The following is a 55,192-nucleotide window of genomic DNA, read 5'->3' on the forward strand; positions in this document are numbered from 1 at the left end:
CATTAGTAGAAAGGCAAAAATTTTGCTATTTAGTTGTTCTAAATGAGAAATTTTTAACGAAGCTAATATGCTATTTCACCCTTCAAATTGATTAGAGAATTAATTCAATTGGTATAAGCTGAATAATAGCTATTCAAACACTTTTTCTACATCTAACGTTTTAATATTCTTACTTGGAATATTGAGCGGGTATGTAGCAATTTCAGCATCTTCAGCCAGTAATGCGTCAGGCTTTTTGGTGTTATAAGTCATAGGAGATGACTGCTCAGCACTTAGACGCTTCGCCATATCTTTCGCATCACCGGTGATAAACACATAGTGAATATCTTCGGTTTGCAAATTCTCTTTGATAACACGGTTGATGTCTTCAACAGACAGCGACGCTAGCTGCTTTGTTACATAGGCAACAAATTCGTCGGTATTGTAGAACTGGCTATCAAGTGCATAACCTAGCTGCCTATCTTGGCTCGCCACCATTTGCGGCACAAAGTTGATTAAGAAGTTACGTGTTGCTTCAAAGTCTGCTTGGCTCATCCCTTCTTTGATCAGCTTATCGAGTTCAAACAATGCCGTACGCGTGGCAAAATGGGCATCATTATTAGAACGAAGTGGGCGCAACCACACTTGGAAAATTTGCTCACTACGACCTAGGTTTGCATCAGGCTTAGTTTGGAACATACCACGAGGGAAGTATTCGATATAAGCGTAGTCGCCATAGTTCATACCACGAACCTGACGGATACGTTGGTACAAGTGGCTGTTTGAACTGCGGTGCTCACCAAAATATGAACGCACTAACCAAAGCGCAGCCCAGTCTTTGCTGCTACGAACCGTGTCGATTGGAAAACCAAAAGAGACCGCTGTTGATTTTGCATTCTTTTCTACGATGGTTGCATGATGACCAGATAACTTAGGGGCATCAGGCACTTGTAAACGCGCTTCTTCGCCTTTAGGTAAAGCCGCAAGGTCGTTAAACATCGTTTCTTTTAGCTGTTTATCGAGTGCACCTGTGATACCCACGTTGAGTTTGGCTTGAGTAAATTGCTGAGCGTAAAAAGCCTTAACGTCATCTAGAGTAATTGCTTCTAAGTCTGATAAATCACCAAAGTTATAGCTTTCGTATGGATGGCCTTTGTACAGCTCGTGATAAAGCACTTCTTTACCTAGCTCTTCATCATTTGACGCTTTCAAACCAGCCTTGATGCCATCAATTAACTCTTTTTTCAGACGTTTAAAATCATCTTCTCTGAACCCTGGGCTCAAGAGCTGCTGGCTCACAATGCCATACCATTGATCAGCATTGTCTTTGTGAATACGACCACGTAAAGAAATCATTTCTTTATCGATTTGATAACCAAAGCTACCAGCGATCGGGTACAGCGCCTTTTGAATTTCTTTGTATGATTGCGACTCACTTCCGCCCTTGGCAATCATAGCCGCAGTAAGCGCAGCAAGACCTTTTTTACCTTCAGGATCTGCGGCAGCACCTGTGTAAAAAAGAAAATTCACATCTACCAGCGGTGAATTATTGGTCTTGTCTAACACGTTAAAATGACGCGTAACTGGCTTGTCCATTTTTGCGACTAATTTATCTAAGCTAACTTCCTTATCAAAACCAGAAACGGACTCAAGTGCAGACATAGTCACCGTGGTGCGGCTGCTGTCCACAAAATATTTATTGGCAATATCACGAATATCTTTTGCAGTGACTTTATCAGCACTTGCATATAGCTCATTTATCACTTCAGGGTCACGCTCAAAGTGCATGTAGCGCGCGAGTGTCGAAGCAATAGATTGTGATGAGTCAAGGCCGTTAATAAAGCTGTACTTTAGGTTTGATTTAAGTGCTGCAAGTTTGTTTTCATCTACCAGCTCGGTACGTGCTTTTGCGTAAGTGTGATTGATTGCATCACGCACGGTTGCCAAATCCTTTTCGTCTTCAACTTTAACGAAAACATGCAGAAGACCAGGGTCTTTGGTTTCAGGATTATAAGTAAACATTTGGCTTGCAAGCTGTTTGTCTACCACTAGCTCTTGATACAGCGCTGAGTTTTCAGAGAAATAAAGCTGTGAGACGAGATCAAGTGCCGCTCGGTCTTTTTTCTTCGGCTCCCATGCAGCACCTTTATATGAAACTAGCAACCAGTGACCCGGTAAGCCATCATATTTTTCGTGAACGTAACGCGCTTTGTCTTGCTTTGGCTCAACAGGAATATCAGCTTGGTAGTCACCCTTTTTCCAATTACCCCAGTGCTTTTTCACCATAGCCATGGTTTCTTTTGGATCTACGTCACCCACAATGACAAGCGATACGTATTCTGGCTTGTAAAAACGTTCAAAGAAGATTTTACCATAGGCCATTTGATCTGGCATTGCTTCGATGTCTTCAAAAAAGCCCATCGTTGTGTGTTTATAGGTATGCTTATCAAATGCTTCTTTTCTTACCGCAGAAAGCAGTTTTCGAACTGGACTGGCATTATTTTTAAGGTATTCACCTTTCACGGTTAGTGCTTCGGTACGAAACTGCTCTTCACTGTAAGTCAGGTTTTGAAAGATATCCGCTTCGATTTCTAATACTTTATCTAAATGCTGCTTCGAGAAATTTAGGTGGTAGTTCGTGTAGTCATTGGTGGTGTAGGCACGATTATCAACACCTGAATTTTTCAAAATGTCCGAATAAACGTCTTGTGGATACTTTTCTGAGCCTTTGAACATCATATGCTCAAAGAAGTGAGCAAAGCCGGTTTTACCCGCTTCGACTTCATTACGCGAACCAACAGAAACCGGAATTTGTAGCGATACCACATCAGGATAGTTAGTTTTAACTACCATGACGCGAAGGCCATTTTCTAGCTCTTCCAAAACATAATCTTGGGCGAATACTTTATTGGATTGGGCAGCTTGAGTACTTACAGCTGATTGTTGAGTTTGGTCTGAATTCGTCGCTGCGCAGCCACTAAGCGCTAAGCTTACGGCAAAGCTAGTTGCTAGTAATTTGAATTTCATGAATTTGGTCCTAATCATATTTTTTATTCTAAGTAAGTCGTGTTCACTTACGTTAGTAAACCTCCTGATTATGCCCCAAAGTCATACTAATTCGCTAATTTCCAAGGTGATTTACCATCCTAATGTGTAAACAAATATGAAATTTTGATTTGAGTGCTTGAGATAAATTCATAATTATTGAAATTCTTTCATTAAAAAAATCTATCTAGACGTCTAAATGGCTGCTATATTAATAAAGAGATACAGAAATGCTTTTGTGGAATGAGGATTATGGCTTTAACGCTTCAAGAGAAAATCATTGACCCTAACCAAGGGGTATATTTAATTGGTACCACACCACCTAAGATTGGCACCGACCCAGAGCAGCTAAAATCAATTGCCGCTAAGCTTTTGGGCCGTTTACATGAGATTGAATACGACGGCGTGATCATCTATGACATTCAAGATGAAAGCAGCCGTACTCAAGTACCACGTCCATTTCCTTTTAAGCACACCGTTGATCCGTGTGAATATAGCCAGTTGATCCGCGAATTATCACACCTTGATGTAATTACGTATAAAAGTGTGGCACAGCGCGATAGTGAAGCTTTTAGCAATTGGTTAAGCAGCACCAAACAGCAATATGGGTTAAACAATCTAGTATTAGTGGGCAGTCCGTCTTCACAAGGCGATATTAAGTTACCGCTTTCTGAAGCCTATGATGTATTGAAGCATCACCAAGATGACTTTTTCTTGGGTGGTGTAACCATCGCAGAACGCCACGCCAGTAAGCGCAATGAACACGAAAGATTAATTGATAAAACAGAGCAAGGCTGCCAGTTCTTTGTATCACAAGCGGTGTATGACGCTCAGGCAACCATAGATCTAATCACAAGTTATGCCCGCACCTGTAAACAGCAAGGGCAAAAACCAAAACGCATTATTCTTACCTTTACTCCATGTGGTGGAGAAAAGACCTTGCAGTTTATGGAGTGGCTGGGGATCTCAGTACCTGAAGCAACCAAATGGCGCATGTTAGATTCAGAAAACACACTAAGTGAGTCAATTCGTATTTGTAGAGAGAATCTAGATCAAATCTTAAAAAGCTGCTCACATCTAGATATTTCGCTGGGCTTAAATATTGAGAGCTTAACAAACCGCAAAGAAGAAATTGACGCGTCGATAAACCTTTATAGACTATTAAAAGCGACCATGGAATTATGCCTTGCGGAAAAGCAAATTGCTTAATGCAGTCTAGTATATTGAAAAAGCCAGCTTCATCAAGCTGGCTTTTCTGTTAATCTTGCTGGATTATTCAAAGCCTCGATTAACTTAGGCTCAAGAAAGCGATTAACCCTACCCCAAGTAACAAGCGGTAAATGACAAATGGCATCATGCCCATGCGCTCTATGATTTTCAGGAAAAAGAAGATGCAGGCATAAGCTGAGATAAACGACAGTGCCGCACCACTTAATAGCGCATTCCAATCAACCACTTCATCGCCCGTAGCAAGCTCTAAACTGTAATACAGTCCCATCATAGAAATGACCGGAATAGACATTAAAAACGAAAAGCGCGCCGCACTTTTCTTATCAAGCCCGAGTAATAAACCTGCGGTGATGGTAATACCTGAACGCGATGTGCCGGGAATAACAGCGGTAATTTGCGCAAGTCCCAATATCAGCGCGCTTTTCCAGTTTAAGGCAAATTCGTCTTTGATTTGTTTCGCTTTCACGTCGGCATACCAAAGCAGTAAACCAAATACTATCGTCGATGTTGCAATCACCCAAGCACTACGTAAATAAACTTCTACGATATCCTTAAGTAGTGGGGCTAAGATCACGAATGGAATAGTGGCAACCACAATACACCAAGTCAGCCGGCTTTCTTTCGAATGCGTACCTGAGAATGATTTGAACCATCCTGCCAGTAGGTTGACAATGTCTTGTCGAAAATAAATAACGACAGCCAGCAAAGTACCGACATGAACAGCAACATCAAAGGCAAGACCCTGATCTTGCCAACCTAGTATCTGAGAGGGTAGCAGTAAGTGGGCTGAACTCGAAATAGGTAAAAATTCAGTGAGACCTTGAATAATTGCAAGGACGACAATCTCAATAAAGCTCATTGCTTGGGAAACTCCACTTTCCATAATTTTTGAGTTGGGTTGTGATACTCCTGCCATAACTGAGCAATGGTTTTACCCTCAACAGGATGGATAAAATCAGGAGCTAGTTCAGCTAATGGCTGAAGCACGAAGGCATTTTTGGTTATTTCATCCCGAGGCAACTGAGCGGGTGATGAACAAATAAGGTGGTCATAAAAGAGAATATCGAGATCTAATGTGCGTGGACTAAACTTCTTTTCACTACAGCGACGACCATGATCGTATTCTATCGACTTGAGCAGTTTATACACTTCATCTAAAGACAGCGGTGTTTGTGCCGCAAAGACCGAGTTGTAGAAGTTATTTCCTGCAAACCCGACGGCTTCACTCTCAAAAACACTTGAATGTTGAAAATCGGGAAAGTGTTCTATCAATACCCTCAAGCCACTCAGCAAATTTTTTTCTTTTTCTATATTTGAGCCGAGGCTGATAAAAATTTGTGCCATGATAATTCTACTTCTTACGCACAATTTCTACACCAACCGTTTGTGCTTGTGGCACGGCAGCAGGTTTACTCACTTTTATAAGCACTTGTTGTACATTAAATTCATTTAGGATCATTGCAGCAAGTTGTTCAACTAAGGTTTCTAATAGCTCAACGGGCTTTGCTTGGGTATGCGCAATAATACGCTCACTCACTTTGGCATAATCAACCGCCAAATTAATATCGTCATGAAGAGCGGCAGCGCTAATATCGGTCAACATCTCAACATCAAAGTAAAGGCTTTGTTTACTTTCTTTTTCAAAGTCGTACACTCCTATTATGGCTTCGACGTGTAGCTGTGAGATATAGACTTTATCCATGTAAACTCCAAACATGTTTATCGCTGTAATTCACCCGCATTTTCTAATCGCAATTCGCGATCTGTGCAGGACTTAAGACCGCCGATCATAGCCCAAAACAACGCAATAAAAAATAAGGAAGACAGTGTTAATCAGTTTAATGTGCGTATGTGCTTATTTATTGGGATCGATTTCCTCAGCGATTCTGGTGTGTCGGTTATTCAACCTACCAGATCCACGCTTTAATGGGTCTAATAATCCGGGCGCAACCAATGTATTAAGGTTGGGAGGAAAGATCCCAGCTGCGCTGGTGCTCGTCTTCGATATTCTAAAGGGAACCATCCCAGTGTGGGGAGCTTACTTTCTGAAAATAGAGCCTGTATGGCTAGGTGCCATAGCCGTAAGCGCATGCCTTGGTCACATTTATCCTATTTTCTTCCACTTTAACGGTGGTAAAGCAGTAGCAACAGCATTTGGTGCGCTATTACCCATCGGCTTGTCATTGGGTGGGCTATTGATTAGTACTTGGCTCGTGGTGCTAGCGCTAACACGCTACTCTTCACTCGCAGCGATTGTCGCAGTCGCAGCTGCTCCACTTTACACATGGTGGATAAAACCGCTTTATACGGTGCCGGTAAGCTTTTTAACTGTGGTGATTATTATTCGTCATAGAGCAAATATTAAAAGGCTCTTGAGTGGTAAAGAGCCCAAGTTGGGGAAAAAGTCTAAAGACTAGGGCCTGTTTACCTTTCAAGTTTGTTTTTGCAGCAGTTTGATTGGTATTTGTACAAGGCAGAGCCTGCGTAGCATAGTTATTCTATGTGAGTCAGGCGAGAACACAGTAGAAATGCTAATCAAGCGCTGCCCTTTGGGTTCACCTGAGTGCGCTTTGTTCATTGTTGCTCAACTTTTGCCTAGATTACTAGGCGGCAAGTCGAGCGTCGCGACCAAAACACACTCAGGAGAACAAAAATTAAACAGCAAAGTTCAACAGGCCCTAGACTTTTTCTAGACTATCCAGCGGCCAACGCGGTTTAGTCTTCATATCAAGTGGCGCATGCTGACCTGCTTTTAGGCGCTGCATTCCTGCATAAGCTATCATCGCCCCATTGTCTGTACAAAATTCAGTGCGCGGGTAATAAACTCGCCCTTTCATACCAAGCATCATGCGCTCAAGCTTTTGCCTAAGTTCAGTATTGGCGCTGACGCCACCTGCAATCACCAGGCTTTTAATGCCTGTTTCTTTCAGTGCTCGCTTACACTTGATCGCTAGCGTTTCTACGACTGCGGTTTGAAAAGCATGAGCAATATCTGCTTTCGTTTGCTCGTCATCGCCTTCATTACGGATCGTGTTTGCCGCTGCGGTTTTTAATCCACTGAAACTAAAATCCAGACCAGGTCTGTCTGTCATCGGTTTTGGAAAAGTAAATCGCCCGGCTTGGCCCTGAGTCGCCATTTTCGCAAGCATTGGGCCACCAGGATAATCAAGACCGAGCAGCTTGGCAGTTTTATCAAATGCTTCACCAGCGGCATCGTCCACAGATTCACCAAGTACCTCATATTCACCGATACCTGAGACTTTGACCATCATGGTATGGCCACCAGAGACTAGCAGCGCAACGAACGGGAACTCTGGTTTATCGTCTTCAAGCATTGGGGCAAGCAAATGGCCTTCCATATGATGTACGGCAACGGCTGGGATCCCCCAACCAAATGCTAACGAGCGACCAATTGAGGTGCCAACCAACAAAGCACCGACCAAACCCGGCCCTGCGGTATAAGCAATGCCATCAAGATCTTCGGGACCACAACCCGCTTGGGCGAAAGCAGCTTCAATAAGAGGGATTGTTTTGCGTACATGATCACGAGAAGCAAGTTCAGGCACTACCCCACCATAATCGGCGTGTACTTTTACCTGAGAATATAATTGATGTGCCAACAGCCCTTGCTCATCATCATAAATAGCAATACCCGTCTCATCACATGAGGATTCTATACCCAAAATACGCAAGTTACTTTCTCCAAACTCTTTACTGCAGCCGTTGATTATACGAAATCAACTACTCAAGTTCCAAACCAATATTTGTTTGGCCGTCAGCTAATGCTAAAGCCCTCAGTGACTTCACCGATTCGCTGCTAATACGCCCCATATTTTCCACATGTTCGATAAGCTCAGCGAGGATTTCAATTTCATACTGCATCTGTGGGTGCTCACGCACTAACTCATTCGTTGGAGATATATCTTCTGCCATCAACATAAACTCGATGTATTTAGCTACCGTTGCCTGAGAAATTTTGGCAACGCTTACAAACTCATGTTCATCTTTTGTCATCAGACCTTGCAACATGCCTAACAGCGCTGTTGCTACGTCGATTGCGGGATAGGTACCAAACATATCAAACTCTCTGAGCTCAGGTACATTTGGTTCTACCTTTTCAACCAGCTTTTCTAAGCTAATTTTACTCTTTGGCAGTAATATTTTCTCCCAGATTAAATTCAGCGCATTTCTGAGTACTTGCTCGTCGCCAAAGCCTGTTGCCTCACTAAATAGCGAGTAATTTGGCAACATACGCTCAATAATGGCAGCACCTAGGACTGCCTTTTGAAGATAATTTAACTCTCTAATTCTTTGAAAGTTATTTGCTTTGCTCATGCTTATTTCCACATTGCCAGCAATATTCAAACGCTGGTCCATTTAATTCTGCACAGTGGTTACATAGCCAATCCGACAGCTCGGCAGCACTGCGATGACGTGATTTGTGATAGTTTACCAATATTTCCTGAGCCTCGGGTAATTTTATTGCATAAACAAAGAGCTTGATGGCAGCTTGCTCTGCTGGAATTTCACCAATTGCTCCTGATAAATGCTCACCTTGTAAGCGAACCTGAATATTCGCTTGTTCTAGTTGGCCTTTGAGTAAATGTGCTTCAACAAAGCCGCTGATAGCGCACAATTGCACCCAATGAAAAGACTGTTTGCTCATTGCATTATCTTCACTATTGAATTAGCACTTAATGTGCTCATTTGTTTCTTGATAAAATCATTCATTGTCATCACACTTAAACATCAAACTACTTCATTAAAATACAATTATGACTCTAACAACACCGGGCCTATTATTCCCAGCAATTTCTTTATTGCTACTTGCCTATACCAATCGTTTTTTGGTACTCGCACAATTGATCCGTGAATTAAACGCCCGAGAAGGCGACACCATAAGGACCTTGGTTAAAGCGCAAATCGAGAACTTAAGAAAACGAATTAGATTGATCAGACGAATGCAAGTATGGGGTGTCATCGCGTTTTTACTTTGCACGTCTTCAATGTTTGCCTTGTTCCTTGAAATATCCTTACTTGGCGTTACATTGTTTGGCGCGAGCCTCTGTAGCCTAACCTTGTCTTTGTTACTTTCTCTTTATGAAATCCACATATCTTGCGATGCAATCGAACTAGAATTGCAAAATATCGAGAAAAAACCTCAACAAGATTAGCGGCCTTGTTACTGCCGACTATACTAACGTTGAGTCAGCATAAAAAGAGGAGCAATCTGTGAGCGGATTTTTGTTCTCAGATGAAGTGCTAGAAAGCCCTACAAATAAAATGGCCGAAACCTACTGGGATATTCTGGTCGTAGATGATGAAGAAGACATTCACCAAGTGACTAAACTGGTGTTATCTGGCTTTAAATTTGAGAATAAAGCACTGAGATTTCATCACGCTTACTCTGCACAAGAAGCAAAAGCCATCTTAGATACGGAGCAAAATATCTCTGTAGGCCTCATTGATGTCGTAATGGAAAGTAATCATGCGGGGCTTGATTTAGTGCGATATATCCGCGATGACTTAGCAAACTTTGACATTCGCCTAGTCCTGCGCACAGGCCAGCCCGGAGAAGCACCGGAAGAATCGGTCATTCGCGATTATGATATTAATGACTATAAGAATAAAACCGAGCTCACTGCCGTCAAGCTAAAAACACTACTCTATTCTGCTTTGCGCGCTCACCGGGATATTCAAACCATCGAAAAGCACAAAATGGGACTTGAACGCATTATTGATGCATCCTCTAACTTTTTGAAGTGTAGCAATATTCAGGATTTTGCATCAACCATATTATCCCATGTATCCGCAGTAATGGGATTATCTGATTCGGAAATATATTGTGCAGCTGCGGTAAATCACCAAGCCAACGAGCCGACAAAGTTTAAACTACTTGCAGCCTCAGGAGCTGGCGTTGAACCCAGTAACGTTACCTTGCCCGAGAATGTACAAAATCTGTTTATAGAAACACATAATAAAAAAGCATCGCTCAAAACCCGTAATGAATATATTGGCTATTTCCCTTCCAGAGAAGGGAGTGAAACGATGATTTATGTGAGTAAGGACAGCGAACTTCATAGCATGGACTTCCAGCTACTTGAATTTTTTGCAAACAATATTGCATTAGCCTACGACAACTTGAAATTGCGTGAAACCATCAAAGATTCTCAAAAAGAGCTTTCTTATATTTTGGGTGAGGCCGTCGAAAAACGCTCGAAAGAAACAGGCTCGCACGTAAAACGCGTGGCACATTATAGTATGCTGTTAGCTCAGCTTTACGGACTCTCGCACTACCAAGCAGAAATCATCAAACTCGCCTCTCCACTTCATGATATTGGCAAAATTAGTATTCCAGATCAAATCCTAAATAAGCCCGGAAAGCTCACTGATGAAGAATGGATAATTATGCAGACCCATGCGCAGCAAGGGTTTGAAATCTTGAAAAATTCAACAAATGAGATTTTGCAGTGTGGCGCATTAATCGCGCATCAACATCACGAAAAGTGGGATGGTTCAGGCTATCCTAGAGGCTTAAAGGGAGAGCAAATTAACATTGTCGGCAGGATCACCGCTCTGGCAGATGTCTTTGATGCACTAGGAAGTGAACGGTGTTATAAGCCTGCTTGGCCACTAGATAAAGTAATAGATTTGCTAAATACTCAAAGTGGTAAACAATTTGAACCCAAATTGGTTGACCTTTTTCTAAAAAATCTGGAACAATTTATTGAGATACGTGACAGGTATCCTGACTAACTTTGTAATCAGAATGTAAAAACTTCACTTTCTTTTTCCCGTTTGGTGTATTATTATTGGGAAAAGACGTAATAAATGTGTTTTAGTTGAAATTAAAAGGAATTTCACATGAGATTTGAACAACTCGAGCAGTTCGTAGCATTAGGTAATCTAAGACATTTTAGACAAGCCGCAGAACAAACCCAGATCAGTACTTCAGCGCTTACTCGAAGCATCCAAACCCTTGAAGATGAAATAGGTTGTGAACTCGTTAAACGCTCAACACGTTCAGTAAAACTGACTGAACAAGGTGAGCTGTTCTTAAAGTATTGCAAAACAACCTTATCAGAACTCGATCTAACCAAGAAAACCATTAAGCAAAGCTTGTTTGGTCGTGATAACCAAAAGTTAATTATTGGTTATACGACTCAAGCTAGCAGCATCGTGCCAGTTTCTTGCGGTCAGTTTCTAGCTCAGTACCCTAATGTGAAAATCGAAATGCAGTTGCAAGATGAGTTGGAGCTTACTCGTAAGCTACAACTTGGTGAGATTGATATCAGCGTGTATTTACAAAGTGCAAATAGCATAGTGAGTGATATTCACCTGCCTGATCAGTTAGTTTTATTTGTTTCGAGAAATCATCCTCTAGCAAATCAAGACAGCATCAGAAAAGCCGAATTAACGCAATACCCTATGTATGGCTGTTTCTCACAGTCCAAGCAAGTACAAAGTATGCTTAATGAAGCCGTTGATTCGTTAAACAAATCAACGAGCGTTAAAATTGGCAATATTGAACAAGTAATTGATGGTTTGAAGAATAGCAATAGCTTTGCAATTGCGAGTATCGAACATTCAAAAACTATCGCACAAGATCCTAACTTAGTTTTCTTAAAAACCAATAAGGCTTTGGATAGAGAACAATTGATTGTACAAACCAATCACCAAGTTGGCTCAAATGCACATATAAATCACCTGCTTGAGCTAATTGAGGATGCAGCATCTTCATCTAGCAAGCAAACAGTAACTTATTAGTTACTAAAAAAGCGGGCAAATAATCTGTATTACTTGCCCGTTTTTAAAAACCTGTTTTAGAACCGTACAAACCCCAGCACGACCCCGAGAAAAATCGCTAAGCCAACATAGTTATTGTTTAAGAAAGCCCAAAAACATCTGTCTCTATCTCTGTAGCGTATGGCATATTGTTGCCTAATAAGCAGCACACAGGCTACTATTAAGCCGCACCAAAAAGCGAGGTTCAAATCAAAAGTTACACCAACTGCCGCCATCATCGCGATAAATGTGATGTTGAGCAACGCAATAATACAAAGATCCCATTTGCCGAATAAAATCGCTGTAGACTTCACCCCGATTTTCAAATCATCATCCCTGTCTACCATAGCGTACATAGTGTCATAAGCGACAGTCCATATTAAATTCGCAACAAACAATACCCAAGCAAGCAGTGGCACATTTTGATTTACTGCCATAAAAGCCATGGGAATTGCCCAGCTAAAGGCAGCCCCAAGCACAATTTGAGGTAAGTTTGTATAACGCTTCATGAAAGGGTAGACAGAGGCTAACGCAAGTGCTCCACAGGATAATGCGATAGTTTGCCAGTTTAAAAAAAGCACCAAAATAAAAGCTACCATGACCAAAATAGCAAATAGGCCTAGCGCTTCTTTACTGGTTACAGCGCCCCTTGCAAGCGGTCTTGTCGCCGTACGCTTTACAGCCCCATCAACCTTGCGATCAGCAAAATCATTGATAACACAGCCCGCACTGCGCATTATAAATACACCTAGAGCAAAGATAATAATAAGCCAAATACTTGGAACACCTTCAGCTGCAAACCACAGTGACCAAAGCGTTGGCCACAATAAAAGTAAAGTCCCAATAGGCTTATCTAAGCGCATAAGTTGGCTGTAAGCCTGCCATTTCTGGTGGTCAATCATAAAAGCTTTCCGATATAAAAACTTCACAAACTAAAATTTTTGCTTTGCCGCTTCTAAACCAGCTTCTTCTAGCAAATAAACTCTCTGGGACGACGCCAGTAGTGGGTGCAATAAGTTCAATCAGCGCCGGATAGTCGGAAGTAGATAAGCGAAGGTATTCGAGTGCGCCGCGCTGCCAATTTGAATCAGTAAACAGTAACTCACCCAAAGGGGTCTCACCAATTGCATCCATCCCAACAATACATGCGTCCTCATTGAGCCAACTTTGCCCAAATACAGCTGCTTTACCGTTACAATTTAGCGTTACTTCTCGGCACCAAACCTGTTCAGAAAGATCTGCATGTAACGCATCTGGAGCGCTCCTGAACTCATTAGCAATCACAGTCACGGAAAACTCATCACAAGTTTCTTTCAATTTTGCGGTTAGAGATTGAGTCTCTAGTAAATAAGGAGAAAGTGCTGGCTCAACATCCACCAACTGTGTGTTCTTCAACCAAGGGAGCTCTAAAGGTAATTGCAAAGGCAACGTTCTATTTCCGTTTTAAAAATCCGCGGTCATAATAGCAGAGCAGCGGCTTTCTAAAAAGTTTATGTTTGTATTGAAGCTACCTGTAAAATCAACGCAATTATGTATAAACTAAGTAAAAAGTAATTTGCATTAGGATACCTGATAAACCATGAGACTGTTGGCTGTTGTACTCACTTTGTGCATTGCATTAACCGCGGCTACCCCTGTAAAAGCGGATTCGACTATTGGGTATTTCGGGTTTGAGCCAGATATCATCACAAATTACATAGGCCAATCTAATAAAAAGCTTGGCTATGTCCGAGTCACTGTTGATCTAATGCTGAATGATGTCGCAAATATCGCAGTGGTTGAACACCATACACCTTTACTAAGAGATGCAATAGTACAGATCCTAAGTAAAGAAAACGAAGAAACCATTAAGTCATTAACTGGCCGAGAAGAAATCAGGAAGCGTTGTGCAGAAAAGCTAAAAACTCTGTTAAAAGAAGAGACCGGGCAGGAGATTGTTCGAGATGTGCTGTTTACTAAATATTTGTATCACTAAGCGAGTCAACTCATACAAGAACTCGGAAGCGCTTGCTCCCGAGTTCGAAGTAACTAGCTATTCTCTTTGAGTTGCCTGTCGATAGGCCAAAATACTGCAACCAACATACCTGATAGCAATCCAAATAAGTGCGCCCAGTTAGCCATGTTGATGAAAAACATATCCGTAAATCCAAACAGCATCCAAAGTAGCATAAAGCCAATAACTGGCTTAGAAACCAAAGCAGCTCCGGCAGGATTTCGATGACCAATTACCCAACAAAAACCCAGTAGTCCATAGACCACACCACTTAGCCCACCAAAATTAGCGTCAACGAATAGGAACTGCATAAAATTACTGGTTAAGCCCGTTACAAGGTAAATACAGACTAACGCCCAGAGCCCTAATTTTTCTGAGATTTGCGCCCCTAAATGAAGCCACCAGCTTAAATTAAAAATTAAATGTATGGCGCTAAAATGTATGAGTGTAGGCGCTATCCAAGTCCAAGGTTTATCTAGGGAAAAACGTAGCGCAGAAAAGATGCCATTAGCGTCGCCAAATAGCATGGCGACAAAAACAATAATACTGACACCAAAAACGCCCTGTAATAACCAGTTCAATCCCAAAAAGCGCTTTACTAAGTTTAAGTTTTGGCCTTGGTAGCTAAATAACCCTTGTGTACTTCCTGTTTGCCAAGAAGCCGCTTGGTATAATTCTGCGTCGGGTTGCTCCAAAAACGTTTGCCAAAGACGCATAGCAAGTGCTTCGTCACCGCGTTCTAGCCAAACTTCAACTTGTTGCCCATCGTGACTTTGCAAAACACAATAGACCCCTTGCGTCTTAAAATAATCGACCGCCCCCTGTGCTAGTCGTGCATTGTGATAATGGGCTATTAACTTCACTTTTCAATCTCGTTTGGCAACTCACTTGCCCACTGCGTAAAACCACCATCCATGCTGTAAACATCTTCAAAGCCTTGCTCAACTAGGTAGTTAGCAGCGCCTTGTGAGGAAATACCGTGATAACACACTACAACAATGGGTTGGTCAAACTCTTTCTCCTGCATAAAATGCGCAAGGTTAGCATTAGATAAATGTTCAGCGCCAGGAATGTGCCCTTGTGCGAAAGTATTTTCATCACGGATGTCTGCTACCACTACATCATCATTGCCTAAAAGCGCTTGCGTGTCTGCTACTGAAATATGTTTAAAAGACATGTGTTACCTATTTAATACTAAAAATAAAAGACGGCTTAAGCCGTATCGACCTAGCCGCCTTTCTATTATAACTACTCATTCATGCACTAAGCAAAGTTGAGTATTAATCCCAATTCAGAATAACTTTACCTGATTGCCCTGAAATCATCGTATCAAAGCCAGTCTGGAAATCATCAACATGGAACTGATGGGTAATGATTGGGTCAAGGTTTAAGCCTGACTGGATCAAACTTGCCATTTTGTACCAAGTTTCAAACATTTCACGACCGTAAATCCCCTTGATCACGAGACCCTTGAAGATCACTTGGTTCCAGTCCACCGCCATGTCAGAAGGAGGAATACCCAGCATTGCAATCTTACCACCATGGTTCATGCTGTTTAACATGCCCTTAAATGCAGAAGGAACACCTGACATTTCAAGTCCAACATCGAACCCTTCTGTCATGCCAAGGTCTTTCATAACTGTTTCGAGGCTTTCGTTGGCAACATTTACTGCTCGCGTAGCACCCATTTTAGTGGCAAGTTCAAGTCGATATTCATTTACATCTGTGATCACCACATGACGCGCACCAACGTGTTTAGCCACTGCTGCAGCCATAATACCAATTGGGCCCGCACCGGTAATTAGTACGTCTTCACCAACTAAGTCAAATGACAATGCAGTGTGCACTGCATTACCAAATGGGTCGAAGATAGAAGCGAGTTCATCAGAAATGTTGTCGGGGATCTTAAACGCATTATAAGCAGGAATAACTAGGTATTCTGCAAATGAACCTTCGCGGTTAACGCCTACCCCAATGGTGTTACGACACAGGTGAACACGACCAGCACGACAATTACGACAGTGACCACATGTGATGTGACCTTCACCAGATACTCGGTCACCAATGCTAAAACCACGTACCTCTTGGCCCATATCGACCACTTCACCTACGTATTCGTGCCCCACAACCATTGGAGTTGGGATTGTGTTTTGTGCCCACTCATCCCATTTGTAGATGTGTACGTCAGTACCACAAATTGCTGTTTTACGGATTTTGATCAATAGATCGTTGTGCCCTACTTCCGGTTTTGGCACATCCGCCATCCAAATTCCTTCTTCAGCTTTCAACTTGGATAATGCTTTCATAGTATTCGCTCGTTAGCTGCACCGGCTTAATGCCGGTGGCAAAATTAAATGACGCCTAGGTCTTTACCAATACGGGTAAAGGCTTCGATTGCTTTGTCTAGCTGCTCAGTCGTATGCGCAGCTGAAATTTGTGTTCTGATCCTAGCTTGACCTTTTGGCACGACAGGATAAGAGAAACCGATCACATAGATCCCTTCAGCTAGCAGTCTGTCAGCCATTTCTGAGGCCACTTTGGCATCGCCTAACATAACCGGAATAATCGCGTGATCTTTACCCGCACAAGTAAAGCCAACAGCTTCCATCTTAGTACGGAAGTAAGCTGCGTTATTCCATAGTTTAGCACGTAGGGCATCGCCTTCTTTCATCATGTCTAGTACTTTGATTGAAGCTGTAACAATTGAAGGCGCTAGCGAGTTTGAGAATAAATAAGGACGCGAACGCTGACGTAACCACTCTACGATTTCTTTCTTACCAGAGGTATAACCGCCCGATGCACCGCCAAGTGCTTTACCAAGCGTTCCTGTAATAATATCCACTCGATCTAATACACCACAGTATTCCGGTGTTCCGCGGCCATTTTCACCGACAAAACCCACCGCGTGTGAATCATCAACCATCACTAATGCGTCATACTTGTCCGCTAAGTCACAAACCGCCTTTAAATTACAAATAACGCCATCCATTGAGAATACGCCATCGGTCGCGATAAGCTTGGTTTTCACACCAGCTTCATCAGCAGCAATTAACTGCCGCTCAAGATCAGCCATATCGTTGTTAGCGTAGCGGAAGCGCTTAGCTTTACATAAACGCACACCATCAATGATAGAAGCGTGATTTAATGAGTCCGAGATAATCGCATCTTCAGGGCCTAAGATAGTTTCGAATAAACCCGCATTGGCATCAAAGCATGAAGAGTAAAGGATAGTATCTTCTGTTTCTAGAAACTCACTGATCTTTGCTTCAAGCGTTTTGTGAATATCTTGCGTACCACAGATAAAACGCACCGATGCAACACCAAAACCATGATCATCAAGGCCGCCTTGCGCCGCTTTAATTAGCTCTGGGTGATTCGCCAAACCTAGATAGTTATTAGCACAGAAGTTAATTACACTTTCGCCAGTCGATACTGCAATTTCAGCTTGCTGCTGAGAAGTGATAATACGCTCTTTTTTATATAATCCTTCAGCTTTTACTTCTTCAATTTGTTGCTGAAGCTGGCTGTAGAAGGCCGATGCTCTCATCTGGGAGTCTCCATTTTTTGCACGGTGATAGTAAGCTACGTATCGCCATAGGCGGTTGTCATTCTCACTATCAGAAGTTAACGCTTAAGCCTATTAGCTCAAGTTAATTGGAACGTACCAATTCAATCATACCTGGTACGTAAAAAGATATCTTTATTTTAAAAGGTTCACACAATAAATGCACGATTTGCGACAACTGGCAGCAAACTTTATTTTACTCAGACAAACATAGTGCGGCTGGTACCTCCGCCAACGAAGCACATACTTTATCCGCGAGCCTTTGATGCTCTTGGCTAAAACTCTGCCCAGACTCAACTAAAATAGCTGTTTTTACGCCAGCAGCGCGGGCAGCCTCGATGTCTGAGACTTTATCACCAATCATAATACTTTGCTCGGGATCCAAGTCATGCTCGGCTATCGCTTGTTGCAGCATTCCGGGTTCTGGTTTACGACAGTCACACTCTACTTTATATCGGCCTTGTGCCTTTTCAGGATGGTGAGGACAAAAATAAACACCAGCGATGTCAACACCATGTGCCTTAAACTGCGCGCACATCCACTCGCTTAACGCGTGAAATTGTGCTTCATCATAATAACCTCGACCAATGCCCGACTGATTCGTCACGACCACAATTTTATAACCGGCTTTGCTAAATGCTTGACAGGCACTAAATACCCCGTCAATAAACTCAAAATCCGCGATTTTATGAACATAGGCGTGATCTTTATTAACAACGCCATCTCTGTCTAAAAATACAGCCTTATGCATTAGTCACAATCCCCTGTTCTTTTATTACCCGCTCAAACATCGTAATTACAGCATCAACGGAAATTTGAGACATGAGTTCGCTACCTTTTACCCGTGTTCCCCAGGGTAATTGATCTGCGGTTTTACCCTTTTGCGCAATGAGGTTTTGGTGATAAACCTCAACTACATAGTCTTGATACAGGTATGGCCCTGTGCGAGTTGGGTTGGAATGAGCATACAAACCGATCACCGGCGTTCCAACTGTCACAGCCATATGAGCAGGCCCGGTATCAGGTGCTAACACCAATTCGGCTTGCTCCAACACACAAAGTAGGATTTTCAAATCAGTTTTTCCCACTAAGTTTAATAACTCAGCTTGGCTGTGTTGTTGAATTTCGGCTGCTAAATTTTGCTCAAGCTCCGTTGGACCACCCGTTATCACCACCTGAAACCCTAATGCAGCAGCATGATCTGCAACCCTAGCATACCGCTCAGGAAGCCAATTGCGCTCAGCTTTACTTGCCGCGGGGGATATTACAAACACCTTACCTTCAGGTAATAGCGATTTTGCCGCAGCTTGATGAGCTGCCGTCACTGGCATCTGCCATGTTGGCTCACCGCACTCAGCCCCAATTGCACGAGCAAAGTTTTGGAAACCTTCGAGCACATGTGGCGACTTTTGAGGTGCGATCCGCTTATTAATAAACAAGCTGTGTAACTCTTTTGAGCGCCCTTTATCAAAGCCTATTTTTTGCTTTGCAGGAATAACTCGTGCAACAAGATTGGCTCTTAACGCAACCTGCATATGTAGTAATACGTCAAACTTTTGCCCTTTGAACTTTGCCTTTAACGCCTTGAGCGCGGCTTTACCCTGTTTTTTGTCAAATACGACGAGCTCAACACCGGGTAAGTCAGCCAATAACATAGCTTCTACTTTTCCTATCACCCACGTAATTTTCGCTTGCGGATGTGCACGTTGGATCGACTGTACAGCACTCACTGCATGACACACGTCGCCAATCGCAGAAAGTCGCAAAATACAAATAGAGGTCAAGGATTTGCTCAAAACAATAGTTCTCATGGAAAGTAACAAGCGCTTGATCTTAAATTAATCAAACAAGTTTGCAAGTTTCACTGAGGGTGAAAAATCGTTAGAATGTCACAATTGACTCTTAAGAATCCTATATTGTGCAAATCACCAAACAGCCGCATAGCTATTTACTAACGCCTTCAGCCCTAGATTATGATATTTCAGAAGAAATGTTTAACCCTGAATATTGGCAGAAAAATAATGCGATTGTCGGCTCGAAAGAAGGCCGAGCAACGGCGTGGTTCGTACGGTTTAATCAAAGCGTTGCGGTACTCAAACACTATTATCGTGGTGGCTTAATCGGCAAGCTGTTGAGTGATCAGTATATTTTCACCAAACTAGAAAATACTCGCGTATATCAAGAGTTTGCTTTGCTAGAGCAACTACAAACTCAAGGTTTACCAGTTCCAACACCACTAGGCGCAAGAATTTCGCTTCATTTTGGTATTTATCGTGCTGATATTTTGACCGAAGCGGTGCCTGATGCCGCCAGTGTTTGCGAAATTTTGCAAGCAAGAGCGCTTAGTACAAATGAACTGGAAAGTATCGGCCACACCATTGCTCAGTTTCATCAAGCCGGTGCCTATCATGATGATTTGAACATCAACAATATTTTGTTTGATGCCAACGGCAAAGTATTTCTAATTGATTTTGATAAGGGCAAAATCATGCAGCCAAACCCAAATTGGCAGCATGCAAACATGGAACGTTTGCAACGTTCATTTAAAAAAGAGGCCGGCAAATGGCCGACCTTTTATTTTGATGAAAATCAATGGCAAGTGTTAACAAAAGCCTACCACAGCGCACGTTAACTCTTTTGTAACTGTGCCTTCTTAATCACATTGGAAGTCGAGCAGCCATCCAAAAATGCTAACACCTCGACTTTTCCACCTTGATTAAGCACATGCTCTGCGCCTGCAATATCTTCCACTTTATAGTCACCACCTTTGACCAAAATGTCAGGATTGACCATTTCTATCAACTTAGCTGGTGTATCATTTTCTTCAACACTGCCAAACGGAATAACCCAATCCACAGAAGCGAGTGCAGATAACACCATGGCTCGCTCTTTCAATGGATTGATTGGGCGTTCAGGCCCTTTAAGACGCGAGATTGATTCATCATTATTTAACCCAACGACGAGTCTGTCACCCATCGCTTTAGCTTGCGCTAAATAACGCACATGGCCTGCATGGAGAATATCAAAGCAGCCGTTGGTAAACACAATGGTTTCTCCATTTTGCTTGGCAAAAGTAATGTGCTTAAGCACCTCTTCAAACGGCGTTTGGTAGTGCTCGCCCGTTTCTCTAAGATACTGACCCAGTTTGCGACTCAACTCTTCCGGTGACACCGTTGCAGCACCTAACTTACTCACGGCAATACCTGCGGCAATATTTGCTACTTCCACCGCGTCTTTAGCTGACATTCCAGCGCCTAACATCGTCGTCAGTGTGGCGATCACGGTATCGCCAGCTCCCGTAACATCACTTACTTCCTGTACTTGAGCTGGGAAATCGAACTTTTCAGTATTGGTTATTAAAGACATACCTTGCTCGGAGCGCGTCAGCAGCATAGCGCCGATCCCCGATGTTTTCAGCAGTTCACGCGCACTAGAGGTGAGTGCCTCTTCGCTGCTTGTATCTCCACCAGCGAGTTTAAATTCGTTTAAGTTAGGCGTAATAAAATCAGCACCTTGATAGAGGCTCAAGTCACTATTTTTGGGGTCAATAAGTACCGTTTTACCAGCAGCTTTAGCCACCGCAATCATGTCTGAAATGGCGCACAAAGCGCCTTTGTTGTAGTCGCTAAACAACACAAAATCATACTTATCAACTTCTTGCTTTAGACGCTCAAGCAGGAGTTGACTGTGAGATAACTGAAAGGGCTCTTCTAAATCGAGTCGGACCACTTGCTGATGACGGCTGATCACACGCATTTTTGCGATAGTCGGCAGCTCAACGACGTTAACTAGGCGAGATTCAATGTTTTCTTTGGTAAGGATAGCCTCAAGTGTTTTGCCATTATCGTCTTCGCCGATAAGCCCAAGCAAACCCACTTTACCATCTAGGTGAGCGATGTTTTTGGCAACGTTCGCCGCACCACCAGCTTTGTCTTCCAATGCGCTGACTTTAACCACAGGCACTGGAGCCTCAGGAGAAATGCGCCCGGTATCTCCATGCCAGTATCTATCCAGCATCACATCGCCAACCACCAATACCTTGGCTTGATTTAGCTGTTGAAGCGCCGTTAACTTCATGCCTTTTGCTCCGCCGCAACCAGCATATCGACCGCTTCGCATAGCCAGTGACCAATAAACATATGCGCTTCTTGAATACGCGCGGTCTCGTCGTTTGCGATAATAATCGGTAATTTAGCAATATCCTTCACTTTGCCACCAGTTCTACCAGTCAATGCCACGGTAAACGCGCCAATTTCATTTGCGGCTTGAAGCGCCAAATTAATATTAGGACTCGTACCTGACGTGGTTAAACCAATCACCATATCTTCTGGTTTACAAAGTGCCTGAACCTGACGTTCAAATACTGAGTCAAAGTGATAGTCATTGCTGTGCGCGGTCAAAATTGAGGTGTCGGTAGTTAATGCAATCGAAGCCAAAGGACCGCGCTCTAATTTGTAACGCACCACAAATTCTGCAGCTAGGTGCTGCGCATCTGCCGCGCTGCCACCATTACCAAACCAAATGACCTTACCACCAGCTGCTAACGTGCTTTGGCATGCTTCGAGTAGCTCAACACATTCTTGGTGATAGTTTGCCATTGTTTCAAAAACATCAACATGGCGCTGTAAGCTTGCTAAGTAGCTTTGTGCTACTTGTTCATTCAATGACATATTTGTTCCTAAACTATTCTATGCTTGTCCCGCGTGATACTTACCAGTATACATGGACTGATAACCAAGTGTAATTCTCACCGAAGACATCTTTACCCAAGGTTAATTTCGTTTCGATTTGCTTGCTATAGGCTTCACCAATATGCGCCAGCTCGAACTCGTAGCCACGTTCATACTCTGCACCAAGCTCACCAAGTTCATTCAAATAATTACTTTCATTATCGATAACTGAAAGCTTAGCTCTCCACAATGAACGATAATCTGATTGGTAAGTGCCTTCTAAAACGTGAATTTGCGTCGGTGCACCATCATCGAACTGGCGATGATTTGCAGCAAAATGCCCAACGCCAAACCCGTCGATCGTATTGCCATAAGTATCGTAAATTTCGTTTACATACCATAAGCTTTCCATATCAGTAAACTCATAGCGTAATGAAGTCGTTGAAGTCAACTGAGGGAGAAAAACACCAACATTGACAACCGTATTACCAAACAAATAGTTTTTATGGTTATTGCTATCCTCACCACCGTATTCTAAATACCATTGTGCTTGAGTGCCGTAATTTGTGGTAAAGCTGGTTGTGATAGTTGCCCATTGATCGCCCAGTTCATCATCTTGAGTGAGATCACCTATCTTATTATCGTTTCCAACAGGGTCAAAATATGCCTTAACAAAGTCCTTAAAATCTACTTTTCTAGGCCCGCCTCCGAATTGCATGACTCTGTTTAGACCGATTTTCCATCCAGCTAATGGCTCTATACTAAAGTGACTACCCGCTATTTTAGGTGTTCCATCGTGAAGCGTGCCTTGAAAACGAATCCCGTCATGGACTTTCTCAAGTTCAGAATAAAACAACTCAAAATCGAAGTTCCACCAATTTCGAATAGGCACAACTAAACCCAAAGAAGCTGATAATGAAGGTCTAGCGTTACTAGAATATACCTGAGCCGAATGCTTAAATGGTGAAAACCAATGTTCTTTATATCCTAAATTAAGCTGCAAGTTACCGTAGGACATGCCATAAAAAGTATTGTATGGAACAAGTTTGTTTGCATCTACTCGATACTCAGCACCGATTTGTAAAATGCTTGATTCGCTTCCACGCCAAACACCACCGAGCCCCAATTCAGCATACTCACCGCTGTAATTACCTCTGTCGTTGGCAATTTGCTTTTCCTCACCACTATCAACACGTAGTGTTATCGACCTTTGCGTCAACGCATCATCCTGCAAATAAGGTGCAATTCCCTGACTAATACTCTGCTGTAATGTGGCGTCAATATGCCTAAGCTTCATCAAATGCATCTTGATTTCACTGATACGGTAAGGCTTTGCCATAGGCGTACCAACGGTCAACGCAAACATTTTATCGATTTGATATTCCAACAGCGGATCTTGTCCAATAGGTAAATAAGCTGTGGGGCTCGCAAAAGCGAGGTTCGAAGCGAATAAACTACAGCAAGCGAGTACTCGAGCTAAATTCATTTTGTTATTCCATTACTTTTAATGCGCTAAATACTACCAAACCAAAAGCCCATAGGCATCTGTTGAACTGTGTAAAATTGTGTTGTTCATTCAATTTCGCCCAGGAACAAGGTAAAATACTGATTTTTGAGCTTAAGCGACTCCTATGGCGCGCCGACTATATTCCTTATTGTTGCTAGTATTAGCACCTATTTTATTGAGTTATCTGTATTTTATTAGAGGTAGGAAAAACCCTGACTATCGAACTCATTTTACAGAGCGCCTCGGTTTTAGCCTAAACAAGCTGCCGCCACATGCGATTGTGCTCCATTGCGCCTCCGTTGGGGAAGTGCTTGCAGCCACACCTCTCATAAAATCAGTACTTAAAGAACAAACTGCGGCTCCAATCATTGTCACTTGTAACACCCCAACAGGTAGAGAAGAGATAACAAAAGCTTTTCACAGCAATGTTCAAGTACATGTCTGTTATTTACCTATAGATTTTGCTTTTGCGGTCAGAAAATTTTTCAATACCTTGAAGCCTAAACTCCTTATTGTGATGGAAACTGAGCTGTGGCCTAATCTTTTTTATTACGCCAAACAAAACCAATGTAAAACCTTGGTAGTCAATGCCAGACTCTCTGAAAAGTCATACCAAGGTTATAAAAAGCACGCTTGGTTAACGAAAGGCTTAATGCACAACATAGATCTGCTTGCAGCCCATAATGAAGAAGACGGCGAGCGTTTTATCAAGCTTGGGCTTGTTCAATCTAAACTTCACATTACCGGCTCAATCAAGTTTGATATTTCAGTCACTGAAGAAGAAACTGCAAAGGCAAAACAGTTTCAAGCAAATTACCCCGAGCGGTTAATTTGGCTTGCTGGATCTACGCACCCTAAGGAGCATGAACAAGTCATTGCTGCACATCAGCGAGTATTAAAGCAAGTAAGTAATGCGTTACTCATTATCGCGCCTCGTCATCCCGAGCAGTTTCAAGCGGTTGCTGACTACCTTAGTGAGCAAGAGATCGCTTTTACCAGAAAGAGCAGCGACAACATAAACACAGAAGCCTCGGTCTTGTTAGCGGATACTTTAGGGGAATTAAAGTGGCTATTTGGCAGTGCTGATATCGCCTATATTGGTGGTAGCTTGATTGCGCGCGGCGGTCATAACCCGCTAGAAGCGGCGGCTCACGGCGTACCTATTTTAACTGGCCCACATACCTATAATTTTGCGCATATATATCCTCAACTTATCGCGCAACAAGGTGCCATCGTAGTCGATGATGAGGACAAGCTTGCCGCTCAAATTATGACGCTATTTGAAGATAAATCGCTTCGAATGCAAATCGGTGCTAACGCTCAATCGGTACTAGTTGAAAATACCGGGGCTATTGCTAAAACCATGAAACTAATCAATAAGAGCTTGGAATAATTCATGAATACAGTCATCTCTACAATGCAAAACTGGGTTAGCCAAGTCATTGTGAAATACAACTTTTGCCCGTTTGCTCGACAGGAAGTCGAAAGTAACAGCATTCATTATTTCGTGTCTCAAGCGATAAGCCACGACGATGCCGTGATGGATATGTTAGAGCAGTGCTCAGAGTTAAACCATGAGCCAGAGCGAGAAACAACACTAGTTATATTTGATAAAGGTTTTAGCAATTTTGACGACTTTTTGGATCTCGTCGACCTAGCAAACGCTTTATTAGTCGCGCAAGGGTTTGAAGGCACTTATCAAATTGCTACTTTTCACCCAGATTATGTTTTCGCTGATAGCGATGAGCATGATGCGGCAAATTACACTAACCGAGCACCATATCCTACACTCCACTTGATCCGCGAAGAAAGCATGGCTCAAGCATTAGCTGAATATGACGACCCGGAGCAGATCCCGGAAAATAATATTCGTCTGGCAAGACGAAAAGGGGAAGCGTTTTGGCAGCATTTGCTTCAGCAATGCCACAAGCCTAAATAGTCAAAAGGCTGGTTTAGTCAGCCTTTTCTTGTAAGATTTTGGAAGTATTACTTTTTCACCCAGCTGCCATTTACTTGAATATAATGACCTGATTGCGTTTTGTTATACGCTTTTTTAGCCGCTAAAGCCTCTACTTGCTCAAGCGTGATACCGTTTTTTTTCGCTAATTGCTGGTATTTCTGTTTGCGCTTTTCATTCACTTCATCAACTAGCTGCTGTACGCCTTGACCATTTTTTACTACACCAAGATAGCCTGATGTAGTCTCACCAACCAAACCCTGTGATTTAGCATCGTCAATAGAAATTGCGAATGCGGCGAAGCTCATACTGAGCCCAATTATTAGGGTAGAGATTGCTTTAAGCTTCATAAATCCTCCTTAGAATAGCTCACTGTCTTCGCTGAATAAGTTGTCGAGTTCTTTATCCACCTTCACCCGGATCTCGTGATCTACTTTTACATTTAAGTTGATCGTTATGGGCTCTTTGGTTTCCACTTGCACCTTATGAGTACAAGCACTCAACACCAATAAAGCTGATATCACTAGCATCCATTTCATTCACTAACGCTCCTCTTTATTTAACGCATTTTCCACTTCGCGCGTGATCTCGTCGCTCAAGCGTAGGGCTCGTAATAAGGTAAACACATTTTCTGAGTGTGTATAGTTAAAGTTTACTGGTTGTTGTTGGAGTTTGTTAATTCCTGTAATTTTAACATCTAAGTCCAACCAGCCGTCTTCACTTAAGTTTACGCCACTACTCAATTGCTCAATGGTCAACTCGTCAAGTACACCAATCACCGTTTGTAAGCTAGGTTGCTGCTCTTTTAGCGCATTAATTGATGCATTGTTTTCAACCTTTAACAGCCCTTCACCAACATTATGGATATGACCAGATTCAATACGCACCCCAGATGCAGACACTTGTACTGGTAACTTGCCTGAGATCAGCCCTCTCAGCTCAACGCCTGCATCATGCCCAGAGGCGGCAATAAGATCCAAACTCAGTTTATCTAACGACACCTGAACGACCTGCGGCGTTGAGACCAAACTAACTTCATCAATCCCCACGTTACCGGCAAAAACCTGTGCGTTAATATCTTTTAGTTTTGCCACGCCAGCTTCGCTGAGCAGTTGGCCTGTTATTGCTTGAACGATAACACCAGCTCTCAACTCTTCAATATTCAGTGTGGTTGGCTTGAGTTGAATATTAGCTGAACTTATTAGGCCGGAAACATCAATCGCTGCATTTTGAATAAGCCGTTCATTAAATAACGCAGAGCCGTCTTGAATACCCCCATCTAAGGTAAATATGCGCGTGGATAAATCCCCTTCGAGTACTGCATAGAAGTTACCATGGGTTATGTTTAAGTTCGGTAAAAGCGCGGCAATATATGGCTGAAGTTGAGTGAGCTGCTGCGTGGGCACGTGTATTTGTGCTGGATGTTTTAAGCTTGAATATTGATGCTCAAGCAACGCCTTTACACCATCAATATTGATTACATGTGACGCCATCAATCCGCGGCTTTGCTGACCTTTGCTGTCAATGCTTACGTTTTTCAAACTAAGGTCGGCTAAGTTAACTTCTGCTACCTTAGTATTGCCCGACAGGGTTGAAAAGATTTCACCTGTTGCGACTGAGCCTTGCCAGTGCAATGTCTGCGCTAACTCATTTAGTTTGTAATTCTGCTGTTGTATTTGTGTACTGGTTAAGGTGAGGTTGATATCAAAATCGTGTGTAGGCTCAAGCACAACTCGCCCGCTCAACGCACTCTGTTTTGCTGTTACATTCTCAACACTCAGGTTTTGCAGTGTTGAATCAAGCGTTATCGCAAAACTCATTCCTTCAGGTAAGGCTCTGTGTAGTAAATGCCCACTTTTGAGTTTTGGCACATCTAGCTGCGCATGTATATCAAGCGTCAGAGATGGATTATCAATCACCAAATCTGATGTCGATAACTGGGTTGAGAATATGCTCGGCTGAGCCTCAACTGTAATTAGCTCGGTTGGATCACCCAATATTTTGAAGCGGCTATTGAGCTCAAGGTTCTCAGCAATAACATCTTGCAGTGTAAGCTTTTGAAGATCACTTGTGATTTCCCCGCTCATATCAACAAAATTTGGCCGCGCACTCAGCGCTCCCGCCAGTGTATGCGCGCCCCACTTTTCATCAGTAAATTCAAGGCGAATATCACCATTGACGAAAGGCTCAGTTAAGTCGACTGCCAACTCGTTAACTTCAAGCTGTAACGGTTTATCTTTACCTGTCACTTCAAGTAAATCTGTCGCGATTGAATCGGCAGAAATAGTAATTTCACTCGGTAAACGGAGCTGCCAAGTGGTCGGTAACAGTTTGTTATATTCAGAAGTAAGACAATTAAGCGTTGATTTCGCTGAAATCGGCTCGGCAAGTGCTATCTTCCCCTGCTGCGAGGCTAAATCATAGCGCGCTGACACAGCACCAATATACGCAGCACTACCTTTACACTCAGCCCGTTCGAGCGCCACTAAAGTTTCAAGTTCTAGCTCTGCGTCCATAGCTAGACCATCGAATTCAAGTTTGCTAGTTCCTGAAAGGACTTGGATCTGAGGAGGTAACAAAGCACTGAGGTACTCGCCACTAAGATCAATATTTGCAGCAATACGCTCTGGCTGCAACGTAACTTCTGCAGCGATGTCACCTGAAACTACAAATTGATTCAGCTCGGACTCCGAAATCGACACAACTAATGGCTTTGGTAATGGTTCGCCAGATATCGAGAGCTTGGCAACATGCATTTTGGGTCTGGTGATGTCGAGTGGCAACGCAAGGCGCTGTGGTTTAGTTGCACCTGACTTTTTGGGCGGAAGAAGTTGCATGTCCGCTTTTTCAATATTGACTTGTTGAATGCTAAGTTGCACGTCATAAAGCTGAGCATAAAACGCATCTGTCTGCACACATGCTTTTGTAATATGGATACGATTGAAGCTCGACAAACGCCAGTCAAGACAACTGATCTGAAGTTCATTAACGGGTATAAAATGTTTAATGGCCCAGAGCGACAAAGGAACTCTGGCAAGGTAAACACCCACTAAAACACTGAGTATCAACACTAAGCTCCAAAGCCACTTTTTCATTCGTATCCCTAAAATATGATTGCTATTTCCTTTTCAGTGTACCCGATAGAAAATTATCGAGCCATGAATAAAAAAGGCCACCGAAGTGACCTTTTCTAATTTCATTAGCCTACTAGCTTACGCGCATTGCGGAACATACGCATCCAAGGGCTATCTTCTTGCCACTCATCAGGGTGCCAAGAGTTTGCTACAGCTCTGAATACACGCTCAGGGTGCGGCATCATCACAGTTGCACGACCATCTTTTGACGTCATGCCCGTAATACCAGCAGGAGAGCCATTCGGGTTAGCTGGGTACTGAGTGGTTGGATCACCGTAGTTATCAACAAACTTCACAGCAACTGAACCTGAATTCAGTGCAGTTTGTACCGCCGCTTCGCTTGCAAACTCAGCATGACCTTCACCATGTGATACCGCGATTGGCATGCGAGAGCCAGCCATACCATCAAAGAAAATTGACGGGCTTTGCTGTACTTCAACTAAGCTGAAACGCGCTTCAAAACGCTCTGACTTGTTGGTGACAAAACGAGGCCAGTTTTCCGTGCCAGGGATTAACTCTTTCAATGTAGAAAGCATCTGACAGCCATTACACACACCTAAGCTGAAAGTATCTTGGCGTTGGAAGAAGCCTTGGAATTGCTCGCGTGCTGAGTCATGGAATAGGATTGATTTAGCCCAGCCTTCACCAGCACCTAAAACGTCACCGTATGAGAAGCCACCACATGCCACTAGGCCTTTGAACTGCTCCAGTGTTAAGCGGCCCTCAAGGATATCACTCATGTGTACGTCAATTGCCGCAAAACCAGCGCGGTTAAATGCTGCTGCCATTTCAATATGTGAGTTAACACCCTGCTCACGTAAGATAGCAACTTGCGGCTTCACCCCTTTTGCAATGTAAGGCGCTGCGATATCTTCGTTTAGGTCAAAGCTTAATTTAACGTTTAGGCCCGGATCTTTGTCATCGAACTTAGCGTCAAACTCTTGCTTCGCGCAATCTGGGTTATCACGTAGTGCTTGCATCTGGTAAGTTGTCTCAGCCCAGATAGTGCGAAGCTCTGTGCGAGTATTTTCAAGTACTGCCTGACCGCCACGAGTAAAGATAACCTTGTCTTCACTGTTTAGCGTACCGATGCGATGTGCAATATCAGCAATACCGTGCTCAGCAAATACCGCTTCAACCGCAGCGATATCGTCATTGCGAACTTGCAATACTGCGCCAAGCTCTTCATTGAATAGCACTTCTAAGTCTGTACCTTGCAGCGCATCTAATTCAATGCTCACACCTGTGTGGCCTGCAAACGCCATTTCCGCAGCAGTGGTGAATAGGCCACCGTCAGAGCGGTCGTGGTAAGCGATAAGCTTGCCAGACTCAACTAATGCTTGTACCGCATTGTAGAAGCCTTTTAACAGCTCAGGGCTGTCAACATCAGGTGTCTTGTCGCCAAGTTGCTTGTACACTTGCGCTAAACTTGAGGCACCCAGACGGTTTTGACCAGCACCTAAGTCAAGTAGGAATAGGCTGGTTTCACCCTTATCTGTACGAAGCTCAGGCGTGACTGTTTTGCGAATATCTTCAACACGACCAAATGCAGTGATGATAAGTGATAATGGCGCAGTCACTGACTTTTCTTCGCCATTCTCATCCCACTGTGTCTTCATCGACATTGAGTCTTTACCAACTGGGATTGTAAGGCCTAATGCAGGACATAATTCTTCACCAACCGCTTTAACCGCTTCGTAAAGACCCGCATCTTCGCCTGGGTGACCGGCAGCTGCCATCCAGTTTGCAGAAAGCTTAATGTTGTTTAGGCTGCCGATATTAGCACCAGCGATATTGGTTAACGCTTCTGCTACTGCTAGACGAGCCGATGCTCCATAGTTAAGTAGTGCCGCTGGGGTACGCTCACCCATCGACATCGCTTCACCGTGGTAAGTATCGTAAGTTGCCGCCGTTACCGCACAGTTAGCGACTGGTACTTGCCAAGGACCAACCATTTGGTCACGTGCAACCAAACCCGTTACGGTTCTGTCACCAATCGTGATAAGGAATGTTTTCTCAGCAATCGTTGGTAGACGAAGTAAACGCTTAGCTGCATCTTCAAGCTCAATACCAGCTGTATCTAATGCTGTACCTACTACACGCTTTGACTCAACGTCACGATGCATTTTAGGTGGCTTGCCAAGTAATACGTCTAGTGGCAGGTCCACAGGATTATTATCAAAGTGGCTATCAGCGACTGTTAGATGACGCTCTTCTGTCGCTTCACCAATTACCGCATATTGTGCGCGCTCACGCTTACAAATTGCTTCAAAACGAGCAAAGTCTTCAGCTGCAACTGCCAATACATAACGCTCTTGCGACTCGTTACACCAGATTTCGTGTGGTGCCATGCCTGGTTCATCGTTCGGGATGTTACGCAGCTGGAACTTACCACCACGGCCGCCGTCGTCGACAAGCTCAGGAAATGCATTTGATAACCCCCCCGCGCCCACATCGTGAATAAACGCAATTGGGTTATCATCACCAAGCTGCCAACATTTGTCGATCACTTCCTGACAACGGCGTTCCATCTCTGGGTTTTCACGCTGAACAGAAGCAAAGTCTAAATCTTCGTTTGATTGGCCAGATGCCATTGATGAAGCAGCCCCACCGCCAAGACCGATGTTCATTGCAGGACCACCAAGTGCGATTAGCTTAGCACCTACAGGGATTGAGCCTTTTTGCACGTGATCTTCACGGATGTTACCTAAACCACCAGCGATCATGATTGGCTTGTGGTAACCACGTACTTCCGCGCCATTATGGCTTTCTACTTTTTCTTCGTAAGTACGGAAGTAACCCAATAGATTTGGACGACCAAATTCGTTGTTAAATGCAGCGCCACCAAGTGGGCCATCAAGCATGATGTCTAATGCATTAACGATACGCCCTGGTTTACCAAAGTTAGTTTCCCAAGGTTGCTCAAAACCCGGAATACGAAGGTTAGAAACCGTGAAGCCAACTAAACCCGCTTTTGGTTTAGAACCTCGACCGGTTGCACCTTCATCGCGGATCTCACCACCTGAACCTGTTGATGCGCCAGAAAATGGGGCAATCGCCGTTGGGTGGTTGTGCGTTTCCACTTTCATCAGAATGTGGATATCTTCCTCGTGGTAAGCGTATTCGCCGTCAGTATTTGGGAAGAAACGACCCGCTTTAGAGCCGGTCATTACCGCGGCGTTATCTTTATACGCCGAAAGTACGTTGTCGCTATTGGTTTCATAGGTGTTTTTAATCATTTTAAACAGCGACTTAGGCTGTTCTACACCATCGATAGTCCAATCAGCGTTGAAAATTTTGTGACGACAGTGCTCAGAGTTTGCTTGAGCGAACATAAACAGTTCGATGTCATTAGGGTTACGGCCCAGCTTTTCAAAGCTCTCTACTAAGTAGTCGATTTCGTCATCGGCAAGTGCAAAGCCCTGCTCAACGTTCGCAACCGCAAGTGCTTCACGGCCGCCGCCAAGAATATCCACTGAAGACATTGGACGAGGCGCTTCCGTGCGGAATAATTTAGCTGCATCATCAAGCTCTGCATGCACAGATTCGGTCATGCGGTCATGAAGTAACTGTGCAACTTCGTCGAACTGAGCTTGTGTTAGTTCACCCTCAACATAATAAGCAATACCACGCTCAACACGGTGTACTTGCGTAAGACCACAGTTGTTTGCAATATCTGTCGCTTTAGAAGCCCAAGGAGAGATAGTTCCGATCCTTGGTGTTACCAAGATCAGTTTGCCCTCTGGCGTGTGCTCCGTAATAGTCGGTCCGTACTTTAACAGGCTGTTGAGCTTAGTTAACTCAGCCTCTGAAAGCTCAGCCGTTAGATCAGCAAAATGCATGAACTCGGCATAAACATTGGTAACAGGTAATTGAGCTGCAGCGCAGGTTTTAAGGATCTTTTGGACTTTGAAATCTGAAAGTGCAGGTGCACCACGTAGGATTAACATAGGTATTTTCATCCGGGGTTAAGGATTGAACGATATCTTTGGGCGCTCATTATAGTGGAAATAGCGCGCGGAATTAACACTAATTTGTCAAAACTAGAAAATATCATGCAAATCTATCATAACCTTAAGTTAATTCGGCTTTTGCAATTATGATTTTGCTGCGGTAAGTTGAGATTTCAAGCGCAAAAGAGAACCTAGGTCATGTTTAAATACGTCTTTATGTGCTTTGTTGTCATCTGTTTAGTTGGGTGCGACAAAGCCCCTCTTAATCAGTTGCAACATGTAAAACAAAATAAGGTATTACGTGTTGGCACGCTTGCGGGCCCGGGAAACTACTACCAAGGTACTACTGGAGAACAAGGGTTTGAATATGAACTGGCGAGTGAATTTGCCAATGAGCTTGGTGTTGAATTACACATCGTTCCTTACTTTAATCTAGATGAGTTATTTGCACGGCTAGATGCCGGAGACCTAGATATCGTTGCCTCCGCGGTGAGCTTTCACCCATCAAGAACAGCAAAATATCGTTTTGGCCCAACGTATAGAATGATCAGTCAAAAGCTCGTGTACAAACAAGGCAGAGAGTGGCCAAGAGACTTTGATGATATTAAAGCGCCAATTACTGTACTTGCGCACAGCAACCATGTTATCGCGCTTGAAGAAGCTAAAACAAGCCACCCTCATTTGAGCTGGGAGGTTGTCTCAGATAAAGGTGAGGAAGAGCTGCTTCAGGCTATCATTGATGGAGAGATTGACTATACCATTACAGACTCACATTCACTGGCCCTATTTAGGCGCTATCACCCGACCGTCAGTATTGCGTTTTCAGTTACAAAAGATGAACATGTGGCGTGGATGATGCGTAACGAAAAAGACGATTCGTTATATGCGTTGCTACCTGCATTTTTCGCGCGAGTACAACAAAACAACTTTCTGGCCACGCTTGAAGAGAAGTATTTTGGTCATATCGAAGAGTTTAATTATGTAAACACCTTAGCCTTTGTCGAAGCTGTACATAGTACCCTACCAACCTATCTCAAGTGGTTTAAAAGTTATTCGAAACAGCACAATATCGATTGGCGTCTACTTGCTGCGGTCAGCTATCAAGAATCGATGTGGGATCCCAGAGCTAAGTCTCCTACAGGGGTCCGCGGTATCATGATGTTAACGCAACCCACAGCTAAAAGAGTTGGCGTGACAAATCGTCTCAATGCCCAGCAAAATATTGAAGGTGGCGCCAAATACCTACGTATTTTATTTGACCGTATGCCTGAAGAAATACAGCAGCCCGATAGTACTTGGCTTGCCCTTGCTTCTTACAATGTGGGCTGGGGTCATGTGCGAGATGCGCGTAGCATTACTGCAGATCAAGGAGGCGATCCGAATAACTGGGCTGACGTTAAAAAACGACTACCACTACTTACTAAAAAGCGCTACTATCGAAATACAAGATATGGATATGCTCGTGGTGATGTCGCGGTAACATATGTAGATAATATCCGCCGCTATTATGATGCACTCGTGTGGTTGGAAGATAACGGTGCACTCCTACCTGACAGCAGTAAAGCCTCTTCGCAAACGACTCCTGTTGATAATCCAGACAAAGTCAGAGAAGTCGAAAAGCAACAGTAATTAATATTTACTAAACTGGCTTGATAAATGCTTCAAAAGGTCATAAATCTGTCACAAGCATAGCGTATTTATACTAAATTTATATCTGGGGAGTTTCCCCAACTAATCTCTCACATTCGGAGGTTCTATGTTGAGAAGACGTCGGAATCATCAATTTAAACGTAACACTAAATACACGTCGCCAAATCGCCGTCGTGTCATGATGAAAAATGCACATCGCAAAATGCTCCTGCGCCATCGTATTTTTGCGCTAATCCAAATGGAAGAGCAAAGGGATGCAAAATCAGCCACAGCGGTAGTACAGCCCTAAGTACTACCGTTTTTCAATTTTTTTGCCGCTTTAATCTCTTGGCGTCTGCGCTTAAAAAATGCAGACAGCTTTTCGCCACATGTCTCACCCAGTACGCCCGATGTAACTTCTAGTTGGTGGTTGAGATTTTCATGTTGTAACAGGTTCATTATCGAACCAGCAGCGCCCGTTTTTGCGTCAGATGCCCCAAACACTACTCTGCTTAAGCGACTATGGACCAGTAAACCGGCACACATAGGACATGGCTCAAGCGTCACATATAAAGTGCAACCAATCAGCCGGTAATTTTCAACGACTTTGCCAGCTTCTCGAATGGCAATCATTTCAGCGTGAGCCGAAGGATCATGACAGATAATTGAACGGTTCCAACCCGCAGCTATCATTTCACCATCTTTCACTACAACAGCGCCGACAGGAATTTCGTTTTCGGCTTCAGCTTTGTCAGCAAAAGCTAACGCCACTTTCATCCAATATTGATCATCTTTTACTTCTGACATGGTAATTTTATTGTCTTCCTCATCTAAAATGGAGTATATCACCTCCAGCAGAGCTCTGGTTAAGCTGCTATTCTTAAATAATCATAGTCACCAATACAGCTGCTTTTATAAGCAAACTCAGGATGTTACCAACATCTTTTTAATATTTTGCGGACATTATTGATAATTTTCGCAATTTTGCCGTGGCTCACAGGGTTGGATTTACGCTATAATTCGCCGCTTTTTTTATTTCGTAAGCTCAAAAACACACGGGTAGAATATGAAATTTCCGGGACGCCGTAGGCATAAACACTATTTTCCGGTGGAAGATAAAGATCCGCTTATTAACCAGTTACACGCTGATGATCGGCTAAAAAGGAGCTATATCTGTGGTATAGATCAAATCGTCGTTGATATCGAAGCGAAAGTGGATCAAGCTTTTCTTGATGAATTCCACTTACAGCGTGGTATGTCACAAGTGATAGACAATGATGTCACCAACGCCCTTTATGATAGGCTAAAACGTGATGACATGATCGACTATGAATTTGCCGGCGGTACCATAGGTAACACCATGCACAACTATTCGGTGCTAGCAGATGACCGCTCAGTCCTACTTGGGGTGATGAGTGAAAACATAAAGATTGGCAGCTACGCCTATAAATTTTTATGTAACACCTCAAGCCGAGTGGATCTGGACTACTTGCAGCCAGTTGATGGTCCCATTGGTCGTTGCTTTACACTTATTGATGATAGTGGTGAGCGTACTTTTGCTATCAGCGCAGGATTAATGAACCACCTACGTCCTGAGTCTATTTGCCAAACGCTTATCGAAGAATCCTCGGCATTAGTGATCAGCGCTTACTTGATGCGTACGAGTGGCGATGAAACCATGACACAAGCGACGATGCAGGCGGTTGAGTATGCCAATAATGCTGGCATACCCGTAGTATTAACACTTGGCACTAAGTTCTTAATTGAACAAGACCCAAAATGGTGGGCTGACTTCGTTGCTAAACATGTTGATATCCTTGCGATGAACGAAGAAGAAGGGGAAGCGATAACAGGCTTTAGCGATCCACTTCTCGCCGCGGATAAAGCATTGGACTGGGTTGACATGGTCATTTGTACTGCGGGCCCTAAGGGGCTATTTATGGCGGGTTATGTTGATGACTGCTGCAAGCGTGTGACTGAATACCCATTACTGCCTGGCGCTATTCCTGAATTTAATCGCTACGAATTCTCACGCGCAATGAAAAAAGCCCAATGTGAGAACCCTATCAGAGCATACAGCCATACCGCTCCTTATATGGGTGGACCAGACATCATCAAGAATACTAATGGTGCCGGTGACTGCGCTCTTGCCGCTGTTCTGCATGATATTTGTGCCAATGAATACCATAAGCTGAATGTACCAAACTCAGCAAAACATGAACAAAGTGCAATTACTTATTCATCGCTGGCACAGATAAGTAAATATGCAAACCGTGCAAGCTATGAGGTGCTCGTTCAGCATTCACCAAGGCTATCTAGAGGCCTACCTGAGCGTGAAGACTCACTAGAGCAATCATACTGGGAACAATAACGCTCCTTAGACCGTTTAAGATTGGTAAAAATAGCGACTACAGTCGCTATTTTTATGTTCTATAACTTGGCTGGTATAAATACCTTGGCTTTAAAAAATAGCAGTACCAAGTTCGTTGGATAGATACTCTAATGCTGCAATCCCAGCCAAAGAATTACCAACTTTATCAAGTCCAGGTGACCATACCGAAATTGTAAAACGGTTAGGTACGATAGCGATTATTGCTCCTCCGACACCCGACTTACCAGGCATCCCTACTCGATAACCAAAGTCACCTGCGGCATCGTAAAGACCACTCGTAAATAACAGCGAGTTCATTTGCTTGGTTTGTTTTTTGGTAAGTATCCGCTGTTTTGATAAGTTGCAATATCCCTGACTAGACAGGTACGAAAATGACTTCGCCAACTCAGTGGTATTCATTTCAATTGCGCAAAAGTTGAAATATGACCACAACACGTCCTCAACTTCATTATTAAAATTACCAAATGACTTCATCAAATAAGCCATCGCCGCATTTCTATACCTGTGATCATACTCAGACTGCGCCACAACCTTATTAATACACAGCTTGTCGTTACCAGACATCGCTCTATAGCTTTCTAGCATGGTATGAATTGGAGCGGATAAACGAGAGTAAAGTGCATCACAAGTTACAATAGCACCTGCATTTATAAAAGGGTTTCTTGGGATACCATTTTCGAACTCAAGCTGAGTTAACGAGTTAAAAGCAGTACCCGAAGGCTCCTTCCCTACCCGACTCCAAAGCTCGTCGCCATAGCGCTGTAACGCCAACGTCAATGTCATTACTTTAGATACTGATTGGATCGTAAATCTAGCTTCAGTATTTCCGGCACTATAAGTTTCGCCATCTACCGTATGCAGTGAAACAGAAAATTGTTCTAATGGCTGCTCAGCTAAAGCGGGAATATAGTTAGCAACTTTGCCTTGGCGTAACAACGGTTGAACTCGCTGCGCAGCCTGTTCTAAAATTTCTTGGTAATTTGGCATATGCTCGTAATTAAGACTAGCTAGGATGATTGAGGAAGTGTATCAAAAAAGGCCCCGTAGGGCCTGATGTTTATCTGAAACTAAGATTATTTCAGCTCCATTTCTTGAATAATCTCATGCGCAATAGGTGGCGTTGTACTCACCGGCTTCTGATGTTTATTGGCTTTTAACTGGCCTTTTCGGTGCTTCAAAGCTGCATCGAGCTTTTTAGACGCTTTAGCAATAGCGGGATACATCACTTCGTCTTCACCTTTTACCGATATTCGGCTACCTGCGTAGTTCGTACTTATCTCCGTGTAAAATTGTTTGTGTTCTTTGCTGACGATGATGTCTAGGGATAACAACGACGGGAAATGGTTAGCGATCTTGGCAAACTTTTCATGAACGTGGTTTTTAACAGCATCGGTTACATCTACGTGATGGCCAGATAAATTAATCTTCATATGCAATCCTTCTTTTGCGTTTACCCTTAACAATAGTATTGGCACGATTGCTCGATTTCTCAAGAGCCTTAGCAGAAATTTATTACAAAAATTGGAAGGAAGCTGATTCTAATCAAAAAAATAAATAAGTAGAATTAGTGAGGCCTTTGATCTCAAATATATATTTATTAGAGCTCAGGCACAAAAAAAGCCCTAATAAGGGCTCTTTCATATTGCGTAAACTTTACAATTAAAGGCCTGCACGCTCTTTGATGACAGCGATCAATGCTGAACCACCGTGGTTTGACTCAGCCCATGCTAAATCTTTACCGTCTTCTAGCGCGCTTTTTGGAATACTTTTAATAATGTACTCGCCCGAATCGACTGCGTTGCTAGCAATTGCATGTCTAAGTAAGTTATTACCGTTGCACTGGATTGCATCGTAAACATTACGCATTTTAAGGCGTGATGTTTTCAAAGCATTACGAATGCGATTTTTATCGTCCGCGGCGATATACTCACATATAGAAAGCGCCAACTGATCGTTTGCACTTACTGGTTTGCTAAAAGAAAAAGCTGCAACAGCGATAGAAGCTGACAGTAGCACGGTAGTTAATTTCATTACACAGACCCTTTAATACTTTATTCGTAGCATATAACTGGCTATATTTTAGCAACCTAAACAATTGTTAGCAAGAAACTCATAGTTTTTTGTTCAGAGTTACGAATTTATAACTATGGTTATTTCTCTCATCAGGTTTGTTACACTCAGTTTCAAGCACTTCCCATTCAGCAACTTGCTCGTAGTCAGGAAATTGAGTATCCCCATCAACTTCTAAATCGATGAAGGTCAAATAGAGCCGCTGAGCATAAGGTAAGAATATGTCATAAATATGACCACCGCCAATTATCATAATTTCGTCACTACCTTCAACTGCACTCAGTGCGGCTTCAGGCGAAGTGACCACTTCTATACCCTCTTTAGTGTAGCCAAGATTTCTAGATATCACTATGTTTCTACGGCCCGGCAGCGGCCTACCAATAGACTCAAATGTTTTTCGACCCATAACTACAGGCTTACCTAGCGTAACCTTTTTGAAATGTTGAAGATCTGCAGGCAAGTGCCACGGCATATCGTTATCTTTTCCGATAACACGGTTATTTGCCATCGCAGCTATCATTGAAATTACCACAACGCACCTTTATAGTATTTTAGTATTAGTTTTCACACACAGTTAGCATGCAAGATGTTTGGTTAGTATATCACCTTCAACACAATTACGGCGAGAATACTGAGTTGAAGTAATATGAGATTCAAAGGGGCATAAAAAAGGCCCATATAATAGGCCTCTAGAGTAAATTCAATGTAACTTAACGCTCGTAAATAACTTCAACATCGTAGTCGTCGTCATCCCAATCATCCCAGTCGTCATCATCGCTCTTATCATTTTTAGTTGCATGTCTGTGGTATGTGTCCCACTTAAATTCAACTTCTTCTTGCTGCTCTTCTTCAAATTTATCTTTTGGCATGCTTTCAAGAAGGTTCATGATATCAAAACACAAAGGCTGTGTATTTAGCTTGTTTGCAGCTGAGATCATGTAAAAATTTTCTGCGTCTAGCTCTTCAGCAATACGGGCGCATACTTCTTCTCTTTCTTCCTCAAGCAACAAATCCACTTTATTTAGCACTAACCAACGAGGCTTTTCCGCTAATTTAGGGCTGTATTGATGCAGTTCGTTAATAATAGCGAAGCCATTCTCAACAGGATCACTACCATCAACCGGCATTACATCAATAATGTGTAATAACACTCGACAGCGCTCTAAGTGCTTTAAGAAACGAATACCAAGACCCGCACCGTCCGCAGCACCTTCGATTAGCCCTGGGATATCAGCAATTACAAATGACTTGCTCGCTTCAGGTCTCACAACACCTAAGTTAGGCACTAGTGTGGTAAATGGATAGTCAGCGACCTTTGGTTTAGCAGCAGATACACTGCGAATAAATGTAGATTTACCAGCATTTGGCAGCCCTAATAAGCCGACGTCTGCAAGCAGCATTAATTCTAGGCGAAGGTTACGAACTTCACCTTGAGTACCTAGCGTTTTCTGTCTTGGTGCACGATTCGTACTTGACTTAAAACGCGTATTACCAAGACCATGGTACCCACCTTTCGCTACGATCAGCTTTTGTCCATGCTTGGTCAAATCACCTAAACACTCTTCAGTATCAACATCAGTCACTCTTGTACCAACTGGTACTTTAAGTACTAAGTCCTGGCCTTTCTTACCGGTGCAGTTTCGGCCTTGACCATTAGTGCCGCGCTCGGCTCGGTGAAAGCGTTCAAATTGATAGTCGATAAGCGTATTTAAGTTTTCATCAGCCTCAAGGAATACACTCCCGCCATCACCGCCATCACCTCCGTCTGGGCCACCATCTGGCACAAACTTTTCGCGGCGGAATGAAACGACACCACTGCCTCCATCTCCGGCTTCCGCTCTAATCTCTACTTCATCGACAAACTTCATGGTTTAAACTCTTTAACTCTGCCTGAATTCACTACATCATTATAGCAGCAGCGACAAATCGCTCCTAATACCAATTGTATTAATACGCCTTGATATAGCTAATTTGGTAATTGATGTGCTGAAAACAAAAAACCCCGCCTAAGCGGGGTTTTTTAGTATTTAATACCGATTACTCAGCAACGATGCTAACGTATTTACGGTTTAAAGGACCTTTCTGCTCAAAAACAACTTTACCGTCTGCTTTTGCGAAGATTGTGTGGTCTTTACCGATACCTGCGTTAGTACCTGCGTGGAAACGTGTACCACGCTGACGAACGATGATGTTACCCGCTAAAACTGACTCGCCACCAAAACGTTTAACACCTAAGCGTTTACTTTCTGAATCGCGACCGTTACGAGTACTACCAGCTGCCTTCTTATGTGCCATCTCTCTGTACCTCTAAAAATTAAGCGCTAATGCCAGTGATTTTAACTTCAGTGAACCACTGACGGTGGCCCATCTGCTTACGAGAATGCTTACGACGTCTAAACTTAACAATCTTAATCTTCTCGCCACGACCGTGAGATACAACTTCAGCTGTAATTTTACCACCGTTAACAAACGGTGCACCGATCTCGATCTTTTCACCATCAGCAATTAGAAGTACTGAATCAAATTCAACTGCTGCACCAGTTTCAACGTTTAGCTTTTCTAAACGAATTGTTTGACCTTCAGTCACACGGTGCTGTTTACCACCACTTTGGAAAACCGCGTACATAATTAACTCCGTCTGTGCGCCCTCAAATCGACGCAACTTAATATTCTTCAATAGGGCGCGAAGTTTACGCTAATGCGTATCTTGGCGCAAGAGTAAATTTGAAGAAAGTGAATAAAATTTAGCTCGTATGAGGGCAATAAAATATTTTCCCCTATTCTAGTCAAAAAAATGTCAAAGCCAAGCTCTTTTTTCTCTCAATTCATCAGACAATAAGCGAATCTATAGTTTACCTAATATAGTACCAAAATGAGAATTCACCGTACCTATTTCAGCCTTTACGCAACCATTAAAAGCACAAAAAGTAAGCATAAAAACGTTTTTTTATAAGCAACTACGACAATTTATCGAGTCGATGATTTTTTTGTAGTACAATCGCCAAGTTTATTCATTTTCGGTTAATAGATTGGCTCGGAGCGCAATGGATATAAAAACTATCCAAAATTTGGTTGAGCAAGATATGCTTGACGTCAACCAACTTATTCATAAACAAATGCAATCTGATGTTGCACTTGTAAAACAGCTAGGTTTATACATTGTAAATAGCGGAGGAAAACGTATCCGCCCAATGTTAGCCCTTTTGGCCGCGCGAGCATTAGGTTACGAAGGTGATAAACATATCACGCTAGCGACAATTGTAGAGTTTATTCACACAGCAACTTTACTCCATGATGACGTGGTTGATGAGTCGGCGCTGCGCCGTGGAGAACCAACCGCAAATGCAGAATTTGGAAATGCGGCAAGCGTATTGGTTGGTGATTTTATCTACACTCGCTCGTTCCAGTTGATGGTTGGTCTTGGAAATATGGAAGTCATGCAGATCCTAGCGGATGCAACCAATATTATCGCTGAGGGCGAAGTGTTACAGCTAATGAACTGTAATGACCCAGATACAACCGAAAAGAGTTATATGCAGGTTATTTACAGTAAAACGGCAAAGCTATTTGAAGCTGCTACTTTACTACCCGCTGTAGTGTTACAGCAATCAGACGAAATTAAAACAGCACTCAAGCTCTACGGTATGCATTTAGGCACAGCCTTCCAGCTTGTAGACGATATTCTTGACTATAGTGCTAACGCAGAGTTGCTGGGCAAGAATATTGGCGATGACCTCGCCGAGGGGAAACCTACGCTTCCACTTATTTATGCGATGCAGCATGCAAATGCCCAGCAAACAGCCCAGATCAGAACAGCAATAGAAAGTGGTAATGGACTTGATTATCTTGAAGATATTTTAGCAACACTAGCCGAGACCAAAGCACTTGACTTCACGATGGCCAAAGCCCAAGAAGAAGCCCAAAAAGCAATTGCACAATTGAGCGTTTTACCTGATTCAGTACATAAAGAAGCGCTTATAGGACTAGCTAAACTTTCTGTGGATAGAGAGTATTAATTGTCCCCTAGCAGTTTATGAGCTATAAAAAGGTCGCTGATGCGACCTTTATTTTTCTGGTGGTCTGTAGCCTTCAATTTCGACTTCTTTATCTTCAAACAAAAAGCCGACCATCTGCTCTTCAAGCATTTGCCTATGCTCAGGATCCATCATATTAAGATGCTTTTCGTTAATTAGCATGGTTTGCTTATGTTGCCATTGCTGCCAAGCTTCTTTGGAGATATTATTAAATATACGTTCACCAACTTCTCCTGGATACAGTTGAAAATCCAGTCCAGGCGCTTCCTTTTGTAACTTTTGACAAAATACCGTACGTGCCATGAGTATCTACCTCTTCAATTTTAATCGTGCACTCAATGAGAGTCAGCACCAGTGATAGTGTCAGTTTACCCTATTGCGGTTAATACTTTAACCAACTTTTTAGTCGGTGCAGCGAGCCCAACCTCTGGCGGGTTATGAGTATCGAACCACAACAGTTGCTGATCATGTACACAATCTGGCATGCTTTTTACTTCCACAACCACGGGGGTAATAGTTAACTCAAAATGCGTAAAAATATGCACAAAGGGTTCAAGTGTATTTGTACATTCAAGTTTAAGTTCTTGCTGCTTAATAAACTCGTCTAATTCATTTCGCTCTGCAAACTCAAAAAAGCCGAATAACCCACCCCATATTCCACTTGAAGGGCGCTTCTCCATCAGCACTTTATCACCACATTTAATTATTAAGTGGTGAGTACGCTTTTTTGGTTTCTCTTTCTTGGGTTTGGGATTGGGAAATTCTTTAACACGATTATTTTTGAACGCCGAACATTCCTCAACAAGTGGGCAAACATCACAGTTTGGTTTACTTCTAGTACACACGCCTGAACCTAAATCCATCATAGCCTGATTAAACGCTCTTACATCACCGCTTGGCGTGACGGCATCACTCAAAGACCATAACTGATTTTCGACCTTTTTTACTCCGTACCAGCCCTCAACCATATAAAACCGAGCCAGTACCCGCTTAACATTACCATCGAGTATCGGATGATGCTGACCAAGCGCAAGAGAGAGTATCGCGCCTGCGGTAGAGCGACCAATGCCCGGTAAGTCCATCACCGCTTCTAACGTTCGTGGGAATTCACCGTTATAGCTATCTCTGACCACCTTTGCAGCTTTATGAAGGTTCCTTGCTCTGGCGTAATAACCAAGCCCAGTCCAATGGTGTAATACTTCATCTTCCGGTGCATCGGCCAATGCAATTACTGTTGGGAAGCGCGCCATAAAGCGCTCAAAATAAGGAATAACTGTAGTTACTTGAGTTTGCTGTAACATCACCTCAGAAATCCATACTTTATACGGTGTTTTTCCGAGTTGCCACGGCAGTGTTTTTCTACCATGAAGGTGATACCAAGACACAACTTGCTCACCAAACCATTTAGCTTGTTGCTGGCTAACTTTCATAAACCTGACTAGTACTTGCTACAAAAGCCGCCAGTGTAATCACAATTGCTTTAATAGTCACCACGTAAAATTTCACTCTATACTTGTTTATTGCCAACTGAATGACGATAATGTGCGACCAATTTCACGAGCATAGAAATGACCATGAACGAATCAAGCAAAAGTGCGCTCGAACAGGCGCAGGAAGAAGGCAAGTACATCAGAAAAGTGCGTAGCTTTGTTAAGCGTGAAGGACGTCTTACTAAAGGCCAAGCAGCATCGCTAGAAAAGTGCTGGCCAACGATGGGACTGGAGCATCAGCAAGGCTTACTAGACTTTACACAAGTATTTGGCAACAGCAATGAAGTCGTTCTTGAGATTGGATTTGGTATGGGTAAGTCGCTCGTTGAGATGGCAAAAAATAACCCACAACAAAACTTTATTGGCATAGAAGTACACCGTCCAGGTGTAGGTGCTTGCTTGATGGATGCAGATGAACAGGGCATCACTAACTTACGTGTTTTTGAACATGATGCAGTTGAAATCTTAGCGGATTGTATCGCAGATGGCAGCCTTGCTAAATTACAGCTATTCTTCCCTGATCCATGGCATAAAAAACGTCACCACAAACGTCGTATTGTACAACTGGAATTTGCTGAAAAAATACGCCAAAAGCTTAAAGTAGGTGGCGTGTTCCATATGGCAACTGACTGGGAAAATTATGCCGAGCATATGCTTGAAGTGATGAGTGCAGCTCCTGGCTATAAAAACCAGTCGCAAAGCAATGACTATGTTCCTCGCCCAGATTTTAGACCGCTTACTAAGTTTGAACAACGAGGCCATCGTTTAGGTCATGGCGTTTGGGACTTAATGTTCGAGCGTATTAGCTAAACAACCCCTCTTTATTATGGAGCGGCTCAACAAGCTGCTTCATGCCCATCTATTTGAGTACATTCACTAGGAGCTAGCGTTGCAGTTTACCAACCCGAGTTTATTACTACTTCGTAACGAAGAAGAGCTTATTGCCAACAATATTCTGGTTATTAACCATCAGCGCGATGGCTTCCTACGTGAATTAAAAGCGCTTAATCCAAATTCGACAATTCATGCGTTTAGTTTCGATTTTGCAGACCACCTGCACGCCGATAAAGTCGCCGATGTTAAGAGCTATGTAGATCATCAACTACCCCAACTACAGGACATTGATTTAGTTATTTATTATTACCCTAAGTCAAAACCCGAAGCGCAAATGGTATTTGATAATATCCGCCGCTTGAGCACAGCTGAAACTAGGTTACTCGTTGTTGGCGAAAACAAAAGTGGGGTGAAGAGTGCGGAGAAACAACTTAAAGATCACGCCGCACACTGTTATAAATTAGAAAGCGCAAAACACTGCATTTTATATGAATTTGATAAGCTTACTGCCAACCCAAGTTTTGATGTAAGCCATTATGTACAGACATTTTCGGTGCGTATCGCCAAAACCGAGTTTACTGCCGCAAGTTTGCCTGGTGTATTTAATCATGGGAAACTCGACGCTGGTACTCAACTATTACTAGAAAATGTCACCCTTCCCTATAAAGGTAAAGTGTTAGATTTTGGCTGCGGTGCAGGGCTTATTGCCTGCTACGCCTTATTGAACAGCCCAACACTTAAATTCACCTGTTTAGATGTCAATGCACTTGCACTGTTTGCCACGCAGCAGACCCTAGCTTTAAACAACCTCAGTGCAACCTTGCTACTTAGCGATGGTTTGAATGAATTGAGCGGTAAATTCAACCTTATTTTGAGCAACCCTCCATTTCATACGGGCCTTTCAACAGATTATGATATTGCAGAGCAATTTCTACATAACATCAAGCGTCATATGGATACCAAGTCTAATATTCAGCTGGTTGCCAATAGCTTCTTAAAATACCCTCCTATTTTAGAAGCTCAGTTTGAACAGTTTGAGGTTGTCACTAAAAACACTAAATTCGCCATCTACAAAGCGCAATAGTTTACTAACTCTAAGGTTTACTTGCCTATATCAGGTAAACCTTAACTCAACCCCACCTTTTATCTTTTCATTTTCAAAGATTTGCTCTACTTTATTATAATGAGTTATTGGATCTCAAAAGCTCTGTAGCCACAGCTAAGGCTGATCATACAGCTGGAATAAGAATGAGTAAGCAATTAACAAAAACAAGCATAAGAAAAGTATTGATCAGCGCAGTGATGCTTGTAACCGCGCTGTGCCTCTCTTTATCCATATCTATTTCCACTTACCTCGATGTAAAAGAACAAAAACAACTTATCATCAACAAAATAGAGATGATAGCCGACATCGTTGCGTTCAACTCTCAGATCACAATTTTATTCGATGATCGGAAAACCGAAGATGCACGCCTTAAGTCTTTCCAAAATGTAGATATCATCAAAAATATCCATATTTATGCTATGGATGATGTAACCAATAGTCCGGTATTTTTCACCAGCTATAATGCTAGTCGTACGCCGCCAGTGCCACTCAAAGTGAATCAAATAGAGGAGTTAAAAATCCCGAAGGTCTCGGAAGATTATATTGAATTGATTAAACCTGTAATTTATGAGGGCAATATTGAAGGTTACGTTTATGTTCGCGGGGGACTTGAGCGGCTTTCTAACTATATTAATAAAAAAATACTGGTAGATATTGCACTCACCTTGTTTGTCCTTGTTCTTGTTTTACTCGTATCTAGGGGGATCCAAAAGCGCATCGCTACGCCAATTGAAGAACTTTCCTCACTACTGCAAGACGTTTCCAAAAATCATAATTATAGTGCCAGAGCGCCAGGCAGCAATATCTCAGAATTAAATGTACTGGCTAATAACTTAAATATTATGCTTGCGCGCACCGAAAACCAGCTTGAGCGTCATAAAGCCGATAAGCAAGAAATAAAACAACTAAATCAGAGCTTAGAAGAAAAAGTGAATCAGCGCACGATTGCCCTACGAGAAGCCAATCAAGAATTACTGAACGCTTTAGAGCGAATGCATCAATACCAGAACCAAATCATCGAGAACGAAAAAATGGCCTCGCTGGGGCAAATGGTGGCCGGTGTTGCCCACGAGGTAAATACCCCTATCGGTTTGGGGATCACAGGTTCTACGCTGTTAAGAGATAAATTATCCGATATTCGCGAAGCGTTTCAAACAAAGTCTCTGACTTCCAAGCAGTTAGAGCGCTTTGTTAGCGATGGAATTGAAAATCTTGATCTCATCTACCGCAACCTAAACCGAGCGGCTGAGCTAGTTTCTAGCTTTAAACGCCTTGCCGTAAGTCAAGATCTGGAAGTGAACTCACGAATAGATTTGTCAAACCTACTTACTGAAGTCGTAGCATCTATGCGAGCTGAACTCTCCACAAAGCAACCTGAAGTGACTATTGACTGTGACTCTGGACTTGCAATCGAAAGTAAAGCAGGACCATTACAACAAGTGCTAGAGCAGCTTATATCTAATTCCTTACTCCACGGCTTTAAAGACCAACAAAACAATTCCATTTCAATTACTGTGAAACCATCAATGGGACAACTTGCTATTGAATATGCGGACAACGGAATGGGTGTACCCAAAGCAATTAAAAAACGCATCTTCGATCCGTTTGTTACAACTCGTAGAGGTGAGGGAGGAAGCGGCCTAGGTATGCACTTGGTTTATAACCTAGTAACCCAAGCACTGGGAGGCTCGATCACTTTAGATGAAGAGTTTAGCCAAGGAGCTAAATTTATTATAACTCTTCCTCTTTCGGGTAATCTAAAATGAGGTTGATTAATCTAGTTATTTTGCTTTTATTTGTCTCGGTAAATACAACTGCAAAGTCACCAGACCAAGTTCGTTCTGCTTTTCTCTATCAGATGGCAAAATTCGTCGAGTTTCCCGACGAAAATACAAAGACTAGTATTCAATTTTGCTTCTATTCACTTAAGTCAGGACCAGCTTCTGAACTAAAAAGTGCAACAAAGCTAAATGTGCGAGGTAAACCAATTAAGCTCGTAGAAGCAAAAAAAACGTGGAGTTATAGGGAACTTTCCAGTGCTTGCGATATCACATACATTGATGAAACTAGCGAAAATGATATACTGTCCGCTTGGACCGATACAATAGAGTCAAACATGTTGACCGTGGGCGAAAGTATTGAGTTTTTAGAAAGAGGCGGGATTGCTTCTTTGGTCCAAGAAGGGAGCAAAATTCGACTGTATATAAATAAGCAAGCACTAGAAAAACAGTACTTCATCGTGCGCTCAAGGCTGCTTGCCGTATCCAAGTTTCATCCCAACTGATTTTACTTGTTAACAATTGGATAAGCTCCTATAATCTTAAATATTCGGATTTATTATATAAGTCCGGACACATTGTAAATTATATATTCCGAAAAGGTTAATTAATAATGCAAACGCCAGTCATTCTAATTGTAGAGGATGAAGACGTAACTCGACTGAACCTCGTTAGTTTATTTGAAGCGGAAGGTTACAAAGTAATCGAAGCCATTGATGGCGATGACATGCATGACAAGTTGACATCAAATGATGATGTAAACCTTGTAATCATGGATATCAACCTTCCTGGTAAAAATGGTTTAATTTTGGCGCGTGAATTACGCCAGAAGAAAAACATCGGCCTTATTTTCCTAACAGGTCGTGACAATGATGTTGACCGCATTCTTGGTCTTGAGATTGGTGCTGATGATTACATCACAAAACCATTTAATCCGCGTGAACTAACGATTCGTGCTCGCAACCTAATCTCTCGTACTGGCACGTCTGCAGAAGAGTCAACAATTGATAGCAACGGCGTTATTACTTTTAATGGTTGGGAGTTAGATGAAAACAGTCGCTGTTTAACATCTCCAACAGGCGATTCAAAGCGTCTACCAAAAGGTGAATATCGTGCACTTCGTCTAATGCTAGATTCGCCGGGCCGCATTTTTAGCCGTGAGCAGCTTATCAAGCACATGACTGGTCGTGAACTTCGCGCAAATGACCGTACTGTTGACGTTACTATTCGTCGTATTCGTAAGCATTTCGAAACTGATAACAATACACCTGAATTGATTAGTACAATTCACGGTGAAGGTTACCGTTTCATTGGTAAACTCGACGCTCAATAATCGTTTTTACTGATCTTCAGCGAGTTTTGCAATTAATGGATGAAGGGCTTCTTGCCCTTCTTCTATTTTTTTCTCTAACTCATAAACCCAATTCAATAGCGTCTCTTCTTCTTTACCTTCTGAACCTAATTCCATTTTCTTTGCTTGTAATTGAGCAAGTTGCAACCCTACCGAACCAGCAGCACCTTTAACTTTATGTGCAACCGCAGCATATTCCTCGATATCATTTTGTGCCACCGCCTCTCTGAGCTCTTGACAGTACTTAGGGTTGAGCTTAGTAAATAGGTCACAGCTTCTTTGGAATGCAGCAGCCCCCATAGACTCAACAAAGTCGCAAATGGTCTCTATATCTAAATCGGAGTATTCAGGTTGTGATAACGCTTCTCGAATATCGATACTTTGTTTGTTTTTCTGTGCCTCAATTCCAAATAACTCAGCGAGCATTTTGTCGAGCTTAGTCGTATTTATTGGTTTAGCTAAAGCTCCCTGAACACTAATACCCTCAAGCTCTTGCTCGGCGCTTCTAACGTTTGCGGTTAAGGCAACAATTGGTAAGTGATCAAAGTGGCTGTCTTCTCTTATTTGTCGCGCGACAACATCACCATTGATATCCGGTAGCTGCATATCCAAGAGAATGAGATCTAGGTCATCCTCAGTTTCAACAAACGAGAGAGCATCCTCGCCTGTTTCAGCCCAAATAACTTCATGCCCTCGCTGTTCTAATAGATTTGTTGCAATTTCAGCGTTTAACGGCACATCCTCAACAAGTAAAATGTACAAGCTTCTACCAGCATAACTTTGTTCTTTCGGTGCATTACATAGTTGTAACGGGATCTCAACATCAAAACGACTACCTTTACCTTCTTGGCTAGTGACCGCTATCGTTCCTTTCATAGCCTGAACTAGAGCTTTAGTAACCGCAAGGCCAATGCCCGAGCCGATTGCATTGCTACCCGATGCATCAGGAGCCTTGTAGTACATCTCAAAGATCCGCTCAAGCTGATCTTCAGATATCCCCATCCCCGTATCTATAACGCTAATTGTCAGCCATGGCCCATCATCTCGATTCTCACGGCGACATTCCAGCGTAACATTGCCCTTGTGGGTAAACTTCACTGCATTATTAATTAGATTCCAGAGTACCTGACGTAGACGTGTCGGATCGAGTAATGCATAAACATCTAAGATTCCAGAACGATTGATAGTAAATTCTAAACCCTTTTGGTCAGCAATTAGGCCTGCAAAGTTGACCACATCGTTTATAAAATCAGAGACATTGATACTGTCTGTTGCTATATCTAACTGCTCTCTGTCAATTTTATCTAAATCAATGATGTCGTTAAAAATATTGCCAAGCGTTTCTGCACTTGAAAACACGGTATTACACCAGCTTTTTTGTTGCGCAGTCAGATCGGTGTCTAACATCATGCGTGTCAGACCAACAATACCATTAAGCGGAGTTCTTAATTCATGACTTAGCGTAGCAATAAACTTACCCTTATCTTTATACGCGGTTTCTAACGCCTGCTCAGCTTCTTTACGACTGGTAATATCACGACCAAAGGCCAACAAGCCTATATATTCGCCTTTATCATTGATAAATGGCAGCTTGCGCATTTCAAACCAACGAGGTTCGCCTTCAACTGGATACTCTACGTCAAGTGTTAATGGTTGCTGTGTTTCTGATACCTGACTATCTGTTTCAAGTACTTTTGGAAGATATTGCTCTGAATATATTTGTTCGACTGATTTACCAATTAGTTCTTCACTGCTTTTGCCCATCACTAATTCGAACATCTTATTACAGCCTGCGAATACACCGTTTTCATCGCGGTAATAGAACAGATCAGGAGATGAATCAACAATGCTTCGTAGTAACATACCTTGCTGCGCAAGTTCTTGTTGGGTCTTTTTACGTTCTGCAATTTCTTTTCTTAATTCATCTATCGCGCGATGTTTAGCATGCAGAGCAATTTTACGCTCGTCAATCTCACTATTTAAACGGTTAATATTGTCTTTTAGCGTTTGGTTCAGCATCTTTTCTTGTTGTGTTGCCGACTCCAAATAGGCCTTGGATGAATGTACCTCCCGCATTGCAGCAACGGACATCATGATGAGAGCCGGTGCAATAACAGCGGTTAAGAAAAAGAGTGCCGATATATCGACAATTTCAACTACACCTAATGCAACATAGTAAAACATGCAAGATAGAATAACTGCAACGAAGAGCGTAAAAGCATAAGCGATTGCAAATGCTCGCTTGTTACCGTATTTTTCTACCAAGTTTGATAAAATTCGAGCCCATGAGCCAAACGAATTTTCTGTCATATTATTACTTCACCATTGTTAAACACTTGTCAGGCAAGTTTATATTCTACCGCTTGAGCCTGACTGAATTGCTTTTCAAGCCCTCAAAGTAAATATTATACAAAAGCCCTAGTAATAAGCGAGTATAGAAATTGCTAGGTCAGATCATTCACTCGATTTCACACACTAAGCGGAACGTTAGATAACGAAAATGAGACTCTGTATCACTAAATGCACAAATCATCTAATTTAGTGCGGATAGATTTAAGCGCACCATCCCAACTTAATCTGATTTCGTGTAATATGCCCGTTTTTTAAGTCGTGAGAAAAGAGAGCGTCGATGCAAAATAACATGCCAGACATTGCACACAGTGCTAGTGCGTTACAAACAGGAACTTTAGACTGGGTAGGCATGGGTAACATAGAGTTGCCTTTAGTATTAGAAAGCAAAGGCCTAAATCAAGTTACTGTTACAGCTAAAGCCGATGCTTTTGTTAATTTGCAAAAAGAAGACGCAAAAGGCATTCACATGTCACGCCTCTTTCTTGCCCTTGACACACTTTCTTGTGAGCAAGTACTTACACCAAAAACTCTAAAGCAGTTGTTAGATAACTTTTTAAGTACGCATAGCGACTTAAGTACAGGTGCAAAAATAACACTGCAGTTTGAATTGCCTATCAGACGCCCTTCGCTTTTAAGCAAAAAAATGGGATGGAAATCATACCCAATTACCCTTGATGCGACCTTGATAAATGGTATTTACAAGCTAGAACTGGCGCTTGACGTTGCTTACTCATCGACTTGCCCCTGTTCAGCAGCGCTGTCTCGTCAACTTATCCAAAACGCTTTCCAACAAGCTTTTGATGGTAAACAATTAGACTTCCATAGTGTGCATGACTGGCTAGGTAGCACAGAAGGGATCGTTGCAACACCCCACTCTCAGCGCTCGATTGCAAATATAAAAGTTAAGCTTACGAATAATAGTACTGAGTTTGAGATTTTGGATCTGATCGAGTTAGTTGAAAACCAGTTGAAAACTCCCGTTCAGGCCGCAGTAAAACGAGAAGATGAACAAGAGTTTGCGCGCCTAAATGGCCAAAACCTAATGTTTTGTGAAGATGCAGCAAGGAAGTTAAAGGCATTGCTAAACCAGCAAACTTATTTAGATTTCTATGTGAAGATAAACCATTATGAATCTCTTCATGCTCATGACGCAGTAGCTTATGCTGTGAAAGGGGTTAAAGACGGCTACAGCGTTTAATTATAGCAATTGTATTAAGTAAATGAGCTACTTTTAACGGCGCCAATATGGTATTCCACCCTCAAATTGGTTGGAGAATTAATGCAATTGGTATTAGGTCCGCGCCGTTGGCGACTATGATTGATCAGAGCTAGATAGCTCTGATCAATCTCCTCCAATACACAACGAAGTAAGCGCCGTATTACTTTAAGTTACACTCAACGATGGGTACTATTTAACTTTCGAATAAACTGCTCGACAAGCACCTCTTGATTTTCTAAAGCCTGCTCTGTGTTTTTCATCGTTTCATGCGTTTTACGCGCACTTTTCATAGACTCATCCGCAAGACCCGAAATTGTCACAGCATTTGCGTTAAGTTCATTAGAAACACTCGACATCTCTTCTGTCGATGTTGCAATTTGATAGTTCAAGCCTGATATTTCATTGACTATTGTGTTGATTGTTTCAAGACTCACCTTAGTACCTTCTGCCTTTACTACACATTCAGAGGAACGCTCTACTCCGCTTTGAATGGCAGTAACCGCCCGTTCTGCTCGTTGCCTCAGATCGGCAATAATACCATTAATCTCGGCTGTCGAATCTTGTGTCCTTTGCGCAAGCGCTCTCACCTCATCAGCAACAACCGCAAACCCTCTGCCTTGCTCACCTGCTCGTGCAGCCTCTATAGCGGCATTTAAAGCAAGTAAATTGGTTTGCTCGGAGATCCCACGGATCACATCGACAACCCCTTCGATGTTAACTGTTTGCGCATTAAGATCTTCTATATCTTTTTGCGTGCGAGATAACTCTTCCGATAAGGCATAATTATTTTCCATATTGTCATCAACGGCTTTGTTGCCTTTCACAACGGACTCAAGCGCCGCTTCGGATTGCTGCGCTGCATTGTTAGTATTAGAAGCTATTTCACCAATCGACACTGACATCTGATTAATAGCCGTCGCTAAAGAGCCTGTTTGCGCTTGCTGTCGATTTAAAATATCAGAACTCGTTTTGCATTCTTGCATCGTTTTGGTTGCGTACTCTGAAACGGTGGCACTAGCATCTTTAACACGCCCAAGCACAGCCCGAAGCTCAGATTCTCTAGCGAGTAAAGCAAGCTCAATAGATGCAACATCATTAACCTTATTAAGATACACTTTTTGCATCAGAGGGTTATTGTATACCTTCTTTGCTTTTTCGCTGAGCGATCGCACTGGAGCAAGGCGAGAATAAGTAATAAATAAAACAGCAAGAGTAAGCAGAGTTTCAGCGATGTAATTCCAAGGTGATGATAAGGTTGAAATCAACATAGTTAAGGCATAGAAAACAATAATTATTGCCATCATTTGAGCTGACAAAGACCAAGAGGCTCGAGTAAACTTACTTGGTGACACACCGTTATTTAAATCAGTGTAGATTTCCTCTGCACGGTTAACGACCTCCCGACTCGGCTTTGTCCTCACTGATTGATACTCGACAGTCTTACCAGCTGCATCTTTAATAGGTGTGACAAAAGCATTAACCCAATAGTGATCGCCATTCTTGCAGCGGTTTTTAACCATCCCCATCCAAGGTTTACCCGCCTCGATATAATCCCATAGATTCTTGAAAGCGGCTTTAGGCATTGTTGGGTGCCGAACGATATTATGAGGCTTCCCCTCTAACTCGCTAAGTGAAAACCCTGCAACTTCACAAAACTGTGAATTTGCATACTTTATCTGACCTTTTACATTTGTCGTTGAAAGTAGGTTGTAAGAACTTGGATAATCATTCTCTTTTCCTGTGTGATCAGCTCTACCTTTTGTCATAGCTCGCTCTCGATTAAAAAGGGCAATAGATAATAAATTATTACTTTCTTAAAAATCGTAAGAAATTTCACAGGAAGGCCGAATGGAGCTCATAGTGAAACATGATTTGATACCAACTTACTTTGTTAATTGATCTATTTTGAAGAAGCAAGTATTAAGACAGGTTGGTATGAATATTTAACGAACAACAGAAAGTTAATATAAAAGTTAGCAGAGTTCTGAGCTTAAACAACTAAGAGAATGAGAAATGAATATGATGAGAATAGAAAATTGAAAGTGAATGGCGTCCCCTAGGGGATTCGAACCCCTGTTACCGCCGTGAAAGGGCGGTGTCCTAGGCCTCTAGACGAAGGG

At 42.6% G+C, this 55,192-nt stretch carries 53 protein-coding genes; 19 read left to right on the forward strand and 34 right to left on the reverse strand.

The genetic code is table 11. From position 1 onward, the window contains the following. Positions 1-129: 129 nt before the first annotated feature. Positions 130-3,006, reverse strand: coding sequence for a M16 family metallopeptidase (locus CWC03_RS07750; protein ID WP_138581268.1), 2,877 nt, complete (start codon positions 3,004-3,006; stop codon positions 130-132). Between the two features lie 270 nt (positions 3,007-3,276). Here CWC03_RS07750 and CWC03_RS07755 point away from each other — a divergent pair, with 270 nt between their 5' ends. Continuing rightward, positions 3,277-4,233 carry a methylenetetrahydrofolate reductase gene (locus CWC03_RS07755; protein ID WP_138581269.1) on the forward strand — a complete coding sequence of 319 codons (957 nt, stop codon included), beginning with the start codon at positions 3,277-3,279 and terminating at the stop codon, positions 4,231-4,233. A 79-nt stretch (positions 4,234-4,312) separates the two neighbouring features. Here the strand turns inward: CWC03_RS07755 and CWC03_RS07760 are convergent, their stop codons facing one another. Genes CWC03_RS07760 through folB form a run of 3 tightly spaced genes read right to left on the reverse strand, consistent with a single transcriptional unit; the run spans position 4,313 to position 5,956 of the window. After that, positions 4,313-5,113, reverse strand: a complete 801-nt coding sequence (locus CWC03_RS07760) for an undecaprenyl-diphosphate phosphatase (RefSeq protein WP_138581270.1) — start codon at positions 5,111-5,113, stop codon at positions 4,313-4,315. Continuing rightward, complete coding sequence (gene folK / locus CWC03_RS07765) at positions 5,110-5,598, reverse strand: 2-amino-4-hydroxy-6-hydroxymethyldihydropteridine diphosphokinase (RefSeq protein WP_138581271.1); 489 nt, start codon at positions 5,596-5,598, stop codon at positions 5,110-5,112. Before folK ends, CWC03_RS07760 begins: the two co-directional genes overlap by 4 nt. Before the next feature lie 7 nt (positions 5,599-5,605). Continuing rightward, positions 5,606-5,956: a dihydroneopterin aldolase gene (folB, locus tag CWC03_RS07770; RefSeq protein ID WP_138581272.1), complete on the reverse strand. Its 351-nt coding sequence runs from the start codon at positions 5,954-5,956 to the stop codon at positions 5,606-5,608. A 124-nt stretch (positions 5,957-6,080) separates the two neighbouring features. Here folB and plsY point away from each other — a divergent pair, with 124 nt between their 5' ends. Further along, complete coding sequence (plsY, locus tag CWC03_RS07775) at positions 6,081-6,671, forward strand: glycerol-3-phosphate 1-O-acyltransferase PlsY (RefSeq protein ID WP_138581273.1); 591 nt, start codon at positions 6,081-6,083, stop codon at positions 6,669-6,671. A gap of 261 nt (positions 6,672-6,932) precedes the next feature. Here the strand turns inward: plsY and tsaD are convergent, their stop codons facing one another. From tsaD to CWC03_RS07795, 3 genes are read right to left on the reverse strand one after another with little or no spacing between them, the layout of a single operon-like run. After that, on the reverse strand, positions 6,933-7,946 hold the full coding sequence (gene tsaD, locus CWC03_RS07785; protein WP_010607631.1) for a tRNA (adenosine(37)-N6)-threonylcarbamoyltransferase complex transferase subunit TsaD: 1,014 nt from the start codon (positions 7,944-7,946) through the stop codon (positions 6,933-6,935). 49 nt (positions 7,947-7,995) lie between these two features. After that, positions 7,996-8,589: a YjaG family protein gene (locus CWC03_RS07790; RefSeq protein ID WP_138581274.1), complete on the reverse strand. Its 594-nt coding sequence runs from the start codon at positions 8,587-8,589 to the stop codon at positions 7,996-7,998. Next, positions 8,573-8,920, reverse strand: a complete 348-nt coding sequence (locus tag CWC03_RS07795) for a putative signal transducing protein (RefSeq protein WP_138581275.1) — start codon at positions 8,918-8,920, stop codon at positions 8,573-8,575. The genes CWC03_RS07790 and CWC03_RS07795 overlap by 17 nt, the downstream gene beginning before the upstream one ends. Positions 8,921-9,029: 109 nt before the next feature. On the opposite strand from CWC03_RS07795, the gene CWC03_RS07800 reads away from it, so the two are divergent. The 3 genes from CWC03_RS07800 (at position 9,030) to CWC03_RS07810 (ending at position 12,021) form a co-directional block, all read left to right on the forward strand. After that, positions 9,030-9,428: a DUF2721 domain-containing protein gene (locus CWC03_RS07800; protein WP_128726782.1), complete on the forward strand. Its 399-nt coding sequence runs from the start codon at positions 9,030-9,032 to the stop codon at positions 9,426-9,428. Between the two features lie 58 nt (positions 9,429-9,486). Next, positions 9,487-11,010, forward strand: coding sequence for a DUF3369 domain-containing protein (locus CWC03_RS07805; protein WP_138581276.1), 1,524 nt, complete (start codon positions 9,487-9,489; stop codon positions 11,008-11,010). Between the two features lie 108 nt (positions 11,011-11,118). Beyond that, positions 11,119-12,021: a LysR family transcriptional regulator gene (locus CWC03_RS07810; protein WP_017216523.1), complete on the forward strand. Its 903-nt coding sequence runs from the start codon at positions 11,119-11,121 to the stop codon at positions 12,019-12,021. A 56-nt stretch (positions 12,022-12,077) separates the two neighbouring features. Here CWC03_RS07810 and ubiA read toward each other — a convergent pair whose 3' ends face one another. Further along, a complete protein-coding gene (gene ubiA / locus CWC03_RS07815; RefSeq protein WP_138581277.1) occupies positions 12,078-12,941 on the reverse strand; it encodes a 4-hydroxybenzoate octaprenyltransferase in 864 nt (287 codons plus the stop codon). Then, positions 12,934-13,461 (reverse strand): chorismate--pyruvate lyase family protein, encoded by a 528-nt coding sequence (locus CWC03_RS07820; protein WP_249313974.1) that lies wholly within the window; start codon positions 13,459-13,461, stop codon positions 12,934-12,936. The genes ubiA and CWC03_RS07820 overlap by 8 nt, the downstream gene beginning before the upstream one ends. A gap of 157 nt (positions 13,462-13,618) precedes the next feature. Between CWC03_RS07820 and CWC03_RS07825 the strand changes: the two genes are divergently transcribed. Further along, on the forward strand, positions 13,619-14,014 hold the full coding sequence (locus CWC03_RS07825; protein ID WP_138581279.1) for a flagellar basal body-associated protein FliL: 396 nt from the start codon (positions 13,619-13,621) through the stop codon (positions 14,012-14,014). 53 nt (positions 14,015-14,067) lie between these two features. On the opposite strand, the gene glpG is transcribed toward CWC03_RS07825, so the two are convergent. From glpG to CWC03_RS07855, 6 genes are all read right to left on the reverse strand, one after another. After that, positions 14,068-14,895 (reverse strand): rhomboid family intramembrane serine protease GlpG, encoded by an 828-nt coding sequence (gene glpG, locus CWC03_RS07830; protein WP_138581280.1) that lies wholly within the window; start codon positions 14,893-14,895, stop codon positions 14,068-14,070. Further along, the gene (glpE, locus tag CWC03_RS07835) at positions 14,892-15,209 is read right to left on the reverse strand and encodes a thiosulfate sulfurtransferase GlpE (RefSeq protein WP_010374619.1); all 318 of its coding nucleotides are present in this window, start codon (positions 15,207-15,209) and stop codon (positions 14,892-14,894) included. The genes glpG and glpE overlap by 4 nt, the downstream gene beginning before the upstream one ends. Positions 15,210-15,312: 103 nt before the next feature. Next, positions 15,313-16,338, reverse strand: a complete 1,026-nt coding sequence (gene tdh / locus CWC03_RS07840) for an L-threonine 3-dehydrogenase (RefSeq protein ID WP_010607622.1) — start codon at positions 16,336-16,338, stop codon at positions 15,313-15,315. 44 nt (positions 16,339-16,382) lie between these two features. Further along, complete coding sequence (locus CWC03_RS07845; protein ID WP_138581281.1) at positions 16,383-17,579, reverse strand: glycine C-acetyltransferase; 1,197 nt, start codon at positions 17,577-17,579, stop codon at positions 16,383-16,385. A 214-nt stretch (positions 17,580-17,793) separates the two neighbouring features. Then, positions 17,794-18,348, reverse strand: coding sequence for a D-glycero-beta-D-manno-heptose 1,7-bisphosphate 7-phosphatase (gene gmhB / locus CWC03_RS07850; RefSeq protein WP_138581282.1), 555 nt, complete (start codon positions 18,346-18,348; stop codon positions 17,794-17,796). Then, a complete protein-coding gene (locus CWC03_RS07855; RefSeq protein ID WP_138581283.1) occupies positions 18,341-19,408 on the reverse strand; it encodes a glycosyltransferase family 9 protein in 1,068 nt (355 codons plus the stop codon). The genes gmhB and CWC03_RS07855 overlap by 8 nt, the downstream gene beginning before the upstream one ends. Before the next feature lie 107 nt (positions 19,409-19,515). Here CWC03_RS07855 and CWC03_RS07860 point away from each other — a divergent pair, with 107 nt between their 5' ends. Next, entirely contained in the window at positions 19,516-20,229 is a 714-nt protein-coding gene (locus CWC03_RS07860; RefSeq protein ID WP_138581284.1) for a 3-deoxy-D-manno-octulosonic acid kinase, read from the forward strand. Here the strand turns inward: CWC03_RS07860 and hldE are convergent. From hldE to CWC03_RS07875, 3 genes are read right to left on the reverse strand one after another with little or no spacing between them, the layout of a single operon-like run. After that, positions 20,226-21,674: a bifunctional D-glycero-beta-D-manno-heptose-7-phosphate kinase/D-glycero-beta-D-manno-heptose 1-phosphate adenylyltransferase HldE gene (gene hldE / locus CWC03_RS07865; protein WP_138581285.1), complete on the reverse strand. Its 1,449-nt coding sequence runs from the start codon at positions 21,672-21,674 to the stop codon at positions 20,226-20,228. The genes CWC03_RS07860 and hldE overlap by 4 nt on opposite strands. Beyond that, on the reverse strand, positions 21,671-22,267 hold the full coding sequence (locus tag CWC03_RS07870) for an SIS domain-containing protein (protein WP_099030457.1): 597 nt from the start codon (positions 22,265-22,267) through the stop codon (positions 21,671-21,673). Before CWC03_RS07870 ends, hldE begins: the two co-directional genes overlap by 4 nt. Before the next feature lie 40 nt (positions 22,268-22,307). Beyond that, positions 22,308-23,753: a capsule assembly Wzi family protein gene (locus tag CWC03_RS07875; protein ID WP_138581286.1), complete on the reverse strand. Its 1,446-nt coding sequence runs from the start codon at positions 23,751-23,753 to the stop codon at positions 22,308-22,310. A 145-nt stretch (positions 23,754-23,898) separates the two neighbouring features. Here CWC03_RS07875 and waaA point away from each other — a divergent pair, with 145 nt between their 5' ends. After that, positions 23,899-25,167, forward strand: coding sequence for a lipid IV(A) 3-deoxy-D-manno-octulosonic acid transferase (gene waaA, locus CWC03_RS07880; protein ID WP_138581287.1), 1,269 nt, complete (start codon positions 23,899-23,901; stop codon positions 25,165-25,167). Positions 25,168-25,170: 3 nt separating this feature from the next. After that, complete coding sequence (locus tag CWC03_RS07885; RefSeq protein WP_128726797.1) at positions 25,171-25,713, forward strand: DUF1415 domain-containing protein; 543 nt, start codon at positions 25,171-25,173, stop codon at positions 25,711-25,713. Between the two features lie 47 nt (positions 25,714-25,760). Here CWC03_RS07885 and CWC03_RS07890 read toward each other — a convergent pair whose 3' ends face one another. The 4 genes from CWC03_RS07890 to purL form a co-directional block, all read right to left on the reverse strand. Continuing rightward, positions 25,761-26,081, reverse strand: a complete 321-nt coding sequence (locus tag CWC03_RS07890) for a YdbL family probable chaperone protein (RefSeq protein ID WP_010607614.1) — start codon at positions 26,079-26,081, stop codon at positions 25,761-25,763. 9 nt (positions 26,082-26,090) lie between these two features. Beyond that, a complete protein-coding gene (locus tag CWC03_RS07895) occupies positions 26,091-26,270 on the reverse strand; it encodes a YnbE family lipoprotein (RefSeq protein ID WP_010374602.1) in 180 nt (59 codons plus the stop codon). A 3-nt stretch (positions 26,271-26,273) separates the two neighbouring features. Further along, complete coding sequence (locus CWC03_RS07900) at positions 26,274-28,826, reverse strand: intermembrane phospholipid transport protein YdbH family protein (RefSeq protein ID WP_138581288.1); 2,553 nt, start codon at positions 28,824-28,826, stop codon at positions 26,274-26,276. Positions 28,827-28,930: 104 nt separating this feature from the next. Continuing rightward, positions 28,931-32,815: a phosphoribosylformylglycinamidine synthase gene (gene purL / locus CWC03_RS07905; RefSeq protein WP_138581289.1), complete on the reverse strand. Its 3,885-nt coding sequence runs from the start codon at positions 32,813-32,815 to the stop codon at positions 28,931-28,933. 201 nt (positions 32,816-33,016) lie between these two features. Between purL and mltF the strand changes: the two genes are divergently transcribed. Both mltF and CWC03_RS07915 read left to right on the forward strand, forming a co-directional pair. Continuing rightward, positions 33,017-34,447 carry a membrane-bound lytic murein transglycosylase MltF gene (mltF, locus tag CWC03_RS07910; RefSeq protein ID WP_138581290.1) on the forward strand — a complete coding sequence of 477 codons (1,431 nt, stop codon included), beginning with the start codon at positions 33,017-33,019 and terminating at the stop codon, positions 34,445-34,447. Between the two features lie 127 nt (positions 34,448-34,574). Next, complete coding sequence (locus CWC03_RS07915; RefSeq protein ID WP_138581291.1) at positions 34,575-34,757, forward strand: hypothetical protein; 183 nt, start codon at positions 34,575-34,577, stop codon at positions 34,755-34,757. On the opposite strand, the gene tadA is transcribed toward CWC03_RS07915, so the two are convergent. After that, a complete protein-coding gene (tadA, locus tag CWC03_RS07920) occupies positions 34,754-35,254 on the reverse strand; it encodes a tRNA adenosine(34) deaminase TadA (RefSeq protein WP_138581292.1) in 501 nt (166 codons plus the stop codon). The genes CWC03_RS07915 and tadA overlap by 4 nt on opposite strands. 259 nt (positions 35,255-35,513) lie before the next feature. Between tadA and CWC03_RS07925 the strand changes: the two genes are divergently transcribed. Then, positions 35,514-36,818 carry an inosine/guanosine kinase gene (locus tag CWC03_RS07925; protein WP_138581293.1) on the forward strand — a complete coding sequence of 435 codons (1,305 nt, stop codon included), beginning with the start codon at positions 35,514-35,516 and terminating at the stop codon, positions 36,816-36,818. 90 nt (positions 36,819-36,908) lie between these two features. Here CWC03_RS07925 and glsB read toward each other — a convergent pair whose 3' ends face one another. The 7 genes from glsB to rplU form a co-directional block, all read right to left on the reverse strand. Then, positions 36,909-37,826: a glutaminase B gene (gene glsB, locus CWC03_RS07930; RefSeq protein ID WP_138581294.1), complete on the reverse strand. Its 918-nt coding sequence runs from the start codon at positions 37,824-37,826 to the stop codon at positions 36,909-36,911. 86 nt (positions 37,827-37,912) lie between these two features. Further along, positions 37,913-38,269, reverse strand: coding sequence for a ribosome hibernation-promoting factor, HPF/YfiA family (gene hpf / locus CWC03_RS07935; RefSeq protein WP_010374586.1), 357 nt, complete (start codon positions 38,267-38,269; stop codon positions 37,913-37,915). A gap of 229 nt (positions 38,270-38,498) precedes the next feature. Next, entirely contained in the window at positions 38,499-38,870 is a 372-nt protein-coding gene (locus CWC03_RS07940; protein ID WP_010374584.1) for a DUF3718 domain-containing protein, read from the reverse strand. 79 nt (positions 38,871-38,949) lie between these two features. Beyond that, the gene (folA, locus tag CWC03_RS07945) at positions 38,950-39,441 is read right to left on the reverse strand and encodes a type 3 dihydrofolate reductase (protein WP_349304207.1); all 492 of its coding nucleotides are present in this window, start codon (positions 39,439-39,441) and stop codon (positions 38,950-38,952) included. 178 nt (positions 39,442-39,619) lie between these two features. Next, entirely contained in the window at positions 39,620-40,777 is a 1,158-nt protein-coding gene (gene cgtA / locus CWC03_RS07950) for an Obg family GTPase CgtA (RefSeq protein ID WP_138581295.1), read from the reverse strand. 169 nt (positions 40,778-40,946) lie between these two features. Beyond that, a complete protein-coding gene (gene rpmA, locus CWC03_RS07955) occupies positions 40,947-41,204 on the reverse strand; it encodes a 50S ribosomal protein L27 (RefSeq protein WP_125253289.1) in 258 nt (85 codons plus the stop codon). A 19-nt stretch (positions 41,205-41,223) separates the two neighbouring features. Next, positions 41,224-41,535: a 50S ribosomal protein L21 gene (gene rplU, locus CWC03_RS07960; protein ID WP_010374575.1), complete on the reverse strand. Its 312-nt coding sequence runs from the start codon at positions 41,533-41,535 to the stop codon at positions 41,224-41,226. 418 nt (positions 41,536-41,953) lie between these two features. On the opposite strand from rplU, the gene ispB reads away from it, so the two are divergent. Next, positions 41,954-42,925: an octaprenyl diphosphate synthase gene (gene ispB, locus CWC03_RS07965; protein ID WP_138581296.1), complete on the forward strand. Its 972-nt coding sequence runs from the start codon at positions 41,954-41,956 to the stop codon at positions 42,923-42,925. 48 nt (positions 42,926-42,973) lie between these two features. Here the strand turns inward: ispB and CWC03_RS07970 are convergent, their stop codons facing one another. Next, positions 42,974-43,246: an oxidative damage protection protein gene (locus CWC03_RS07970; RefSeq protein ID WP_010379401.1), complete on the reverse strand. Its 273-nt coding sequence runs from the start codon at positions 43,244-43,246 to the stop codon at positions 42,974-42,976. A 65-nt stretch (positions 43,247-43,311) separates the two neighbouring features. After that, on the reverse strand, positions 43,312-44,373 hold the full coding sequence (gene mutY / locus CWC03_RS07975; protein ID WP_138581297.1) for an A/G-specific adenine glycosylase: 1,062 nt from the start codon (positions 44,371-44,373) through the stop codon (positions 43,312-43,314). 144 nt (positions 44,374-44,517) lie between these two features. On the opposite strand from mutY, the gene trmB reads away from it, so the two are divergent. From trmB to arcA, 5 genes are all read left to right on the forward strand, one after another. Beyond that, the gene (gene trmB / locus CWC03_RS07980; protein WP_138581298.1) at positions 44,518-45,243 is read left to right on the forward strand and encodes a tRNA (guanosine(46)-N7)-methyltransferase TrmB; all 726 of its coding nucleotides are present in this window, start codon (positions 44,518-44,520) and stop codon (positions 45,241-45,243) included. Positions 45,244-45,322: 79 nt separating this feature from the next. Next, positions 45,323-46,351: a methyltransferase gene (locus CWC03_RS07985; RefSeq protein ID WP_138581299.1), complete on the forward strand. Its 1,029-nt coding sequence runs from the start codon at positions 45,323-45,325 to the stop codon at positions 46,349-46,351. Positions 46,352-46,515: 164 nt separating this feature from the next. After that, positions 46,516-48,138, forward strand: coding sequence for a sensor histidine kinase (locus CWC03_RS07990; protein ID WP_138581300.1), 1,623 nt, complete (start codon positions 46,516-46,518; stop codon positions 48,136-48,138). Beyond that, the gene (locus CWC03_RS07995) at positions 48,135-48,656 is read left to right on the forward strand and encodes a YfiR family protein (protein ID WP_138581301.1); all 522 of its coding nucleotides are present in this window, start codon (positions 48,135-48,137) and stop codon (positions 48,654-48,656) included. Before CWC03_RS07990 ends, CWC03_RS07995 begins: the two co-directional genes overlap by 4 nt. 107 nt (positions 48,657-48,763) lie before the next feature. Continuing rightward, positions 48,764-49,483, forward strand: coding sequence for a two-component system response regulator ArcA (gene arcA / locus CWC03_RS08000; RefSeq protein ID WP_010379411.1), 720 nt, complete (start codon positions 48,764-48,766; stop codon positions 49,481-49,483). A gap of 6 nt (positions 49,484-49,489) precedes the next feature. Here arcA and arcB read toward each other — a convergent pair whose 3' ends face one another. Then, on the reverse strand, positions 49,490-51,811 hold the full coding sequence (arcB, locus tag CWC03_RS08005; protein ID WP_138581302.1) for an aerobic respiration two-component sensor histidine kinase ArcB: 2,322 nt from the start codon (positions 51,809-51,811) through the stop codon (positions 49,490-49,492). Between the two features lie 319 nt (positions 51,812-52,130). Between arcB and folE2 the strand changes: the two genes are divergently transcribed. Next, entirely contained in the window at positions 52,131-53,051 is a 921-nt protein-coding gene (folE2, locus tag CWC03_RS08010; protein ID WP_138581303.1) for a GTP cyclohydrolase FolE2, read from the forward strand. 197 nt (positions 53,052-53,248) lie between these two features. On the opposite strand, the gene CWC03_RS08015 is transcribed toward folE2, so the two are convergent. Continuing rightward, positions 53,249-54,838 carry a methyl-accepting chemotaxis protein gene (locus tag CWC03_RS08015; RefSeq protein ID WP_138581304.1) on the reverse strand — a complete coding sequence of 530 codons (1,590 nt, stop codon included), beginning with the start codon at positions 54,836-54,838 and terminating at the stop codon, positions 53,249-53,251. Positions 54,839-55,192: the final 354 nt, after the last annotated feature.

It is taken from the genome of Pseudoalteromonas sp. S2755 (genome assembly GCF_005886535.1).
Lineage (GTDB): Bacteria > Pseudomonadota > Gammaproteobacteria > Enterobacterales > Alteromonadaceae > Pseudoalteromonas.

Bases quoted from the DNA above. Each gene is read 5' to 3' on its own strand.
- waaA (WP_138581287.1), top strand. From the start codon at position 23,899: ATGGCGCGCCGACTATATTCCTTATTGTTGCTAGTATTAGCACCTATT.
- CWC03_RS07895 (WP_010374602.1), bottom strand. From the start codon at position 26,270: ATGAAATGGATGCTAGTGATATCAGCTTTATTGGTGTTGAGTGCTTGT.
- CWC03_RS08015 (WP_138581304.1), bottom strand. From the start codon at position 54,838: ATGACAAAAGGTAGAGCTGATCACACAGGAAAAGAGAATGATTATCCA.
- CWC03_RS07790 (WP_138581274.1), bottom strand. From the start codon at position 8,589: ATGAGCAAAGCAAATAACTTTCAAAGAATTAGAGAGTTAAATTATCTT.
- arcA (WP_010379411.1), top strand. From the start codon at position 48,764: ATGCAAACGCCAGTCATTCTAATTGTAGAGGATGAAGACGTAACTCGA.
- CWC03_RS07890 (WP_010607614.1), bottom strand. From the start codon at position 26,081: ATGAAGCTTAAAGCAATCTCTACCCTAATAATTGGGCTCAGTATGAGC.
- tadA (WP_138581292.1), bottom strand. From the start codon at position 35,254: ATGTCAGAAGTAAAAGATGATCAATATTGGATGAAAGTGGCGTTAGCT.
- trmB (WP_138581298.1), top strand. From the start codon at position 44,518: ATGAACGAATCAAGCAAAAGTGCGCTCGAACAGGCGCAGGAAGAAGGC.
- CWC03_RS07875 (WP_138581286.1), bottom strand. From the start codon at position 23,753: ATGAATTTAGCTCGAGTACTCGCTTGCTGTAGTTTATTCGCTTCGAAC.
- mutY (WP_138581297.1), bottom strand. From the start codon at position 44,373: ATGAAAGTTAGCCAGCAACAAGCTAAATGGTTTGGTGAGCAAGTTGTG.
- CWC03_RS07900 (WP_138581288.1), bottom strand. From the start codon at position 28,826: ATGAAAAAGTGGCTTTGGAGCTTAGTGTTGATACTCAGTGTTTTAGTG.
- hldE (WP_138581285.1), bottom strand. From the start codon at position 21,674: ATGAAGTTAACGGCGCTTCAACAGCTAAATCAAGCCAAGGTATTGGTG.
- purL (WP_138581289.1), bottom strand. From the start codon at position 32,815: ATGTTAATCCTACGTGGTGCACCTGCACTTTCAGATTTCAAAGTCCAA.
- CWC03_RS07810 (WP_017216523.1), top strand. From the start codon at position 11,119: ATGAGATTTGAACAACTCGAGCAGTTCGTAGCATTAGGTAATCTAAGA.
- CWC03_RS07760 (WP_138581270.1), bottom strand. From the start codon at position 5,113: ATGAGCTTTATTGAGATTGTCGTCCTTGCAATTATTCAAGGTCTCACT.
- gmhB (WP_138581282.1), bottom strand. From the start codon at position 18,348: ATGCATAAGGCTGTATTTTTAGACAGAGATGGCGTTGTTAATAAAGAT.
- CWC03_RS07990 (WP_138581300.1), top strand. From the start codon at position 46,516: ATGAGTAAGCAATTAACAAAAACAAGCATAAGAAAAGTATTGATCAGC.
- glpE (WP_010374619.1), bottom strand. From the start codon at position 15,209: ATGTCTTTTAAACATATTTCAGTAGCAGACACGCAAGCGCTTTTAGGC.
- folE2 (WP_138581303.1), top strand. From the start codon at position 52,131: ATGCAAAATAACATGCCAGACATTGCACACAGTGCTAGTGCGTTACAA.
- CWC03_RS07795 (WP_138581275.1), bottom strand. From the start codon at position 8,920: ATGAGCAAACAGTCTTTTCATTGGGTGCAATTGTGCGCTATCAGCGGC.
- CWC03_RS07940 (WP_010374584.1), bottom strand. From the start codon at position 38,870: ATGAAATTAACTACCGTGCTACTGTCAGCTTCTATCGCTGTTGCAGCT.
- ubiA (WP_138581277.1), bottom strand. From the start codon at position 12,941: ATGATTGACCACCAGAAATGGCAGGCTTACAGCCAACTTATGCGCTTA.
- CWC03_RS07870 (WP_099030457.1), bottom strand. From the start codon at position 22,267: ATGTCATTGAATGAACAAGTAGCACAAAGCTACTTAGCAAGCTTACAG.
- CWC03_RS07755 (WP_138581269.1), top strand. From the start codon at position 3,277: ATGGCTTTAACGCTTCAAGAGAAAATCATTGACCCTAACCAAGGGGTA.
- tdh (WP_010607622.1), bottom strand. From the start codon at position 16,338: ATGAAAGCATTATCCAAGTTGAAAGCTGAAGAAGGAATTTGGATGGCG.
- cgtA (WP_138581295.1), bottom strand. From the start codon at position 40,777: ATGAAGTTTGTCGATGAAGTAGAGATTAGAGCGGAAGCCGGAGATGGA.
- mltF (WP_138581290.1), top strand. From the start codon at position 33,017: ATGTTTAAATACGTCTTTATGTGCTTTGTTGTCATCTGTTTAGTTGGG.
- CWC03_RS07825 (WP_138581279.1), top strand. From the start codon at position 13,619: ATGAGACTGTTGGCTGTTGTACTCACTTTGTGCATTGCATTAACCGCG.
- CWC03_RS07915 (WP_138581291.1), top strand. From the start codon at position 34,575: ATGTTGAGAAGACGTCGGAATCATCAATTTAAACGTAACACTAAATAC.
- CWC03_RS07845 (WP_138581281.1), bottom strand. From the start codon at position 17,579: ATGAGAGCATCGGCCTTCTACAGCCAGCTTCAGCAACAAATTGAAGAA.
- CWC03_RS07885 (WP_128726797.1), top strand. From the start codon at position 25,171: ATGAATACAGTCATCTCTACAATGCAAAACTGGGTTAGCCAAGTCATT.
- CWC03_RS07995 (WP_138581301.1), top strand. From the start codon at position 48,135: ATGAGGTTGATTAATCTAGTTATTTTGCTTTTATTTGTCTCGGTAAAT.
- glsB (WP_138581294.1), bottom strand. From the start codon at position 37,826: ATGCCAAATTACCAAGAAATTTTAGAACAGGCTGCGCAGCGAGTTCAA.
- rplU (WP_010374575.1), bottom strand. From the start codon at position 41,535: ATGTACGCGGTTTTCCAAAGTGGTGGTAAACAGCACCGTGTGACTGAA.
- arcB (WP_138581302.1), bottom strand. From the start codon at position 51,811: ATGACAGAAAATTCGTTTGGCTCATGGGCTCGAATTTTATCAAACTTG.
- hpf (WP_010374586.1), bottom strand. From the start codon at position 38,269: ATGAAGATTAATTTATCTGGCCATCACGTAGATGTAACCGATGCTGTT.
- CWC03_RS07750 (WP_138581268.1), bottom strand. From the start codon at position 3,006: ATGAAATTCAAATTACTAGCAACTAGCTTTGCCGTAAGCTTAGCGCTT.
- ispB (WP_138581296.1), top strand. From the start codon at position 41,954: ATGGATATAAAAACTATCCAAAATTTGGTTGAGCAAGATATGCTTGAC.
- CWC03_RS07925 (WP_138581293.1), top strand. From the start codon at position 35,514: ATGAAATTTCCGGGACGCCGTAGGCATAAACACTATTTTCCGGTGGAA.
- rpmA (WP_125253289.1), bottom strand. From the start codon at position 41,204: ATGGCACATAAGAAGGCAGCTGGTAGTACTCGTAACGGTCGCGATTCA.
- CWC03_RS07800 (WP_128726782.1), top strand. From the start codon at position 9,030: ATGACTCTAACAACACCGGGCCTATTATTCCCAGCAATTTCTTTATTG.
- folB (WP_138581272.1), bottom strand. From the start codon at position 5,956: ATGGATAAAGTCTATATCTCACAGCTACACGTCGAAGCCATAATAGGA.
- folK (WP_138581271.1), bottom strand. From the start codon at position 5,598: ATGGCACAAATTTTTATCAGCCTCGGCTCAAATATAGAAAAAGAAAAA.
- CWC03_RS07855 (WP_138581283.1), bottom strand. From the start codon at position 19,408: ATGAGAACTATTGTTTTGAGCAAATCCTTGACCTCTATTTGTATTTTG.
- CWC03_RS07970 (WP_010379401.1), bottom strand. From the start codon at position 43,246: ATGGCACGTACGGTATTTTGTCAAAAGTTACAAAAGGAAGCGCCTGGA.